This is a genomic window from Aeromicrobium phoceense, from assembly GCF_013868155.1.
Lineage (GTDB): Bacteria > Actinomycetota > Actinomycetes > Propionibacteriales > Nocardioidaceae > Aeromicrobium > Aeromicrobium phoceense.
In genome coordinates this window covers 1,748,460-1,803,747 of record NZ_JACEOG010000001.1, presented here as the reverse complement: position 1 = coordinate 1,803,747, position 55,288 = coordinate 1,748,460, and the positions used below count along the sequence as shown (strand labels likewise).

Sequence of the window (55,288 nt, the reverse complement as noted above, 5' to 3'; positions counted from 1 at the left end):
AACAAGGGCCTGATGAAGGCCACCTTCTCCGCCGCCGAGCTGTCGGCCGTGCGCAAGCGCGGCTGGGCCCAGAGCGTCGGCGAGCGCGAGCCGGGCGTGGGCTCGGTCTCCGCACCGGTCCGCTCCCCCAGCGGCAAGGTCGTCGCCGCCGTGTCGGTGTCAGGACCGCTCGAGCGGCTCACCCGCCAGCCCGGGCGCATGCATGCGCCCGCCGTGGTGGCCGCCGCCGAGCGGCTCTCGCAGAACCTGCGCCGCTGACGCCTCAGAACAGCCCGGGACGCTCCAGCTCGAGCAGGGTCGTCTTGCGGTCGAGGCCGCCGGCGTAGCCGGTGAGCTTCCCGTTCGACCCGATGACGCGATGGCACGGGACCACGATGGGGATCGGGTTGGCGCCGTTGGCCGCGCCCACGGCCCGGGAGATTCCGAGCTCGTAGCCGAGGTCGGTCGCGATCTGCCCGTACGTGACCGTCTCGCCGTAGGGGATGGTGCGCAGGTACGCCCACACTTTCTTCTGGAACTCCGTGCCGTCGGCGGCCACGGGCAGGTCGAAGTCGTGGCGCTCGCCGGCGAAGTACTCCCCCAGCTGGCGTTCGACCTGGTCGAGCAGCGGGTCCTCGACGCGCTCTCCCCGGGCCTCGGCCCCGAAGTCGATCGCCGTGAGCAGTCCGGCGTCGACGTGCAGCCGCAGGCCCCCGATGGGCGTGTCCATCCAGCGTGTCTTCATGCCACTCTCCACAGGTGCAGTGAGGCGTACGACCGCCAGGGTCGCCACCGTTCGGTTCGCGTCCGTTCCAGTCCCTCGCGCGCGAGGACGCGGCGCAGCACGAGGTCGGTCTCCAGCAGGACGTCGGGGTCCCCGAGGGCCCGCATCCTGACGTAGTCGGCGGTCCAGGGACCGATGCCCCGGATCGCGAGCAGGCGGGCTCGGGCGGCCTCGCGGTCGGCGCCCGGGTGCAGGTCGAGCTCGCCGGACGCCACGGCGTGCGCGACGGCGAGGATGGCGGCGGCCCGGCCGCGCGGCATCGCGAACTCCTCGGGAGCGGCCTCGGCCACCGACTCGGCCGTGGCGAACGCGTGGGTGAGGCCGTGGCGTCGCGCGAGCTCGAGGTCGACCTCGGTGCCGCGCGACCGCGCGACCCGGCCCAGGATCGTGCGGGCTCCCGCCACCGACACCTGCTGGCCCACGATCGCGCGCATCACCATCTCGAAGCCGTCGACCTGGCCGGGCAGCCGCATGCCGGGCGCCTCGCGGACGAGGCCGGCGAGCAGCGGATCGGCCGCGAGGGCCTCGTCGATCGCGACGGGGTCGGCGTCGAGGTCGAGCAGCCGGCGGCACCGCTGCACCGCCGGCGCCAGGTCGCGCAGGTCGGTGAGCTCGAGCTCGACCGAGACGCTGTCGTCGCCGAGCGTCAGCTCGACCGCGCCGACGCCGTGGGGCAGGTTCAGCACGCGCGCGTAGGTGCGACCGTCGACGGCCTCGACGCCCTCGATCGCTCGCGGGGTGAACCAGTCGAGCAGCGCGTCGGCGTGGAACGGCGGCCGCAGGGCGAGCTCCAGCCGGAGCCGTCCGGCACCCGGGTGCGCCGCCCGGCGCGAGCGCGACCTCACCTCGCGCGGCGTGAGGTCGAACGACTCGCGGATGGAGTCGTTGAACTGGCGCACCGACCCGTAGCCCGCCGCGAAGGCGACGTCGGCCGCCCGCATCGTGGTGGTCTCGAGCAGGATGCGTGCCGTGCGTGCCCGGTTGCTGCGCGCGATGGCCTGGGGCCCGGCACCGAGCTCGGTGGTGACGAGCCGGTTCACCTGGCGCTCGCTGTAGCCGAGCCGGCCGGCGAGTCCGCTCACTCCCTCACGCTCGACCACGCCGTCGCCGATCAGGCGTACGGCGCGGGCGACCACGTCAGCCCGGGCGTTCCACTCGGGCGAGCCGGGCGTGCTGTCGGGCCGGCAGCGGCGGCAGGCGCGGTAGCCGGATCGCTCCGCCGCCGCGGCCGAGGGGTAGAAGGTGACGTTCGCCTGACGCGGGGTCATCGCCGGGCACGAGGGCCGGCAGTAGATCCCCGTGGTGCGGACCGCTGTGTAGAAGACGCCGTCGAACCGCGCGTCACGCGCACTCACGGCGCGGTAGCAGTCGTTCGGGTCCATGACTCCATCCTGACCTACGGGCCTGACCAGTTCTCGCGGAAATCGGACACGACCGTCAGCCCTCTCACCCGGCTCGGGCGAGGGCGACGTCGTGGCGATGTTCGTGGCGGTGGCACGCGGAGCAGAGTCCGACGAGGTTGGCGAGGTCGGTGGGGCCTCCGTCCGACCACCGCCGTCGGTGGTGCACGTGGTCGACCGTGTTCCGGCAGTGCTCGGTGGCGCAACGTCCGTCCTGCTGGATCCAGACCGCATGACGCTGCTTCGGCGTGGCATCGCGGTGGCGACGGCCGACGTCGAGCACCGACCGGTTCGGTCCGATCCGATCGACCAGGACCGGAATGAGGTCGGCACCGCACGTCAGGTGGGCCAGCAGGTTGGCGCCGATGTGGCCGAAGCCCTCGAGGACCGCCGGCTGGTCTGGCTCGAAGGCACCGCGCGCGCCGGGCGCGAGCGCCCGCTGGAGGGTGCCGGCGTCGACGAGCACGTGGATCTGCGGCCGGACCGTGCCGTCGGTGGGCAGGCCCTCGGCCAGGACGCGGGTGAGCAGGTGGTCGAGCCCGTCGATGCGACGCTCGGACGCCGAGCGGCGGTCGCCTCCCTCGCGCGGGGTCGAGACGGCGTCGAGGACCGCCTTCAGCTTCGCACCGACGTCGATCGGCAGGAAGCCGGTGACGTGCCACCCGTCGGGGAGCGCGTTGAGGCTGAGGTGTGCCTTGTCGGCACCGGCGATCCACGCGTCGTCGAGCTCCTCGGCGTGGACGATCGAACGGAGCCGGTCGACGAGCGACTTCACCCGGGACGGCGGGTGCGCCTCGGACACGGCCACGAGATGGGCCTCGATTCGGCGAACCTCCACCTCGTCGACGTGGGCGAGGGCGAACGAGAACCGCGCGACGTGGTCGGCCGAGATGCGGCCCGCACGGGCCGACTCACCGACGAGCGGCAGCTCACGCATGGTGGCGGCCGCGCGGATCAGTTGGCGCGTGCGCCGCGCATCCAGGCGCAGCTCGCGCCGTGCCCAGGTGGCCGCGCTGGACGCGTCCTCCGCGACGTACGCCTTCGTCCGCTCGATCTCCTCGAGCCGCTCGGCCAGGGCGGCCTCGGCCGCGTCGCGCAGTGCCGCCAGCGCTCGTGCCTCGTCGTGCACCGACGAGGTCACCGACCGCAGGACGGACCCGCAGTGGCCCATGGCCGCGCTGACGCCGTCATCCCCCGAAGACATGCCTGAATCGTACCGCACATCCGTTCGATTTTCTTCGATTTTCCACCGCCATTTCAGGTTGACGATGATGCTTATGGCCCACACGGGCAGGCCGACCTCTCGCGTCCCCGTGAGCACTCTGGCAGGCTCGCAGGAGAACCCCCGAAGCAAGGAGACAGCCGTGCAGCAGGTCAAGGGCGTCATCGCTCGAGCGAAGGACGCACCGGTCGAACTGGTCACCATCAACGTTCCCGATCCCGGCCCGGGCGAGGCGGTGGTGACGATCCAGGCCTGCGGCGTCTGCCACACCGACCTGCACTACCGCCAGGGCGGCATCAACGACGAGTTCCCGTTCCTGCTCGGCCACGAGGCGGCGGGCATCGTCGAGGCCGTCGGCGACGGCGTCACCGAGGTCGCGCCGGGCGACTTCGTCGTCCTCAACTGGCGCGCCGTGTGCGGCGAGTGTCGCGCCTGCAAGCGCGGCGACCTGCAGTACTGCTTCGCCACCCACAACGCCAAGCAGAAGATGACGCTCGAGGACGGCACCGAGCTCTCCCCCGCCCTGGGCATCGGCGCGTTCATCGAGAAGACGCTCGTCGCGGCGGGGCAGTGCACCAAGGTCGATCCCGACGCACGTCCCGCGGCGGCCGGCCTGCTGGGCTGCGGCGTGATGGCCGGCATCGGTGCGGCGATCAACACCGGAGCCCTGACGCGCGGCCGGTCCGCCGCCGTCATCGGCTGCGGCGGCGTGGGCGTCGCCGCGGTGGCGGGTGCCGCACTGGCCGGAGCCAGCCCGATCATCGCCGTCGACATCGATCCCGCGAAGCTCGAGGCGGCGCGGAAGATGGGAGCGACCCACACGGTCGACTCGTCGCAGACCGACCCGGTCGAGGAGATCAAGCGCATCTGCGCCGAGACCTACGAGGGCGCCGAGGGCGCCGACGTGGTGATCGAGGCGGTGGGCCGCCCCGAGACGTGGAAGCAGGCGTTCTACGCCCGCGACCTCGCGGGCACCGTGGTCCTCGTCGGGGTCCCGACGCCGGACATGGAGGTGCCCGAGCTGCCCCTGATCGACGTCTTCGGACGCGGCGGCGCACTCAAGTCGAGCTGGTACGGCGACTGCCTGCCCAGCCGCGACTTCCCCATGCTGATCGACCTCTACCGCCAGGGTCGCCTCGACCTCGACGCGTTCGTCACCGAGGAGATCGGCATCGAGGACGTGGAGGCGGCGTTCGAGAAGATGCATCACGGCGACGTGCTGCGCTCGGTGGTGGTCCTCTGATGGCCGCGCGCATCGACTACGGAGTCGTCTCGGGCACGTTCAGCCTCGACGGCGAGACCCACGACGTCGACAACAACGTGTGGATCGTCGGCGACGACACCGAGTGCCTCGTGATCGACGCCCCGCACGACGTCGCGGCGATCCTGCACCTCATCGGGCGGCGGAAGGTCCTCGCGATCGTGCTGACGCACGCGCACGACGACCACTGCCGCATCGCGCCCGAGTTGCGCGAGCGCACCGGCGCGCCGATCTGGCTGAACCCCGAGGACCGACCGCTGTGGGAGCTGACGCACCCCGGTGAGTCCTGGGACCGCGACCTCGTCGACGGCACCGAGTTCACCGTGGGCGGCACCACGCTCACCGCGATCCACACGCCCGGGCACGCGCCGGGCGCGACGTGCCTGGTCTCCGAGGAGCTGGGCTGCGTCTTCACCGGCGACACCCTGTTCAACGGTGGACCCGGCGCGACGGGTCGCTCCTACAGCGACGCCGACGTGATCCGCTCCTCCATCGCGGAGCGGCTGTTCACGCTGCCGCCGGAGACGGTGGTGCACACGGGCCACGGTCCCGACACCACGATCGGTGCGGAGCGGGAGCGGGCCTAGGCGGCGCTGGGGGGCGTGATCTCGATACGCCGCTCGCTGCGCTCGCGTGCTACTCGATCACCGGATCCGTGCGGGGTGATCTCGATACGCCGCTCGCTGCGCTCGCGTGCTACTCGATCACCGGGGGCGCCCGCCTCTCGATCACCGGGGCCGCCCGCCTCTCGATCACCGGGTCCGCGCTGCGTGATCTCGATACGCCGCTCGCTGCGCTCGCGTGCTACTCGATCACCGGGTTGCCAGCCCGGTGGTCGAGTGCCCTCGAGGAACGAGAGGGTGTATCGAGACCATCACGCCGCTGCCCCTAACCTGAGCGGGTGAACGCGCGCGTCGGGCTGTTGCAGGTGTGCGCGGCGGGCGTGCTGTGGGGAACCGGCGGCCTGGTCGTGACGGTGCTGCACGAGCGCGACGGCGTCGGCGCCATGACCGTCAGCGCCTGGCGGATGCTCATCGCCGCGGTGGCTCTCGTCGCGTTCGTCGTGCTGACGGGCCGCGCCCGCGCGGTCCGCGACACGATGCGGTCGCACCCCGTGACCGCGATCGTCATCGGCTGCGGGACGGCGATCTACCAGGGGCTGTACTTCGTCTCGGTCCTGATGGTCGGGGTGAGCGTCGCCACCGTCGTCTCGCTCGGCCTCGCCCCCGTGCTGGCCGCCACGTGGGAGCACCTGCGCGACGGAACCCGGCCAACCCTCCGCGACGTCGCGGTCCTGGCCGCAGCGCTCACCGGGCTCGTCCTGATCAGCGCCACCGCCGGGCACGGCACCTCCGCGCCCGTCGACCGCCCGGTGCTGGGCCTGGTCCTGGCGGTGGCGGCGGGCGCCACGTACGCCGCGACCACCGTCCTGGGCCACGTGCTCGCCCCACGGCTCGAGCCGGTCGCGCTCACCACGTGCGCGACGGGGGCGGGAGCCGTCCTGCTGGCACCGTTCCTCGTGGTCGCGGCCGCCTCGGGCGAGCCCGTCGCGGGCACCTCCCGCACGTCGCTGGCGCTGCTGCTCTACCTGGGCATCGCCACGATGGCCCTGTCGTACGGACTCCTCTACGCCGGGCTTCGCACGACGTCGGGCTCGGCGGCCACCGTGGCCACTCTCGTGGAGCCGATCTCCGCCGCGGCCCTGGCCGCGGTGCTGCTCGACGAGCGACTCGGCGCCGCGGGCCTCGTCGGGGCCGCGCTCATCCTGTGTGCCGTGGTCGCGCTGCGCCCCGAGGACGAGCAGCCCGTGGCGGTCTGACCCGCTACTCGGCCACGGCCAGCTGGCCGAACACGCTGCGGTGGAAGAGCAGCGGCCCGCCGTCGACGCGGTGATCCACGGCGTGCAGCTCCAGCAGCACCAGGATGTGGTCGCCCGCCGGCACCTCGCGATGGATCGTGGTGTCGAACGTGGCCATCCCGTCGTCGATGAAGATCGCTCCCCCGGGGCTGACGCTGTAGTCGATCCCCTCGAAGCGGTGCTCCACCGGCCCCGCGAGCTGGCGGCACAGCGGTCCGTGGTGGCTCGCGAGCACCGTCACGCCGAGCCGGTCCGCCCGGCTCAGGTCGGGCCAGGTCTTCGACGTCGCGGCCAGGTTGATCGACACGAGGGGCGGATCGAGGCTGACGCTGGTGAAGCTGCTGGCGGCGAGGCCGACGGGGGCACCGTCGACCTCGGCCGCCACCACCACCACGCCCGTCGGGAAGTTCCCGAAGGCCGAGCGCAGTCGTCCCGGATCGAGGTCCTGGTTCGTGGGGAAGAACGCGGTCATGCCGCCGCCTGCAGCACCGAACGCACCCAGGGCCGCGTCGCGTCCAGCCACGGGTCGTAGGCGGCCGCGTCGCCGTATTGCGAGTCGAGCACGAACAGGCCCCGCCCGGGGACCGTGGCTCCCAGCTCGGTCAGGACTGGCCGCAGCGTGAGCTCGGGGGCCAGCGCGTGGGCCGGCCCGGCGCCGAGCAGCAACGGCACGGCCAGCCCACGCAGTCCGGTGCCACCGGCGAACCGGTCGAGGAACACTTTGAGCAGCCCGGTGTAGGTGCCCTTGTAGGTCGGCGACGCCACGACGACGAGGTCGGCCTGACCGACCTGGCCGACCAGCTCGGCGACCTCGGTCGACCTCCAGTCGAGGACGGCCGGGCCCAGCGTGGCCAGGTCGACCACGAGGTCGGGGTCGGCCCCGGACAGCTCGCGGGCCACGTGGGTCGCGGCGGTCAGGGTGCGCGACGCCGACTTCGGGTTGCCGACCACGACCGCGGTGCTGACGGACGAAAGTCCTTCGAGTTCAGACAACGTGGGCCTCCTCGTTCGCGTCCGCGCCGTACAGCGACTCCGGGCGCGCGAGACCGAAGTGGTCGCGCAGGGTGGAGCCGGTGTACTCGGTGCGGAAGAGGCCGCGGTCCTGCAGGATCGGGACGACCTTCTGCGTGAACTCCTGGAGCAGCTGCGGGTACAGCGGCGGCATCACGTTGAAGCCGTCCGCGGCACCGTTCTGGAACCACTCGGTGATGATGTCCGCGACCTCGGTCGGGGTGCCGGCGACGACGTTGTGGCCCCTGGCCCCCGCGAGCCGGTGCAGCAGCCCGCGCAGCGTCGGACGGTCGCGCTCGACGATGTTGGCGATCACCTGCAGGCGACTGCGGCTGTTGTCAAGCACGTCCCCGGCCTGCCCGAAGACCTCCACCGGAACGGGCTCGTCGAGCTCGAGGTGGGCCAGCGAGACGCCGGCCAGCCCCTCGAGCTGCGCGATGCCGTAGGCCGGGACGGTCAGCGAGTTGACGTACCGCTGCAGCTCCTCGGCCTCGGCGCGCGTGTCGGCGACGAACGGGCTGATGCCGGGCAGGATCTTGACGTCCTCGGGCGAGCGTCCGAACGCGACGGCGCGCGACTTGATGTCGGCGTAGAAGGCCTGCGCGTCCTCGATCGTCTGGTGGGCCGTGAAGATGGCCTCGGCGTTGCGGCCCGCGAAGGCGCGTCCGTCGTTCGACGAGCCGGCCTGGACGTAGACCGGGCGGCCCTGCGGCGAGCGCGGCTGCGACAGCGGTCCCTCGATCTGGAAGTGGTTGCCCACGTGGTGGATCGCGTGGACCTTCTCCTGGTCGAAGAACCGGCCCGACTCGCGGTCGGCGAGGATCGCGTCGTCCTCCCAGCTGTCCCAGAGCTTGGTGACGACGTCGATGAACTCCTGGGCGCGGACGTAGCGCTCGGACGCGCTGGGCAGCTCCGAGAGGCTGAAGTTCCGCGCCACCGCCTCGGACTGGGTGGTGACGATGTTCCAGCCGGCACGGCCCTTGGAGATCGTGTCGAGCGAGGAGAACAGCCGGGCCAGGTTGTACGGGTCGTAGAACGTGGTCGACGCGGTGGCGATCAGGCCGATCCGCTCGGTCCGCGCGGCGATGGCCGCGAGCCGCGTGATGGGCTCGAGGTGCCCTGCCGGGCGGAAGGGCGTGGCACCCCACAGTCCCGGGGCGTCGGCGAAGAAGATCGCGTCGAGCTTCGCCTCCTCCGCGATCCGGGCGTTCTCCGTGTCGAAGTCGATGTCGTGGATCCGGTCGATGGCCGAGTCGGGGTGGCGCCACGAGGCCTCGTGGTGGCCGGTGTCGTGAAGGAAGGCGTTGAGGCTGAGCTGGCGGGTCATGGTGTCTCTCTTTCGAAGGTCAGGCGGCGCGCCACTGGGAGAAGCGGCGCTCGAGGGCGACGAGTCCGTAGTTGACGGCCACGCCGAGGAGGGAGGTGGTGAGGATGGCGGCGTACATCTTCGGGATCAGGAAGTTGTACTGCGCGTAGTTGATGAGGAAGCCCAGGCCCGCGTTCGCGCCGATCATCTCGGCGGCGATGAGGACCAGGATCGCCGCGGCACCCGAGATCCGGATGCCGGTGAAGATCGTGGGCACGGCGGCGGGGAACGCCACCTTGCGGAACGTCGCGACCGGCGAGAGGCCGAGCACGCGTGCCGAGCGCAGCAGCTGGGCGTCCACGCTGGCCACCCCCGCGATCGTCGACAGCAGGATCGGGAAGAAGCACGCGTAGAGCACGATCGCGATCTTCGACGTCTCCCCCAGCCCCAGCAGGAGGATGAACACGGGCAGGATCGCGAGCGCCGCGGTGTTGCGGAACAGCTCCAGGGACGGGGTGAAGAACTCGCGGACCGGCCGGTACCAGGCAATGGCCGCACCCAGCGGGATGGCCAGGACGATCGCCAGCGTGAACCCGACGACGGACCGCTTGAGGCTGGCCGAGACGTGCCTCCACAGCTCGCCGTCGAGGACCATCGACCACCACTCCTGCAGCACGACGTGCAGCGGTGGGATGGAGTACGGATCCACCAGGCCCCATCGCGGAGCGAACTCCCAGACCAGGGCGAGCGCCACGAGTCCGGCGGCGCCGCGCGTGACGGCGACCGTGCGGGTGCGGCGCAGTGAGGCGCCCTTCGCGCGGGCGGCCTCCTCCTGACGCGGGTTCGGCCGGGCCTGCGTCTTCTCGGTGAGCAGGTCAGACATGGGTGAGCTCCTTCGCGGTGGACCGCTCACGCAGGAGCGACCAGATGTGGTGCCGGTGCGCCGCGAACTCGGGCGTCGCCCGGACGTCCTCGTCCTGGGCGAGCGACCGGTCGAGATCGACCGTGACGATCTCCTTGATTCGCCCCGGTCGCCCGCTCATGACGGCGACCCGCTGGCCGAGGAAGACCGCCTCCTCGATGTCGTGCGTGATGAACACGACCGTGGTGCCCGTGTGCTGCCAGATCCGGACCAGCTCCTCCTGGAGCCGCTCGCGGGTCTGGGCGTCGAGCGCGCCGAACGGCTCGTCCATCAGCAGCACCTGCGGCTGGTAGGACAGGCTGCGCGCGATGGCCACCCGCTGCTTCATCCCGCCGGACAGCTCGTGCGGGTAGCGGCCCGCGAACTCGCTCAGTCCGACCAGGTCGAGGTACTCGCGAGCGGTCGCGGCACGCTGCGCCTTCGACAGTCCGCCCTTGGCCTCGAGCGCGAACTCGATGTTCGCCTGGGCACTGCGCCACGGCAGCAGGGTGTACTGCTGGAAGACGACGCTGCGGTCCAGGCCGGGGCCCGTGATGGGGGTCCCGTCGACCGTGATGGAGCCCGAGGTCGGCGCGGAGAGCCCCGAGATCAGGTCGAGCACGGTGGACTTGCCGCAGCCCGACGGCCCGACGAGGGTCAGGAACTCCCCCGCCCGGATGTCCAGGTCGAGCCCGTCGAGCGCGACGAACTCGCGCAGCTTCTTGTCCTCGTCGCCACGGACCCAGAAGGTCTGGCCGACGTTCCTCAGTTCGATGCGTGAACTCATGGCTGCCTCCTCAGGCGTTCGGGTTGAGCTCGTTGGTGTAGACGTCCTTGACGTCGATGTCCTCGGCGTCGATGTCGCCACGGCTGTCGAGCCAGTCGACCCAGCGCTGGATGTCCTCGTCCGCGATGACGGGCTTGGCGTCGATGCCGAGCGTGCCGGGGAAGTTGGCCCTGATCGGCTCGATGTAGTCGCCGTAGCCCTCCTCCTCCAGGTACGGGAAGTAGACGTCGAAGACCTCCTGCTTGTCGTGGGTCTCGAGGAACTCGATCGCCGCGGCGACGCCCTCGACGATCTGGCGCGAGGTCTTCGGGTTCTTCTCGATGAACTCCTCGCGCAGGGTGATGCCGCCGCCGGCGTACGGCTCGCCGACGACGTCGATGTCGCGCACGAGCGTGCGGAGGGGGTACTGCGCCTCGGTCTGCTTCTTGGCCGTGAAGCTCAGGACGGCCGCGTCGACCTTGCCGCTGCCGAGCGCCTCGGGCGTGTTGAGCGGCGGCAGCGGGACGAGCGTGATCTTGTCCTGCTCGGCCTGGCTGAGGCCCTGCTGTTCGAACCAGGTGTCGAGCACCGCCTCCTGGTTCGCGCCGAGCGTGTTGACGGCGATCTTCCTGCCGACGAGGTCACGGGCGGTCCGAATGTCCGACTCCTCCAGGACGGAGACGGCCGAGTTCGTCGCCTCGTTCGATCCGTAGAACGGGATGACGGCCTTGATGGGCGCCCCCGTGGCGACGAGCTGGGCGATCGCGCCGTAGAAGGCGGAGCCGCCCACGTCGGTCTGGTCGGACACGAGTGCCTGGAGGGCCTGCGGGCCGCCGGTGATGTCACCGACCCTTTTGAGCGTGAGTCCCTCGAACTCGCCGAGGGCGTCCGCGAGCAGGAAGGCGTCCACGGCTCCGGCGTAACTCTGGTACCGGATCGTGGTCTCCTCCTGCCCCGAGTCCGCGCCGGCGCTGCCACAGGCGCCGAGGCCCATCGCGGCGAGTGAAGCGGCCACGGTGACGACCAGGGTGCGGGTGAAGCGTGGGGTTCGGACGTGATTCATGCGGGTGCCTTCTTCTCGTGAGGGGCGCTGTTGCGTGACGACGACGCTACGAATCCGGGCACCGCCGACCGCCTCGTCTCACGACGCGGGAGATCACCCGACAGGCGCTGCCGTTCACGTAGCCTCACCGGTCAACGGGGAGGTGAGCATGCGACTGGAGCAGCTCGAATACGTCAGGGCGGTCAGCGAGCAGGGCTCGTTGCGGCGCGCCGGGGAGCACCTGCACGTCTCGCTCCCGGCGCTCAGCGAGGCGGTCACGAAGCTCGAGCGCGAGCTGGGCGTCACGCTGGTCGACCGGCACCGCTCGGGGACGCGGATCAACGGCACCGGCCAGGAGCTCCTCCCCCGCATCCTCGAGGTCCTCGACGCCGCCGACCGCCTGCGCGCTGCCGCGCGGGGCGAGTCGCAGTTCCACCGCCCGACCCGGGTCGGCAGCGTCTACTTCGGCGTCACGTCGATCGTGCTGCCCGCGATGCGCAGCCGCGAGCTCGAGGACGAGCACACCTCCGTCGACATGCGCCAGCTGCGCCACGGCGAGGTCCGCGACGGCCTGCGCGACGGGTCGCTCGACATCGGGCTGGTCACGCTGCTCCCCGGCGACGACGTGCACCCCGACCTCGTCGCCACCGAGCTCTTCCACGGCCGGCCGATGGCGGTGCTGCCGGGCGACCACCCGCTCGCGGAGCGGCCGACGGTCACCGTCGACGACCTGCGCCAGGAGGTGTTCGTGGGCGCGCGGGCCGGGTATCTCATGCACCGCGTCGCGCACCGCGTCTTCGGCGACTCACCGCCCCTGAAGTGGCACACCGCCGACAGCGCCGACGTGTGCAAGCAGATGGTCTCGTCGGGGATCGGCGTCTCGCTCATGCCCGACTTCACGCTGCTCGACGACCCGCTCGAGACGCGTGGCGCCATCGAGTTCCGGCCCATCGACGACGAGGGCACCGTGATCCGGATGGCGATCCTGAGGCGACGGGGCGTGCGGCCGACGAAGGCGGCCCAGGACCTGTTCGACCTCCTCGTGCACCACGGCTCCCGCCGGGTCAGCGCGCGCGCCTGAGGTCCACGCGGCACCGATCTTGTACCGGTTCAGCCCATATCCGGGCTGAACCGGTACAAGATCCGTGCGTCGGGGGTCGCCTGACCCGCGAGCGTCAGCGGCGCTCGCGAGCGTTCATCTGCGTCACCGTGGCCCAGAGGACGACGACGTTGAAGACGATGATGACGATCGACCACCACGGGTAGTAGGGCATCCACGCGAAGGACACGATGGCCCCGATCGCCGCGAGCCCCGCGCCGGTCAGGACGGCCCACGGCTTGCCCAGCAGGAGGCACACGCCGACGGCGATCGCGAGGCCGCCGATGACGAGGTGGATCCAGCCCCAGCTCGTGACGCTCAGCTGGTAAACGTAGTCCTGCCCGGCCACGAACAGGTCGTCCTTGGCCAGGGCCGAGATCGCGGCCAGGACCTGGAACACGCCGACCGTCGCCAGCATCGCGCCCGCGAAACCGAGCACGCCGGACGAGATCGCGGCCTCACGCTCGGTGGGCTTGGGGGCTCGGTAGTCACTCATCATCCATCGCTCCTTCGGTGCACTGCCGGACCATCAGGCCAGCGCCTTCGCCTTGAGCGCCTCGAACTCCTCGGTGCTGATCGCGCCGGAGTCGAGCAGCTGCTTGGCCGAGGCGATCTGGTCGGCGGGCGACGTCGCCGCCACCGTGCGGATGTAGGCGTCGGTCTCTGCGCGCGCCTGATCCAGCTGGGCCGCCGAGCGCCGGGCCATGCCGCCGCCGCGCGCGATCAGGTAGACCAGGGCCGCGAGCGCGGGCACGAGGATCAGGAAGAAGACCCAGATCGCCTTCCACCACCCCGACAGCTCCTCGTCGCGGAACAGATCGATGATGACGTGGAACAAGACGATCAGGTAGCCCATGAAGAGGAAGATCGACACGGTCCACCAGAAGAACTCCCAGAAACTGTCCATGGACGGACTCTGGCACCTTGGCACTCCCCCCGTAATCACTCAGCGTGGGTGAGTCCTCGGATCATCTCGTCCGGATGGTGCGCGTCGGGTCCTGCCGGACCAACCTGTCCCAAGACGGCCAAGATGAAGGAGACCACCCATGACCGACGTGCTGACCGTGATCACCCAGGTCGGGATCCTGACCTTCGTGGTGGCGGGCATGGCCGGGCTCGGCCTCGGCCTCACGATGCAGCAGGTCCTGACGCCGCTGAAGGACCTCCGCCTCGTCGTCGGTGCGCTGGCCGCGAACTTCGTGGTGGTCCCGCTCGTCGCGATCATCGCGGCGCGCGCCCTGCCGATGGACGACGCGACCAGCGCGGCGATCATCCTCGTGGGGTGCTGTGCCGGAGCTCCGTTCCTGCCGACGCTGGCCAAGCTGGCGCACGGCAGCCAGCCACTCGCGGTCGGCGTCATGGTCCTGCTGATGGTCGTGACCGTGGCGTTCGCCCCGATCGTGGTGCCGCTGGCCGTCGAGGGCGCGACCGTGTCGGCGTGGGACATCGCCCAGTCGCTGATCCTGTTCATGCTGGTCCCGCTGGGCCTGGGCCTCGTGGTGAGGGCCCGCTACGCCGGCTTCGCGGGCGACGTCGTCGGAGGCTTCACCCAGGTCTCCACGGTGGGCCTCGCCGTCGGGATCGTGTCGGGCCTGCTCGTGACGTGGCGCGAGGTCTTCGCGTCGATCGGCTCGTGGGTCTTCGTCGGGACCGTCGTCGTGATCATCACCGGGCTGGTCGCCGGGTGGGCCGGCGGGCTCGGTCGTGAGTCCGGGGACCGGCTCGTCCTGGGTCTCGGTGCGGCGCAGCGGAACATCTCCGCCGCCCTCGTGATCGCCGCGTCGCTGGGTCCTGACGTCGTCGTCACGACGCTCGTCGCGGCCCTCGCCCTGCCCATCGTGCTGATCGTCCTGGCCGGCGAGCTGGGCAAGCGTCGCGGCGGCGCGACGTCCGGCTCAGCCTGACGCCGAGCGTCGCCCGTCGACCCAAGCCTGCGCCTCCTCGTGGGCCCGGTCGAGGGCCTGGAAGAAGACGTTGGTGCGCTCCACCAGGTTCTCCGGACCCAGCGCGGCGGCCACCCCGGTCCGCTCGACCACGCGCATGAGGCCCGGATCCATCCCCACGACCATCAGCCGGCAGTGGTGCTCGGCCAGCTTCGCCGCACGGCTCTCGAGCGACTTGAGGAAGGTCGACGACGGCACGTCCGGCAGCGTGCGGACGTGGAAGATGACCACGGCGTCGTGCGTGTCGGCCAGGGACGGCCAGGACTCGTCGAGCCGGTTGACCTCGGCGAACAGGCTCACCCCCTCGTAGTGCAGGACCGTGACCGAGTACGGCGCGATCACCTCAGGCACGTCGTCGGTCCGCCAGTGCCCGTCGTCGTCGCGCACGAGTGCGCGGATCCGGGCCTGCTGCTGGGCGCGCACGCAGAACAGCAGCATCGAGATGCCTGCCCCGAGGAGGATCGCCTGCTGCAGGGGCAGTTCCGTCGTGGCCAGGAAGGTGGCGACCATGGCCACGGCCGGCAGGACGCCGGTGCGCAGCACGAGTTTGATGTCCGGGAGCCGGCCCACGATCAGCTCGGCCCCGATCACGAAGATGAGGCCCCCGATCACCGGCATCGGGATCAGCTCGGCCGTGCTGCCGGCGACCAGCACGATCGCGGCGAGAAAGACGCCGGCGAAGATCCCGGCCCAGCGCGTCTGCGCCCCGGCGCTGGTCGCGACACCGGTGCGCGAGAGCGACCCGCCCGTCGGGAGTGCCTGGAAGAAGCCGCCGGCGAGATTCGCCACACCCTGGGCCGTGAAGTCGCCGGACACGCTGGTGCGCGATCCGTCCGGGTTCGGGACCGCCGCGCCGATCCCGGCCGCCTGCGCCAGCGCGACGAGCGCGACGGCCACCGCCCCGACCAGCAGGTCCGGGATCACCGACCAGTCGGGCATGACCGGCGTCGGCACGGCGTTGGGAATGGCCCCGATGTCGCCGACCTGCTCCACGTCCGCCCCGACGACGACCACCGTCACGGTGGCCACCACCAGCGCGATGAGGATCGCGAAGGGCTCGAGCCGCTTCACCGCGTGCGCCAGCGCCCAGACGATCACGGTGCCGACGGCGACCGCGACCGCGACCGGGTCCCACTGTCCGACGTGGGTGACCGCGTCGGCGAACTTGGCGAGCGTGTTGTGCCGGTCGGTCTCGTAGTCGGTCGCGTCCCCGATCACCCCCGCGATGATCTGCACCGCGATGCCCGTCGTGAATCCCGTCATCACCGCGTTGGAGACGAAGCTCATGAGCGAGCCCATCCGCAGCAGCCCGAACACGACCATGATCACGCCGACGAGCACCGTCAGCATCGCCACGTTGCCGATGTCGTCGGCCTTCAGACCAGCCTCGGAGAGGACGCTCTGCGACGTCAGGGCGATCGCCGACGTCAGCGTCGTGACCATCAGCACGGTGCGGTTGAACACCGCTCCCACGGCCGTGGACACCATGCCGGAGTACAGGCCGAGCAGCGGGTTGAACCCGCCGATGCTGGCGTAGGCCATGCCCTCGGGGATGCTGAACAGCCCCGTCACGAATCCCGCGACGGCATCCTGTCGGGTGGGCCTGCCCAGCTTCGGCGGGTTCACGGTGTCAGGGGGTGACGATGGCGAAGTTCTTGTCCCCCGGGTCGAGGACCGAGGTCAGCGTGCCGAGGGCGCTCGCGTCGCCAGCGATCTCGATCCCTGCCGCCGAGAGACCCGCAGCGTCGAGTCCGCCGGCCAAGGCCGGCAGGGCACGACGGGTGGCTGTGATCGTCGCATCGGGATCACCCTTCTGCGGCCGGGCGCTGTAGGTGAGGACACCGTTCGCGAGCCACAGCCGGTACCGCTCGTCCGCGTCCGTCAGCACGACGTCGATCGAGAGCTTCGCGTCCCACGCACGGGGCCCGTCGACCTGGATCGCGATCGCGTCGAACAGCATCTCCGGCGTGAGCTGGCCGATGACGTCGGGCGCGTTGGTCTCCGTCGGGGTGCCGAACTGACCGTCGCGCAGCTCCAGGGCCCCCGAGAGGTAGAAGTCGCGCCACGTCCCGTTCTCGGAGCCGTAGCCGAGCTGCTCGTACGTGTCGGCGAGCACCTCCCGCGCTGCCCCATGCTCCGGCTCGGCGAAGACGGCGTGGTTGCCGATCTCCGCGGCCCAGCGGTAGTCACCCTCGGCGAACGCCTCCTTCGCCGCGGCGACGATCGCATCGATGCCGCCGGCGAGCCTGACGTAGCGCTTCGCCCGTTCGACCGGGACGTGCTCCCACAGGTGCGCCGGGTTGCCGTCGAACCAGCCGAGGTAGCGCTGGTAGATCGCCTTCACGTTGTGACTCACCGAACCGTAGTAGCCGCGAGTCGACCACGCGTTCTCGAGCGCGGGAGGCAATGTCATCGCCTCGGCGATCTCCGGCCCGACGAGGCCCTGGTTCATCATCCGAAGCGTCTGGTCGTGCAGGTAGGCGTAGAGGTCGCGCTGGAGCGAGATGAACTCCACCACTCGGTCGTTACCCCACGTGGGCCAGTGGTGGGACGCGAAGACGACCTCGACGTCGTCACCGAAGAGATCGATCGTCTCGGTGAGGTACTTCGCCCAGCCGTGCGGATCCCGGACCACCGCACCACGAAGCGTGAGCAGGTTGTGAAGGTTGTGCGTGGCGTCCTCCGCCGCGCACAGCGCCTTGAAGTCCGGCAGGTAGATCAGGAACTCCGACGGCGCTTCGGTGTCCGGGGCCATCTGGAAGACCATCCGGACGCCGTCCACCGTCTCCTCGTGACCCGTGGTGGTGATCATGTCCGTGGGTTCCATCAGCGACACGAGTCCGACCGACAGCGTCTGGCCGAGACCGGCACCGACTCCCCCACGTGGACCGCGGGCCAGCGCGGCTCCGTACATGTAGCCGGCGCGCCGGTTCATCGCCGTGCCCGCGTAGACGTTCTCGGCCACCGCGTGCTCGATGAAGCCCTCAGGCGCGAAGATCCGTGTCCGGCCCGCGTCCACGTCCTCCTGCGAGACGAATCCGCGGATGCCGCCGAAGTGATCGGCGTGCGAGTGGGTGATGACGACGGCCTTGACCGGCCGGTCGCCACGGTGCTGGCGGTAGAGCGCCAGGGCTGCGGCACCGGTCTCGACGGAGAGCAGGGTGTCGAACACGACGACGCCCTCGTCGCCCTCGACGATGGTGGTGTTCGACAGGTCCATGCCCCGGACCTGGTAGATCCCGGGGATCACCTCGAAGAGGCCGTCCGTCGCGGCGAGCCGAGACTGGCGCCACAGGCTCGGGTTGACCGAGTCCGGGGCCTCGCCCTCGATGAAGTCGTACGTCGAGTTGTCCCACAGCACGGTGCCGTCCTCGGCGAGCACGGGCTCCGTGATCGGGGCGATCAGGCCGCGCTCGGCGTCCTCGAAGTCGCGGGTGTCGGAGAACGGAAGACTCTCGAGCACGGCGCGCTGCTGGTCGACGATGCTCTGCTCCGGGTCCTTCGGCGTGGTCGCCATGACACTGGTCCTTTCGGTCGACAGGTGACGGACATGTCACGCCCATCCATGGTCGATCGAAGGCGTTCGGCTCGCATCACTCCACGAGGATGATGCGATCCCGGCGTCGGCTCATGACCGGACGGGCCCGGAGAGTGGCCGCGGCGTCGCGCTGGTGGAGCCCGGCCTGACCCAGGCCGCGTTGTCGGTGGTCAGCGCTGCGCCGCAGGAGCTGCAGGACTCGCCCTGCGTGCTCTGCTGCCCGCAGCTGCGGCAGATCACGCGCAAGCGACCCGACGCCTCGGCCGGCGGATCGTGCTTCTCGGCCCAGAGGCCATAGGCGTGGAGCACCGGCAGCGCGTCCGCGCCGGCCTCGGTGAGTCGGTAGTCGTACCTCGGCCTCGGACCCTCGCGGTAGGGCTCGCGCACGATGAGACCCGCCTCGACCATGTCGGCGAGGCGCTTCGTGAGCACGTTGTCGGCAGCCCCCGTGCGGTCGCGCAGCTCGTCGAAGCGGGTGGCCCCGGCGAACAGCTCGCGCAGGACCAGCAGGACCCACGGGTCGCCGAGGACGTGGATCCCCCGTGCCATGGGGCACGCCTTGCCTGACCAGTCCGAGCGCAGCGCCACGAGCCCTCACCTTCCTTCGCCGACGATGCTACTCACTTGCTTCAAGCAAGTCACCCTTCTAGGCTGCGACCGTGACCGACTCCCTGCGCGCCAGCCCCCGCTCCGGCGGCACCTTCCTGCCCGCCGTCGCCGTGAGCTGCGCCGCCGTGCTGCTCGCGATGGACCTGTTCGTCATCAACCTCGCCTTCGAGGCCATCAGCTCGGACTTCCCGGAAGCCGCTCCCCAGACGATGTCGTGGGTGATCAACGCGTACGCGGTGGTCTTCGCGGCACTCCTCGTTCCAGCCGGCCGCCTGGCCGACAAGTACGGGCGGCGGAAGCTCTTCCGGCTGGGGCTCACCGTCTTCGCCGTCGGCGCCCTCGGCGCCGCGCTCTCGGGCGACGTGTTCGTGCTCATCGCGGCGCGCGGGCTGCAGGGCATGGGGGCGGCCCTCTTCGTCCCGACGGGACTGGCCCTGCTGCTGGCCTCGTCCCCCGTGTCGCGTCACACGGCGATGCTGGGGGTGTGGACCGCCGTGGGGTCGGTGGCCGCCGCGGGTGGCCCCATCCTGGGCGGCGCGCTGACGCAGGTGGACTGGCGGTGGATCTTCCTCATCAGCCTCCCGGTCATCCTCGTCGCGCTCGCCACGTCCGTCACCCTGACGGAGACCCCGAAGAAGGAGACGCGGGTGCCCGACCTGGCGGGCTCGGCGCTCCTCGCGCTCAGCGTCGGAACACTGGTCGCGGGTCTGTCATACGTCAGGGATCGCGGCCTGACCGACACCAGTCTCCTGGCGCTGTTCGCGGTCTCCGCCATCGCGCTGGCCTGGTTCACGCGCCGGTGCCTGACGCAGCCCGTGCCCGCCCTGGACCTCAGCGTGTTCAGGGATGCGACGTTCGCCTGGGCGACGTTCGGCATCGCGACCTACTTCGTCGGCTTCGCGATCCTGCTGCTCGGGGGCAGCCTCATGCTGACCCGCGTCTGGGCCCTCGATCCCCTGACCGCCGGCCTGATCTTCTCGCTCGGGCCACTCACGGCGGGGGTCACCGCCGTGGCGATGGGCCGCACGGACATGTCCCCGCGGCTGCTGGCCGCCGTGGGCGGCCTGCTGCTCGCGCTGTCCGGCCTCCTGTGGCTCGTCCTCCTCGACTCGCAGACGACCTCCCTCCCGGTGTTCTTCGCGGGCATGGTCGTCTCCGGGCTTGGCGCAGGCTCCGGACAGGTCGGCTTCCTCGCGGCCGGGACGAGCCGCCTGGAGTCCTCGGAGTTCGCCGCGGGGACGGGGATCATCAACACCGCACGTCAGGTCGGCTCTGCCTTGGGCGTCTCGATCCTGGTCGCGATCACGGGCGCGAGCGTGCTGGTCGACGACTTCAGCGGGGCGTGGCTCGCCGTCACCGTCTCGAGCCTCGTGGCAGCGAGCACGACGGTGTTCATGCGTCCGGCGCGCGAGCCCGACACCCTCAGCGTCTAGGCGGACGCGTCAGCGCGCGCTTGTGACCGACGGAGCCAACTCGAGATCCGGCGCGATCTCGCCGAGGAGGTCGCGGACCCGCGTGTCGAGGTCGGCGATGATCCGGAGCACGGTCGCCTCGTTCTGGCCGCCCGGGTCCTCGACCGGCCAGTCGCGGTACGTGACCCCGGGGACGTACGGGCACTCCTCGCCGCAACCGAGCGTGATCGCCAGATCGCTCGCGGCGATCATGTCCCGCGTCAGGTGCTTGGGGTGCTCGCGCGAGGTGTCGAGGCCGAGCTGCTCAAGCGCGGCGGCGACCTCGGGGTGCACGTGCTCGCCCGGCTGCGTGCCCGCCGACAGGGCGATGACGCGCCCTTGGGCGTAGTGCTCGGTCAGCAGGCGCGCCGCCACCGAGCGGCCGCCGTTGCGGACGCAGGCGAAGACGACCTGGGGCTGATGGGATGCGTTCATGGGGTGACTCCTGCTCGGGTGTCGGGAAAGAAGCGGCGCGCCCACAGACTGACGTAGACGAGCCCCACGAGGACGGGAACCTCGATCAGCGGCCCGACGACGCCGGCCAGGGCCTGACCACTGGTGGCGCCGTAGACCGCGATGGCCACGGCGATGGCGAGCTCGAAGTTGTTGCCGGCGGCCGTGAACGCGATCGTCGTCGAGCGGGCGTAGCCCAGCCCCGCGAGGCGCGCGAGCCACAGCGAGCCCGCCCACATGATCGCGAAGTACAGCACGAGCGGGAGCGCGATCCGGGCGACGTCGAGCGGCTGCCGGGTGATCTGGTCGCCCTGGAGCGCGAACAGCAGGACGATCGTGAACAGCAGGCCGTACAGCGCCCACGGCCCCAGCCTCGGCAGGAAGCGCTCCTCGTACCACTCGCGCCCGCGGCGGCGCTCGCCCACGACGCGGGTCAGGTACCCGGCCGCCAGCGGGATGCCCAGGAACACCAGCACACTCCCGGCGATCTGCCACGGCGAGACGTCCAGGCCCGAGGACGACAGGCCCAGCCAGCCCGGCAGCAGGTCGAGGTAGAACCAGCCCAGCAGCGCGAAGGCGAACACCTGGAACACCGAGTTGACCGCCACGAGGACCGCCGCCGCCTCCCGGTCGCCGCACGCGAGGTCGTTCCAGATGATCACCATCGCGATGCAGCGGGCGAGCCCCACGATGATCAGCCCGGTGCGGTACTCGGGCAGGTCGGGCAGCAGGAGCCATGCGAGCGCGAACATCAGCGCCGGCCCGATCAGCCAGTTGAGCACCAGCGACAGCACCATCGTGCGCGTGTCGCGAGCGACCGCGCCGACCTCGTCGTACCGGACCTTGGCCAGCACGGGGTACATCATCACGAGCAGGCCCACCGCGATCGGCAGCGAGACCGAGCCGACCGTCACCGCGTCGAGCGCCGTCGCCACGCCGGGGACGGCCCTGCCGAGGACCAGCCCGGCGAGCATCGCCAGGCCGATCCACACCGGCAGGAAGCGGTCGAGCGTCGAGAGCGGCTGCCCGACGGGTGCGTCCACCGTCATGCGGTCGGCTTCGTGGCGCGGACGATGGCGCCGTGCATGCCGGGCACGGCCTCGTGGGTGAACTCCACCTCGGCGGCGACGAACCCGGCCGCGGCGAGCCCCTCGAGGTACTCCGAGCGCGACAGCGCGCCAGCGATGCAGCCGACGTACGAGCCGCGATCGGCCCGCGCATCTGCGTCGAGGTGGTCCTCGGCGACGACGTCGGAGATCCCGATCCGGCCGCCGGGCACCAGCACGCGGTACATCTCGGCGATCACCTTCGGCTTGTCGACCGACAGGTTGATGACGCAGTTCGAGATCACCACGTCGACCGACCCGTCGGGCAGCGGCACGTCCTCGATGGTGCCCTTGAGGAACTCCACGTTGGTCGCGCCCGCCTTGGCGGCGTTCTCCCGCGCCAGGTCGAGCATCTCGTCGGTCATGTCGACGCCGTAGGCGAAGCCGGACTCCCCCACGCGCCGGGCCGAGAGCAGCACGTCGATGCCGCCACCGGAGCCCAGGTCGAGAACGCGCTCGCCCTCCGCGAGGGCGGCGACGGCCGTGGGGTTGCCGCAGCCGAGGCTGGCCGCGACGGCCTCCGCCGGCAGCTCCTGCTGCTGGTCGCTGTCGTAGAGCACCGCGCCGAAGGACTCGTCGACGTCCACGGCTCCGCCGCAGCACGACGAGCCGCCACAGCCGTCTCCCTCGACCTTCAGAGCGGCCTCGGCGTACCGGGCGCGCACCTCTTCCTGGACGTCCTGCGGGGACTTCTGGGTGGTGGTCATGACGGCTCCTCTGACTCAGTGCATCCACGATCGTATAGGCGGATGTCGATGTATCGAGATTCATCGATGTATCGACGTTTGTCAATACGTCTGGCAGAATGAGTCCATGACCACCCGCACGACGCTTCCCCTGGCCGACGAGACTGCCTGCTGCTCCCCCGTCACGGGCGGCGTGCTCGATGTCGAGGAGGCTCAGCGGCTGGCGAGGATGTTCAAGGCCCTCGGCGACCCCACCCGCGTCCGGCTGCTGTCGATCATCGCGGCCGGAGCGGACCGCGAGGCGTGCATCTGCGACCTGACGGAGCCGGTCGGTCTCTCCCAGCCCACGGTGTCGCACCACATGAAGCAGCTCGTCGACGCCGGCCTCGTGACGCGCGAGCAGCGTGGCCGCTGGGCCTTCTACCGGGTCGTCGACGAGACGCTCGCGTCGCTCGGCGCCGCCCTCACGCCCTGAGGGTCAGGCGAGGCGGCGAGCACGGATCTCGCGGTCAACATAGCGGCCTCGCCGGCCGTCGACAACGGCCGCTGTGGATGAGGAATCGGACCCCTGTCCTGAACTAGCGTCGGGGCTCCGCGCTCGATCCACCCGAGGAGATCCCATGTCAGAGAACCAGAACACGGACGCCGAGACCACGAGCGAGACCGAGGTCGTCGCCGCGGCCGTCACCGATGGCGCGCACACGCTCTTCATCGCGGACTTCGCCGACACCAGCACCGCCTGGCAGGCCTACGAGTCGCTCAAGGCCGCCGAGGACGGTCGTTCGGTGGAGCTCGAGGGAGTCATCGTCGTGAAGCGGGAGGCCGACGGCAAGCTCGAGATCCAGAAGGCCACCGACCACAGCACCCGCCGTGGACTCACGTGGGGACTCGTCGGCGGCGTGGCCCTGGGCCTGGTCTTCCCGCCGTCGATCCTCGGCAGTGCCGCCGCCGTGGGGGCCATGGGGGCGGCGGTGGGCAAGGCCCGTCAGCTCCGCAACCGCAGCGAGCTGTCCGACGAGCTGGAGGCCGCCATCGAGCCGGGACACTCGGGCATCGTGGCCCTCGTCTCGGACCCCGGCGCCGTCGAGATCCGCAAGGCGCTCGCGCTGGCCGACGCCATCGTCGAGTCCGCCGTCGACGACGTGGCGGCCCGCGACATCAAGGCGGCGGCGAAGGAGGCCGAGTCCGACTCGGAGAGCGAGAAGGCCTGAGACGGGACTGCCTGACAATCGTGACGAGGTGGGAGCCTCCGCCCATGTTCAGAGGCTCTCGTAGTACTCGCACGCTTCGTCGGCCACTTCGTCCGCGGTGGATGCGGTCAGCAGGTCCAGCGATTCGGGATCGGGGTACAGCCACGTTCCCTCGGCCAGTCGTTCGAGATCGGCACGAGTGAAGGTGGTGTCCTCGGTGTTGAGCTGGTCGCCATAGGCCCCGACATCGTACGGAACGCCTGGCTGGAGCTCCGAGATCTTGTCGACCCAGGACCCGGACCACTCCGCGCCGGGGTTCGACGGGCTGAGCTCGACCACTCCGTCAGGCGCGTGAGTCCGAACCAGTCGCCCGACGGTGTTGACCTTCCCGCTGTCGATCGCTGACACGTCCTGCAAGGTGACTCGCTCGGCTCGCCCACCCTCACAGGGCACGATCAGCAACTCCATGCCCGAGCCCGTCCGAGAGACAGCCACCACGCCGTTGGTCTCGGCCGAGCACGCGGACAGCAACGGGACCCCGAGCAGCGTGACGACGACCGTGCACAGTATCGACGACCGACTTCGCCGGGCGTGAACCACACGGACCATCACGAGCCTCCCTCGCTGCGGATCCAGACAACGCCAGCCTTCCAGCACCTCCATGCTCACCGCAGCAGGATGGGCGAAGGCGTTGACACTGTGGACGGACCGCGAGCCACCGAACCTTGGTACCAACGTGTCGTTGGAGCGACCCGAAGGTCGAAAGATCCGTGGCACCCGGGCTCGATGCCAGACATGAAAAAGGCCCCCGATCCGAGGATCGGGGGCCTTTTCGCTGGTAGCCCCGACGGGATTCGAACCCGCGCTACCGCCTTGAGAGTTCGTTCAAGGAGTGTAGGAACGACGTTGAAAAGTGACGTTTGCGCAGGTCAGAGGCACTTTCGAAGATCGGAGGTCATTGACGGAATCGAGTGATTTCGTGGCCCCGTGTGGCCCCAGTGTGGCCCCAGCGCGTTGCACTGTGCTGCTTCGGATCGCATGCTCAGAAGTCCTCCGGGCGAATGCCAATCCGCTCCCTCTCAGAGGGGACGAGCTCCGCGGCTACCCAGTCGATGCCATACCGATCGCCATCGAGCTCGATGAAGCCATCCAGCATCTCCGCCACATACGTCCACGGCGGATACTCCTCGATTTTTGTCTCCTTCTCGCCAGATTGCCACACGATCACGAACCACACCCATGGTTGCTTGGTCCTGGGCGCGAATGGCGTGACGAAGGACCAGACCTCGCTCGCAACGTGGCCGGCGAACTCGCCGTCGCGCGAAAGGACGGCGAGCCCACCATCGAACACTGCAAGGTCGGGTGGCACAACGAACTCTCGTGGTTGGCGGCTTCGACCGAACCCAAACATCATGACCCTCCTAGATCGTCGTCACACCCGCTTGGGATGCCTCACCGGCGCGGGTACAACTCGGTCTGCCCCCCCTTCCGCCGGACCCGAGGTCTGTGCCACTCACAAGCGTGACGGCCCGGTCCCGTGCATTCATCTGTCGAGCCACTTCGGCCATCGGGGCCAGCGCGCTGCCCACTCGCCTTGCCAGTACTCATTGACGAACGCCGAAGGATCAGAGCCATCTGAATCGAAGCCCTGGTCGGCAGCGTAGGTGGCCAAGCTCCGCCTTCAAGCCAGCCAAGTCGTAGCTACCCGTCGGCATGAGGCGCACGATCCATCCGTACTCATTCACCTCAGGGCGAATCATCTCCCCGTCCAACCGATAGAACGTGCCCCACAACCCGTCGACCACATCGGTCGCCTCCAGGTAGCCCTGCGCGGGCTCAAAGTCCGTGAACACACAGATCCAACCGTCATCAAGCGCCTTGGCGATGACGGCCTCATCGCGATTCACCGGCGGCATCTGGTCCTCCTTAGGGTCAAAGCCGCGCCCGTCGCGATCAGAAGTGCAACATCGCCGCTTAGCGATCCGCGGACACGCGCCTCGTCACGAAATGGTCAGCAGGGATCTAGCCGGCAGCCAACTCGAGAACGAGCACGACGGCGCCCGCAGCGAGTGCGGCGATACCGACGTTTCTAAACCCGGGTCTCGCATCTCGAAGCCTTCCCACGGCCAAAATGACCAACCCCACCCCAATCAAGACGAACCCAGATGTCATGAGTACCCCTTACTCGAACAACGCGCAGGCACGACGGGTCGGAACACTCGCGGAAAGCGAGTGGTGCAACTGGCCTTCGATGTCGCGGTCCAGCGTGACGCCCTCAGCCGCCAGCGCGGCGCGGAACGAAGCAATTCGAAACTCCTGAGGCTGGCCCAAGGCGCGCTTGTACGCCGATCGGGCCGCCTTTGCGTCGGGGTGCCGCGTGAGTTTCCCGAGCACCCATTCGCCCAAGAACTCTAAGAAAGTCGATATCACTGGTGTGCCTCTCCAACGGAGAACCATACCGACCACCACCGGCGCATCAGCGAGAGACGGACTGAGATCGGGACTGTCCGGCCTTCGGTTGACACCAATGGTTGACAGTTTTCAGGCCGCGTCAGCGGCCAGGTAGATGGTCTCAAACTCGATCGGTGTGAGCTTGCCCAGCCGGCGTTGACGTCGCTTGCGGTGGTATTTGGTCTCGATCCAGGTCACCATCGCGAGGCGCAGCTCTTCGCGGGTCTGCCACCGCTGAGTGTTCAGCACGTTCTTCTGCAGCAGCGAAAAGAACCTCTCCATCGCGGCGTTGTCGCCGCAGGCCCCGACTCGGCCCATCGACCCGACCAGATCGTGGGACCTCAGGACGCGGACGAACTTCTTCGACCTGAACTGGCTGCCTCTGTCGGAGTGAACGATCGTGCCGGACGGGTCTCGCAGAGTGATCGCGTTGCGCAGCGCTGAGACCGCCACCGACGCCTTCATCCGAGAGTCGATCGAGTAGCCGACGATCCGACCGGAGTAGCAGCCCTTGATCCCACACAAGTAGAGCTTGCACTCGCCCGTGTGGTGCTCGGTGATGTCGGTCAGCCACTTCTCGTTCGGCCTGCTCGCGGAGAAGTCCCGCCTCGGCCGGCCGTGATGGTCGATCGTTGCGAGCAGATCGTCATGAACCGGCGGTCCTGCTTTGCGGTTCGGGCCACGCTTCTTGGAATGGTTCGAGAAAATCCCCTGGATCGAGCACAACCGCCACACACGGTTCTCACACGCGATGAAGCCCTGGTCGGCGAGCTCGTCGGCGATGAAGCGATACCCGAACCCCGGATCCTCGGCATGGGCGTCGAACGCGGCGTTGATCAGGTGCGCGTCGTCCCAGTCCCGCTGACAGAACGGCTCAGCGAGCCACTGGTAATAGCCCTGCCGAGACAGTTTGAGGACCCCACACGCCACCGCGACCGGCACCCTGATCGGGGCACCGTTCGCGGCCATCTCGCGAACGAGTGGGAAGACTATTTTCCCGGCGGATTGGCCTGAGACAGATATGCAGCCGCACGGCGCAGGACCTCGTTCTCCTGCTCGAGCAGACGGATCCGTTTGCGGGCCTCGCGCAGCTCGACGCCCTCAGAGGCAGTGACACCAGGACGTTTGCCGTCCTCGATATCGGCCAGCTTCAGCCAGCGTTGAAGACACGACTCGGAGACACCGAAGTCCTTCGCGACTTGAGCGATTGACGCCTCACCCTTGGGGGCGACCGCGACCACGTCATTGCGGAACTCGATGGGAAACGCTTTCGGCACGTGAACATCCTTCCAGCAAGGATCGAAATCCTCACAAGTCAGATATCAACCAGACTCTGGGCAGTCCCGAACGGCACAGATTGGAGGCGGTGGACGGCCGGACTGACAGCGCGCCCGGACACGACAAAGCCCCTGCTCTGCGGACTTCTGCAGGTCAGGGGCTTTCTCGTTCTGGTGCGCGTACTGAGAACTTACTCGAAACAGGCTCACCTCACCGCGACGTGGGCTCAGCGCCGTCGAAGCCAGCAAGCAGACCCGAGTCGAGGCGCTGCGACCGAGACGCCGATCGCAGCGCCTCGTCCACCGATTCGATCCCGTCACGCTCGACCTCATCGTCCATCCCTACCTGTCCGGCATGGGCATGAAGACCGTGGCCGCCGATTTCGGCATCTCTGATTGGGCTGTGCGCGCATTGCTGAAGGAGCGAGGACTCCGAACTAGACGCCCCGGATCGAGCTCCTAGCGCCAGCATTCTCGTCACCAAGACTCAGTCCACGTCCGGAAACTCGCGCGCACACGCGTGACACACGCCTCCCAGGTGCAACGAATGCGTCAGTCGACAATGCCGAACCGGACGGGATCAACATCGCCGGTGGCGGACGGTTCGCTAATCCTCGAGGCGGACAATCAGATATCGGTCACCGATCTCTGACCGCAGCCGAGACACGAGCCGATCTGCTCGAGCCTCCATGTCAGGCGGGAGGTCATTATCCTCGTTTTCATCGGCGTCGCACATGACTGAACCCCAATCAGAGAGATCGGCTATGAGCTCGTCACTCAGTCCCAGATGGTTGCGTAGCCACGCAGGTTCTTGACCGACCAGGCCGTCGTCCATCCACAGCGGTACACGAACGCTGAAATCCCAAAAGAATCGGATAGTAGGCCTGCGGTCCATCGATGCTCCCTTACTCAGAACTCCTCACCGCGCCCGACACAATAGTCACGATCCTTTGGCGGGAAAGATGTCATGATCCTGACCCCGGTCTGTCCAAGAATGACGACGATATCCTGCTTAGTGACGGTACCGTTCGGAGCCTTGAAGGAGAATCGATGCTGATAGCAGTACCGCTTACTACTTTGCACTGTCCGGACGTCCGGAGCCTTTAGCGTCCATCCAATGGCCCAGTGCATCCAGTTACCCCAATTGCGGCCATCGAGCTCCATCTCCGCCCATTGGTCGAACTCGTACTTGTGCTTATCTCGAATGTGCCGGATCCCAAATTTGCTTTCATCCGGAGTCGAGGTCCGTTTACCGCAGTACATCTTCGCGTACTTCCCTTGCATACGCGAGTGAGCGTTGGATCGCTTGTATTTTCGGACAATCTTGTACTTATTCGCTGTGCTCGAGTCAGATCCGCAAACCGCATCCCAGAATCCACCTCCCACAGACTGTGGCGTAGCAAAGCCTGTGAAGTCATCCTCCAACTGGGGCTCGAAGGTGACCTCGTTGCCAAGCTCGTCCGTCGTCGTTATCACGTAGTCTTCTTGCGAGTCCGAGGGCGGAACAACGAGAGGGACAGCTGCCGACGGCTCGATCTCGTCATCTGAGTCGGTCGGCTCGTAGAGGTCTGGAGCCAAGAACCAGCCTTGGGCAGTGAGGATGACGTGGACGTTGCCGGTGGTGTTGTTTCTCAGCATCACGGTGCCATCGATAGAGAGTTCGACGATGCTGGTGGAGTACTCCGGCTCTCCGGTAAAGGTGCCGTACCAAGAAACGTTCGACGTGCCGTTGGAGTTCTCGAGGTCGGCGTTGTAGACCGACAGTGATCCCTGAGCGGTCCAATCCAACGCGGTCACGGTCAAGGCGACCGAGCCGGCGGTACCGTCTTCGGGGACTCCCCCGAGGCCCGCGATCTGGACCTCCCGTTCCTCGCCGGGCTCGATGATCCCATCCCCGCCATAGGACGGCCGCGAGTCGTAGATGTGAGTCTGCACGACCGGAGTGAACCCGCCCCCGGACTCACCAGCACCGGTGAAGTAGCCCTGCACATCGATGATCACGTCCCCAACCCCGTCACGGAGCTTGATCCCAATCTTGCCTGCGTTCGTCTCGCCAGTGCCGAGCTTGATGGTCATGCCGGTGTCGTTGGATTCCCCCGCCTCGTAGCTCACCGTGGTCACCCCGCCCGACATCGTCGACCCCGCCGCCTGGATCCACGCCGCACCATCAACACTGGTGTTGACCACCCGCACGTTCGCGAACACCGCCGTCGCATCAGCCGGAATATCAGCCAGCCCGGCAATCTGAGCCGTGTACGTGACCCCCGAATTCAGCTTCGCCTGCGGCAGACCGGTGCCAGTGTGCGTCCCCACCAGCCGCGTCGGAGTGATCGGTACGAAGCCACCCGCCTGTCCCTCAGCGTTCTCCGTCGTGAAGTAGCCCTGCACATCCAAATTGAACCCGACCGGCTGATCGCGCGTCGCGACCGTGACCGTCCCAGCCGCCGAAGGCTGCACGATCGCCGTGTTCGTCCCAACACCCGCGTCATCACCAACCGCCAACACCGAACCAGTCGACTCGTTAGCAGTTCGACGCAGGTACACGTTCGTGATCCCCGTCGTCGACACCGCGGAGATGTCCAACACCACCGCAGAAACCCCTGTTGTCGGGATCCCGGCGACGCCGGTTACCTGGACAGTCTTCGGAGCCGCGGGCGTTGCTTTCTTTGCCGCAATTCCGCCCCACTCATACAACCGCGTAGGCGTCACCGGGACGAACGTGCCGCCGGCCAATGCACCTGTCGTCTCCTCGGCTTGAGCCGACGTCGACACCGCGGCGGCAAGCCCAGCGAAAACTCCGATCGTGGTCAACCAGACCACAAGACGACGAACCAGCACGAGCAGCTCCCTCGAATCAATCCCCGACTCGACGTCGGGGTCACCGCAGTTTGCCACCCGTGACACCGCTGTGAGTGCGAGATCGAAAAAGAGCGGTCCAGATTTGCATCGATCGCCGGTCACCGGACCGAGCGACATAGAACCAAGAACGCAAAGCCCTGGCTTCGGTCTATTGTCGTCGGGTCCGGGACTTAGAGCGTGCCGCGCTTGGCGCGGCGGATGTCGGGAGCCGGCAGCACCTCGGGATGGTCTCGTTGACGTCCAACGGGACGAGTTTGCCCAGGGACGACCCACGCGAACTGCGCTCGCACCGGGCACACTTCGGTCGTCGACGGCGCTCGTTCGACACACCGACGTACACGGAGTAGCGACCCTGCGCTTCATGCTGGCTGCCGTTGACCGTCGTCGACTGTTTGACGCACGCGGTTTTCCCGCCGTTTCCAGACGAAACTGGTCACTTTCAAGCGTTCCATTTCGTGCGGCACGCATGCTACGAAGGACGTACACGGGTCGCCCCTTTTGGGGCGGCCCGGAGTGCGTTCCAAGGGCGAATGGTTGGCGGTGATGGACTGTGCGTGGTGGCGTGAAGATGTATCGGGGCGCGGCAGCCGCAGCGCGCCGATACGTCGAGGCGGACCACTCGCGCGCGGACGACTATTACCTCGCGGAGGGAACTGGGCTGGCCGAGCGCTACGTGGCCACGCCGGGCGGCATCATTCGGGCTGGTGACCTCAATGGTGACGCCTACGAAGCGTGGGTGGCCGGCCAAAACCCGGACACGGGCGAACCGCGCGGCAGGTTGCGCAACGACGCCAACGCCGTGCGGTTCGTCGAGGTGGCTGTAAATGGTCCGAAGACATGGTCGTTGGCGGCGGCACTGTCGCCCGAGGTCGCAGAGGCGTATGACGCAGCGTTGGGTCGGGCGGCGGGCGAGATCATCGGCTGGCTGGCCGAGCACGCCACGACCCGCGTCGGCCCGCGGGGACGTCAGGTGCAGGTGCCGGTCGAGCGGATCGAAGCGGCGATGGTCCGGCACTACACCTCTCGAGCGGGCGACCCGCACCGTCACCTCCACTTGCAGATCAACGCGCGAGTGTTCGCCGAGGAAAAGTGGCGTGGCCTGCACACGGTCGGGGTGCGCGACTCGATCGACGCGATCAACGGAATCGGCCACGCGACGGTCATGTGCGATCCCGGTTTCCGGACTGCACTTGCTCAGCACGGCTTCACCTTGGACGACGCTGGTGAGGTGGTCGAACTGCGTCCGTTCGCTGGGGCCTTCTCCGCACGGGCACGGCAGATCGGGCAGAACATCGCCCGCTACGAGTCCGACTGGCGTGCCGCCCACCCCGGCGAAGAGCCGGGACGGCGATTGATCAGGTCATGGGACGCACGTGCGTGGGCCCAGGCCCGGCCGGACAAGTCGACCGCAACCGACGGGGCGGTGCTGGTCGATGAGTGGGCCAGCGAATTGTGCCGGCTTGGCTATCGGCCTCGGACCGAGGCGCCACTCGCCCTGAGGCGTCCGGGCGAGCTCGACCGGGATGGCGTCATCGAGACGGTGCTGTCGCGGCTGGGTGCGAAGCGGTCCGGCTGGAACGCCGCCGATGTGCGCGGCGAAGTCGAGCAGCTCCTCGCCCGCGAGCACATCGTCACCCCGGGCCCGGTGCGGCGCGAGTTGGCCGAGGACCTGACCGCCCGAGTGGTCGCGGCGTGCGTCCCACTGATCGACGACACCGGCACCCCAGACCACGTCCGCTCGCTCACCTCGCCTGAAGTGCTTCGCGTCGAGGCCGCCATCACCTCAAGCCTCGCCGCTCGCGCGACGACGGTCGGTCTACCGACGGACTTCAGCGGTGGTGAGTGGCTCGACCCGGCACAGGCCCGCATCGTCCGGGGTCTGGCCGGCAGCCACCGGGTGGTGGTGGTCGAGGGTGCGGCCGGGTCGGGCAAGACCAAGACGCTGGCCGCGACGAAGCAGCTCGCCGAGTCGAGCGGGCACCGAATGGTGGTGGTGACGCCGACATTGAAGGCTGCCCGGGTCGCCTCGAGGGAGACCGGCGCGGCTGCGTTCTCGGCCGCCTGGCTGGCCCATCAGCACGGCCACCGATGGGACGAGGACGGCCAGTGGACCCGTACCGCGGCCACCCCGCGAGCGGACGCGGTCCTATTGCGAGGTGACCTGTTGCTGGTCGACGAGGCCGGCATGCTCGACCAGGACACCGCACGCGCGCTGCTCGCGGTGGCCGACGAGGCAGGCGCAAGGATCGCGTTCGTGGGTGACCGACACCAGTTGCCCGCCGTGGGGCGCGGCGGTGTTCTCGACCTGGCTATCGAGCACGCCCATCCGACCGCACGGCTGACGTTGGACACCATTCACCGGTTCTCCGATCCGGCCTATGCCGAGTTGTCCTTGGCAATGCGGACAGGCGCCGACCCGGAAGCGGTCTTCGACCGACTCCTTGCGCGGGGACAGATCCGCCTGCACAGCGACGAGGAGGCCCGGACCAAGGCGTTGGTTGACGCGGCCGCAGGCGGGGCGTTGGTGATGGCCGACGACCGCCAGAGCGTGAGCGCCTTGAACTGGCAGATCACCCGGGCCCTGGTGTCGAACCACCGGATCGGCGGCGACAACCGTTGTCTCGCCGTCGGCGTCCAAGGCGAGATGGTTTTCGTCGGCAGCCGGATCGCGACCCGCCGCAACGACCGCGACCTCAAGGTGGCCAATCGCGAAGCGTGGACCGTTACCGCACTTGGTGGTGACGGGAGTCTGCGGGTCGTCGGCGACGCTGGCGCTCGCACTCTGCCCGCGTCCTACGTGAGCGAGTTCGTCGAGCTCGCCCACGCGGCGACCGTCCACGGCGCGCAAGGGATGACCGTTCCGTCAGCACACTTCTCGGTCGGGGACTCCACGAACGCGATGGCCGCCTATGTGGCGATGACCCGCGGCCGGCACGCCAACGTCTCCCACCTCATCGCCGACGACCCCGCGCAGGCTCGGCAGCGGTGGGTCGAGATGTTCGGACGCGAGCAGGCCGACCTCGGTCCCGCCCACGCGGCGAAGCAGGCGGCGGCCGAGGCCGCGAAGTACGACCACCCGCGCCCCCACGACCGCCAGACACGCGATCGTGAAGTCCAGCGAACACTCGAGCAGCGGCGGTACGCAGGGACGGGAGGGCCGCCCGGTCCCGACCTTGGGCTCTGACTAGCGCCGAGGCTCAAGGCCCCAGGCGGTCAGGGGCCTCGGTAGATGGTCGACCGGTGCTCGATGCGGCCGATCAGCAGGCAGTGGTCGTCGTCCAGAATCCTCAAGGTCACGCGGTAGTCACCGCGTCGGGCGACCGACCAGCCTTCGAGCTCGTAGCGCAGCGGCTTCGTCATCCGGTACGGGTCCTGGGGCAGGGTTCCGGTGCAGAACTCCACCACGGCGACGGCGATCTTGTGCGGAAGTCGATCCAGAGTCCGCACCGCGGCAGCCGAGAACTCGACCCGCCACGGCTCATCGGTCATCGAGCGAACCGGGCGCGCACGTCCTCACCGGCGACGGTCTCGCCGGCCTCGTAGTCGCGCTGAGCCTGCTTCAGATCCTCGACGAGCCCGGGCGTCGACAGCGCATGGATCGTCTCGTGCAGAGACTCCAAGTCGTCTGCTGACATCAGCACCGCCGCCTCGCGCCCATGCTTGGTGATCCGGATGATCTCGTGGGTGCTGTCGGCCTCGTCAACCAAGGCGGAAAGTCGGTCCTTGGCCTCACTGAGCGGTACGGTTCGCATGACTCGATAGTAGCCCAACTTCTGGCCATTCCGTAGATCGCGGTATCGCCAGATCAGAACGGCGACACGAACGCCGAAACAAGGGCCTGGCGAAGATATTCCCGAACAGGGGGTGTTCGGGGGTGTTCGCGTGGCGAGCTCGACAGATTTCTTCAACTTTTTTGCGGACGGCCTCTGACCTGCGCGAACGCCGTGCGGACGCCCCTCTCCCGGACCGGGTGTTCGGGGGTGTTCGCAGGGGTTGTCCGCGATTTCGGGTGTACGGCTGACTCATGGATGACGGAATGCGGGTGGGAGAGATTGGCCGCAGCAGAGCACCGATGGCTCTCTCCAGCCCGTGTTGGCCATACGAGAGCACGGTCCGAACCGAAGGAGAAGAACCATGACCATCAACGAGATCGACCTGCACGACGGGGACGAACTGTGGAGCATCGACGAGGTCGCCGCCGTCGTGCGGGTACCCGTCGCGACGCTACGCTACTGGCGCCACCTCGGCCAAGGCCCCACTGGGTTCCGCGTGGGCCGGTGCGTCCGCTACTGGAAGAGCGAAGTCATGTCCTGGCTTCATCAACAGGCTCAGGCCGGCGCCCGAGATATCCACAACCACCCGCGCTTGCCTTGAATCCCTCGCCGACGTCACCTCACCGTCAGGGCAGGAGGATCACATGGCCACCATCGAGAAGCGGATCCGCAACGGCGAGACCAGCTACCGCGCCCGCTACCGCACTCCCGCCGGTGTGCAGCGCAGCAAGGTCTTCACCCGCAAGATCGACGCCGAGCGTTTCCTGACGACCGTCGAGGCCGCCAAGCTCACCGGCGCGTTCATTGACCCGGCGCTGTCGAAGGCGACCGTCCGCGAGTGGGCGCACCAGTGGCTCGACGGTCAAGCACACGTCAAGCCCACCACCTACGCCCGCTACGAGGGCATCGTACGCAAGCACCTCGACCCGGTCTGGGGACACGTCCCACTCGGCAAGGTCACCCACGCCGACGTCCAGGCGTGGATCACCGCGGTGTCCAAGTCACACTCCCCGTCGTCGGTCCGCAAGATGCATCGCGTCCTGTCGCTCGTGCTCGACATGGCCGTCAAAGACGGGCGCTTGGTCCGCAATGTCGCCAAGGGCGTCAACCTGCCTCGTCCGATCAAGCACGAGCACCGCTATCTCACCCACGCCCAGGTCGACGCGCTGGCCGATGCGATCGCTCACCCCACCGACGTGTCCAAGCATGTCCCGCTGGCCGACCGCCAGAGGGACACCTACCGGCTCATCGTGCTGTTCCTCGCCTACACCGGGCTGCGGTGGGGAGAGATGGCTGCACTGCGCGTCGGACGCCTCCAGTTCGCACGGCGCCGTGCCGTGATCATCGAGTCCGTCACTCCTGTCGCCGGCCAAGGGCTCGTCTGGGGCACCCCGAAAACCCACCAACGCCGAGAAGTGCCCATCCCGAGGTTCCTGCTCGCCGACCTCGAAGCACACGTCCACGGCAAGACCTCAGACCAACTCGTTTTCACCGGCGTCCGAGGAGGCGAAGTCCTCCGCGTCTCGACCTTCAGCGCTGCGCTCGCGACCGCCGCACAAGCGATTGGCGTGCCCGGTCTTCACCCCCACGAGCTCCGCCACACCGCGGCGTCCCTGGCCATCGCCGCCGGCGCCGACGTCAAGGTCGTCCAGCAGATGCTCGGTCACGCCTCCGCCACCATGACCATGGACACCTACGGCCACCTCTTCGAGGACCGCCTCGACGAGATCAGCGACGCCATGGACGCCGCACGGGAGGCGAACAGGTATCGCCTCGCCAGCGCCGCTCAGCTCGGTGTCTCTGAACCAAACTCCCCTGGCAGCGAAGATCGCCGCTGAGCACCCGCGACACGGGAACATCTGCCGTCAAGTGCTTAGACGGCTTCATCCTGCACGGCAGACTTTCAGCCCATGAGCGGTTTTCGAAACAACCGATTGAGTTTGACGACCGCAAGTCCCATCGTGACCGTGGTCGTTGCTATTTCCCAGTTGGCTCTTCTCGCGGCGCTGGCTTGGCTGTGGAGCACAGGTGTCACGGACGCCACTGCGACGAACGTCGACTGGGGTTTCGTTTTGTTGGCAACCGGAACGCCTGTCGCCCTCGTGCTGTCTAGCTGGGTCGGCCGAAGGCGCCAAGAGCGAACCTGCCCGAGGGAGCCGGAGGCGACGCGCGTGATCGCACTTGTCACGCAGCGGGTGACGCTCGGACTCACAGGTCTGACTCTCATCGTCGCCCCGTTCGTCATCTTCGGTGCCCTGGTCTTTGGCCCGATGGGTTGAACAACTCCCAAGGTGACTCTTCGAGTACCGCGAACCGATCTCAGACCGCGTACCCGAAGCCGTCACCGACGCGCGCTGGGTTGCCATGGCCAAGGTTCAACGTTTCCCTTGAGCCAAGAACGTAAGAGTGTATGCGACAGCAATGCCTCTATGAACATGTTCGAGAACGAGACGAACGCGGCAACTGAGTAGACGTGACCGCTCCGGCCGAGAAGTCGCATGCACGACCCAAGGGGCACGTAGATGGCCCAGCTGACAGCGGCGAGGCAGAATCCAAGAGCCTGCAAGAGATCGCGGATCATGGCACTCACTACGACCCCGTAGATGAACGCTCCGCAGGTCATTCGGATCCGGCCCCCCAGCCTTCGGAGAAAACCCACAGCACGCCCCTCAGTTGTCTGTCGGGCCCAGAGAACGCGGGCCAGCATGGGAAACGTATCGAACGATGTGGCCCCAGTGTGGCCCCAGCACTTCGGCGCGGGAATGAGAAACGGCCCGTGCTTCCAGGTAAACCCTGGAATCACGGGCCGTTCTTGCTGGTAGCCCCGACGGGATTCGAACCCGCGCTACCGCCTTGAGAGGGCGACGTGCTAGGCCGCTACACAACGGGGCCAGCGATGAGAAACGCTACCAGATCGACTCCAGTGCGTCCTCGCTGGGGTACTAGGACTCGAACCTAGAATGGCGGTACCAGAAACCGCTGTGTTGCCAATTACACCATACCCCATGGGGGTATCGGATCCCTGCCTCGCGGCAGCGCTCCGAACCAAGAGATGACTTTACCGGACACCTCCCCGACTGCCCAAACCGGGGAGGCCGAGTCCTCAGAGCACCGCGTCCAGACGGGCCAGAGAAGCCTCGCGTCCCAGCAGTTCCATGGACTCGAACAGCGGCGGGGAGATGCGCCGTCCGGTCACGGCGACGCGCACCGGGCCGAACGCGAGACGCGGCTTGAGGCCGCGCTCCTCGACCAGGGCCTGGCGCAGGGCCGCCTCGATGGACTCGGTGGTCCACTCCCCCAGCCCGGCGAGCGCCTCGCGGGCGGCCTTGGCGACCTCGAGCCCGTCCTCGTTGAGCTGCTTGGCGGCGTCGTCGGGGTCGACGGCGAACTCCGCGCCCGCGAACAGGAACGCGAGCATCTCGGCGGCCTCGGTCAGCAGGTTGCTGCGCTCCTGCACGAGCGGCGCGGCCTGCGCGACGAGCTCGGCGTCGACACCCTCGGGCAGGTACGGCAGCAGCCGCTGCACGAACTCCTCGGGCGACAGCAGGCGCACGTGGTCGCCGTTGATCGCCTCGCACTTCTTCAGGTCGAAGCGCGCGGGGTTCGGGTTGACCCGCTCCACCTCGAACGCGGCCACCATCTCCTCGAGGGAGAAGATGTCGCGGTCCTCGGCGATCGACCAGCCCAGCAGCGCGAGGTAGTTCAGCAGTCCCTCGGGCAGGAAGCCCTGGTCGCGGTAGCCGAGCAGGTTCGACTCAGGATCGCGCTTGGACAGCTTCTTGTTGCCCGAGCCCATGACGTACGGCAGGTGGCCGAAGCGCGGGGTGAAGCCCGAGCCCACGCCGATCTCGGCGAACGCCTCGTACAGGGCCATCTGGCGGGGCGTGGACGACAGGATGTCCTCGCCGCGCAGCACGTGGGTGATCCCCATGAGCGCGTCGTCGACGGGGTTGGTCAGCGTGTACAGCGGCTGGCCGTTCGCGCGGACGATGACGAAGTCCTGCACGTTCTCGGCGCCGAAGGTGATCTCCCCGCGGACGAGGTCGTCGAAGGTCCAGTCGCGCTCGGGCATCTTGAAGCGGATGACCGCCTGGCGGCCCTCGGCCTCGTAGGCGGCCTGCTGCTCGGGCGTGAGGTCGCGGTGCAGGCCGTCGTAGCCGCTCGGGCGGCCGGCGGCGCGCGCGGCGTTGCGGCGCTCCTCCAGCTCCTCGGCGGTGTCGTAGGCCTTGTAGGCGAAGCCCGCGTCCATCAGGCGCTGCGCGACGTCGGCGTAGACGTCCATGCGCTGACTCTGGCGGTAGGGGCCGTTCGGGCCGCCGACCTCGACACCCTCGTCCCAGTCCAGGCCGAGCCACCGCATGACGTCGAGCAGCAGGTCGTAGGACTCCTGCGAGTCACGGCTGGCGTCGGTGTCCTCGATGCGGAACACGAAGCGACCGCCGTGGTGGCGGGCGAACGCCCAGCTGAACAGCGCGGTGCGCGCCATCCCCACGTGCGGGTTGCCGGTCGGGGACGGGCAGAACCGGGCGACCACGTCGCTGCCGGTCGCGGTCGTCCAACGTGTCTCAGTCATCTGCCACCACCGGGTTCGTCAGGGTGCCCAGGCCGTCGATCGTCACGGCCACGTGGTCGCCGGCCTGCATGGGGCCGACGCCGTCGGGCGTGCCGGTCAGGACGACGTCGCCGGGCAGGAGGGTCATGAAGCTGGTCACGTACTGCAGGATCGTCGTCACGTCGAAGACCATGTCCGACGTGCGGCCGTCCTGCTTGGTCTCGCCGTTGAGCGTCGTGCGCACACGGACGTCGGAGGGGTCGAAGTCGGTCTCGATCCACGGCCCGAGCGGGCAGAACGTGTCGAAGCCCTTCGCGCGGGCCCACTGGCCGTCCTTGGCCTGCAGGTCGCGCGCCGTGACGTCGTTCGCGACCGTGTAGCCGTAGATCACCTTCGGGGCGTCCTCCGCCGTCAGGTTGCGGCAGATCCGCCCGATGACGATCGCGAGCTCGCCCTCGAAGTGCACGTTCTGCGACTGCTTCGGGTAGAAGATCGGCTCGCCGGGGCCGATCACCGAGGTGTTTGGCTTGAGGAAGATCAGCGGCTCCTCGGGCACGTCACCGCCCATCTCGGCGGCGTGCGCGACGTAGTTCTTGCCGACGCACACCACCTTGCTGCGCGGGATGACCGGCGCCAGCAGGCGAACGTCCTCGAGCGCCAGCTTCTCGCCGGTCAGCTCCAGCGGAGCGTAGAGGGGGTCTCCCTTGAGGGGAGCGATGATGGGGGTGTCGCCATCGGCACCGACGACCCCGTAACGGGGGTCGTCGTCGCCGGCGAATCGGGCCACGCGCATGGGCTCCAGACTACGGTGCCTCGCTCGGTCCGGCGGAGTCGACCGCCTCGGCCGCGAGGAACCGCACGACGCTCGACCCGGCCACCAGCCCGGCGGCCGCGGCGAGCAGCACCGAGGCCATCGGCATGGGCAGCTGCTCGACGTGCGCCAGGTCCCCCGCCGCGAACACGCGCGGACGGCTGGTCTGGCCGAGCACGTCGATCCGCACGCAGCCCGACGGCAGCATCTCGAGGCCGAGCTGCTCCGCGAACGGCGCCGACTGGGCGAAGCTCGGGTGCAGGAACAGGCCGGCCACGGCGACCGGGTCCGCGGCGGCACGGTGGACGAGGACGCCGTCGCCGGTCCGCTCGACCTTGGTGACCTCTCCGTCACCGAAGTGCACCACCTCCGAGCCGATCGGGCTGAGCATCTGGGTCATCATCGGGACGTGAGGGCCGTCCCCGACGAGGCCGATGACCCGCCCGGCGAGCTCGTGACCATGGCAGAAGGGGCAGGCCGCGACCTCCTTGCCCCACGTCTCCTCCAGGCCGGGGATGTCGGCCAGGTCGTCCCTCAGGCCGGTCGCGAGGACGACCGTGCGTGCCTCGATCGGGCCGCCGTCGGTCTCGGCGACGAAGCCGTCGCCCTCCTCGCGCACGCTCTGGACGGTCGTCTCGCGCAGCTCGACCGTGTCGTACTCGGCGAGGTCCTCGCGGGCGAGGCGACGGAGCTCCTCAGGCGCGCGCCCGTCGTGGGTCAGGAAGTTGTGGGCGTGCTCGACCGTGCCGTTGCGGTAGCGGCCCGAGTCGACCAGGGCGACCGTGCGGTGCATGCGGCCGAGGGTCAGTGCGGCCTGCAGGCCCGCCGGGCCGCCGCCGATCACGAGTGCGTCGTACATGGTGTGCCTCTCTCGAAATGGAATAACGAGACGAGCGTGCGACTTCAGGTCAACATGAAGTCAAGTCAGTCGATCGGGGATGTCGCCGCGCGGTTCGGGATGGAGACCCACGTGCTGCGGCACTGGGAGGACGTGGGCCTGCTGCGGCCGGCCCGCGACAGCGCCGACCGCCGTCGCTACGGCGACGACGACCTCGTACGCATCGCCGTCATCCTGCGCAGCAAGGCGGCCGGGATGTCGCTCGAGCAGATCGCGGTGCTGCTCGACGAGGAGGCCCCGTCACGGCACGAGGTGCTCGAGTCGCACATCGCCGACCTCGACCGGCGGATGCGGGAGATGGAGCGGTCGCGCGAGATGACCGAGCACGCCCTGCGCTGCCGCTCGCACGACATCACGCAGTGCCCGCGTTTCCAAGGCTTCATCTCCGACGTGCTGGCCGGCACGACCCCGTGGTCGCTCGACGGCCCCGCCACCGCCTGAGCCGGCTCAGCGCTCCACGAAGGGATGGGCGCGCAGCTCGGCCTCGGGATTGGCGAGATGACGCACCGCGCTCGCGCCGGCTGCCAGACCTGCCGCGGCCGCTCCGAGGAGGGACGGCATCGGGACGGGCAGCTCCTCGACATGGGCGAGGTCGCCCGCGGCGAACACCCCGGGCCGGCTTGTGCGCCCGAGCGCGTCGATCCGCACGCAGCCCGACGGGAGCAGGTCGAGCCCGAGCTGCTCGGCGAACGGGGCGGCCTGGGCGGTGTGGGGGTGCAGGAACAGCCCCGCCACACGGACGGGCTCGCCCTCGACCCGGTGGGCGAGCAGTCCGTCCTGGTCGCGCTCCACCTTCGCCAGCTCCTCGCGGCGGAAGGTGACGACCTCGGAGGCGACCGGCGCGAGCATCCCCTCGATCTCGCCGACCTGCGGCCCGTTCCCGAGCACGCCGACCGGCCGGCCCTCGAACTCGTGCCCGTGGCAGAAGGGGCAGTTCATGACCTCGTCGCCCCAGGCGTCGTGGAGGCCCGGCACGTCGGGCAGCTCGTCGCTCATCCCGGTGGCGAGGACGACGGTCCGCGCCTCGATCGTGCCCTCGTCGAGGTCGGCGACGAAGCCCTCCTCGGCCTCTCGGACGCGCCGCACCGTGGCGTCACGCGTCTCGACGGTGGCGTACCGGGCGAGCTCGTCCCGCGCGATCCGCCGGAGCTCGTCCGGGTCGCGGCCGTCGTGGGTGAGGAAGTTGTGCGCGTGCGCGGCACTGCCGTTGCGGTACCGGCCCGAGTCGACGAGCACCACGCTGCGGTGCATCCGCCCGAGCGTGAGCGCCGCCTGCAGGCCCGCAGGCCCACCGCCGATCACCAGCGCGTCGTACATCCGTCTCCTTCCCCGTGTCGCACCCAGAGGTACCCAGGGACCGGAGCAACGACACGCCTCGTGATGGCCCGAGATGAGGCGGCGAGGGAGGGTCAGGCGGAGCCGTAGCGGCGCTGGCGCGTGGCGTACTCCTCGACCGCGGCCCACAGGGCCCGGCGGTCGACGTCGGGCCAGGCGATGTCGCTGAACACGAGCTCGGCGTAGGCGGCCTGCCACGGCAGGAAGTTGCTCGTGCGCTGCTCGCCGGAGGTGCGCCAGAACAGGTCGACGTCGGGCATCCACGGCTCGTCGAGGTAGCGCGCGAAGGTGGCCTCGGTGATCTTCTCGGGGTTGAGGCGCCCCGCCTTCACGTCGCGGGCGAGCGCGGCGGCGGCGTCGGCGATCTCGGCGCGACCGCCGTAGTTGACGCACATCGTGAGGGTGCAGACGGTGTTGTGCTTCGTCAGCTCCTCGGCCTCCTCGAGCTCGCGGATGACGCTGCGCCACAGCCGGGGGCGACGCCCGGCCCAGCGCACACGGACGCCCAGTTCGTGCATCTCGTCGCGGCGTCGGCGGATCACGTCGCGGTTGAAGCCCATGAGGAACTTGACCTCCTCGGGCGACCGCTTCCAGTTCTCGGTGCTGAACGCGTAGGCGCTGACGGCCTTCACGCCGACCTCGATGGCGCCCTCGACCACGTCGAACAGCGCGGCCTCGCCGGCCTTGTGGCCCTCGGTGCGCGGCAGCCCGCGCTCCTGCGCCCAGCGGCCGTTACCGTCCATCACGATCGCGACGTGCTGCGGCACCTGGCCGGGGGCGAGGCGCGGGGCGGTGGCACCCGAGGGGTGCGGGGTGGGATTCCGGTGCATCAGCGGTCCACGTGAGCCAGGGAGCGCAGACCGCGCTCGAGGTGCCAGGACAGGTAGTTGGCGACCATGCCGCCGGCCTCGCGGCGCGAGCGGTCGTCGGCCAGCCCGACCGCCGTCCAGTCGCCCACCAGCAGGGCGGCCAGCAGCGCGACCGTGGTGGCCGAGGGGACCGACGAGCCGGGCACGCGGCACGCGTCGCACAGCATCCCGCCGGAGCCCGCGTGGAAGTGCCGGTGCGGACCCTCGAGGCCGCAGCGCGCGCAGCCGTCGAACGAGGGCGCGTAGCCCGCGATCGCGAGCGACCGCAGCTGGAACGAGTCGAGCAGGACGTCGGGCGGCTGGCGGTGCTCGGTCAACGCGCGAAGCGCCCCGACGAGCAGGTGGTACTGCGGCACGGAGGGCTCGGCGGTGTCGGCGACGAGGCGTTCGGCGGTCTCCAGCATCGCCGTGCCCGCAGTGTAGGCGGCGTAGTCGGCACCCAGGTGCGAGGCGAACGGGTCGATCGTGACGACCTGGGCGATGACGTCGAGCGAGCGGCCCTCGGCGAACTGCACGTCGACGTGCATGAAGGGCTCGAGGCGGCCACCGAAGCGGCTGGAGGTCTTGCGCACCCCGCGACCCACGGCCCTCACGACTCCGCGACCGCGGGTGAGCATCGTGACGATGCGGTCGGCCTCGCCCAGCTTCTGGGTGCGCAGGACGACACCGGAGTCGCGATAGGTGCCCACCGCTCCATTCTGCCCCAGTCGCGGTCGGTAGCCGGTGTGGCACGCTCGGATCCATGGACCTGAGCGATCGCCCGCGCGCCCACCTCGGCGTGTGGCCCACTCCCCTGCACGACGTCGACGGACTGTGGATGAAGCGGGAGGACCTCAGCGGCTTCGGATTCGGTGGCAACAAGGTGCGCAAGCTCGAGTTCCTGCTGGGCGCGGCGATCGCGCGCGGACAGAGCCGCGTCGTCACGTTCGGTGCCTTGCAGTCGAACCACGTGCGCGCCACCGCCGCGGCGTGCGCCCGGCTCGGCCTGCGGCTCGAGGCCGTCGCCGTGCAGGCGGTGCCGCGCGCCGACGACGACTACACCGCGTCGGGCAACGCCTTCCTCACCGAGCTGTACGGAGCCACGCGCCACGTCGTGCCAGACGACGAGGCCGCGAGCGCCCTGGCACTCGAATTGATGGCCGAGCACGGTGACGACCTCGCCGTGGTGCTGCCGGGCGGATCGGACCGCATCGGCACGCTCGGCCACGTGGACTCCGCCCTCGAGCTCTACGGCCAGCTGGAGTTCGACCCGCACGAGGTCGTGGTCGCCGCGTCCACGTGCGGCACGATGGCGGGCCTGGTGATCGGCCTGGCCGCGGGCCGAGCTGGACACCGTGGTGCGCGGCGTGTGCGTCTACCACTCGCGCGAGCAGACCGAGGCCGCGCTGCGCGACCTGCTGACGCAGACGTGCGACGAGCTCGGCGTGCCCGTGCCCGACGACGACCGCTGGGTGCTCGACGACTCGCAGTTCGGCGACGGCTACGGCATTCCGTCGGAGGCCGGACTGCGGCAGATCCGCCGCCTCGCCACGACCACCGGGATCGCCCTGGACCCCGTCTACACGGCCAAGGCCTACGCGGCGATCCCGAGCGATCCGGAGCTGCGCCGCCGCACCGTGTTCATGCACACCGGCGGCGGGCCGTCCCTGTTCGCCTACCGCAACGACCTGGTCTGAGGACTCAGCCGAAGTCGACGCCCTGCGCCAGCGGCAGCTCGGTGGAGTAGTTGATCGTGTTCGTCGTGCGGCGCATGTAGTTCCGCCACGCGTCCGAGCCGGACTCGCGGCCGCCGCCGGTGTCCTTCTCGCCGCCGAACGCGCCGCCGATCTCGGCGCCCGAGGTGCCGATGTTGACGTTGGCGATGCCGCAGTCCGATCCCGTCGCCGAGACGAACAGCTCGGCCTCGCGGACGTCCATCGTGAAGATCGCGCTCGAGAGGCCCTGGTCGACGGCGTTGTGCAGCGCGATGGCCTCGTCGAGGTCGCGGTAGGTCAGCACGTAGAGCAGCGGGGCGAACGTCTCGGTGCGGACGATCTCGGTCTGCTCGGGCATGTCGACGATCGCGGGGTGCACGTAGTGGCCGCCCTCGACGCCCTCGGCCCGCGTGCCACCGGTGAGCACGGTGCCGCCGTCGGAGCGGACCTGGTCGAGCGCCTTCTCGAAGCCGGCCGCGGCAGAGCCGTCGACCAGCGGGCCGACGAGCGTGCCGGAGTCCAGCGGCGAGCCGATCGGCAGGGTCTCGTAGGCCGCGACGAGTCGCTGGACCAGCTCGTCCTTGACCGACTCGTGCACGATGACGCGACGCAGCGAGGTGCAGCGCTGGCCGGCGGTGCCGACGGCGGAGAACACGATGCCGCGCACCGCGAGGTCGAGGTCGGCGGTGGGTGCGATGATCGCGGCATTGTTGCCGCCGAGCTCGAGCAGGGTGCGACCGAGGCGGGCGGCCACGCGGGGCGCGACCTGCTTGCCCATCCGGGTGGAGCCGGTGGCCGAGACGAGCGGCACGCGCGGGTCGTCGACGAGGGCCTCGCCGACCTCGCGGGCACCCACGACGATCTGGAGCAGGCCCTCCGGGGCGCCGGCGCGACGCGCGGCCTCGTCCGCTATCGCGCGGCAGGCCAGGGCCGTCAGCACGGTCTTCTCCGACGGCTTCCACACGACGCTGTCGCCGCACACGAAGGCGAGCGCCGCGTTCCACGACCACACCGCGACCGGGAAGTTGAAGGCGCTGATGACGCCGACGACGCCCAGCGGGTGCCACTGCTCCATCATCCGGTGGCCCGGTCGCTCGCTGGCGATCGTCAGGCCGTGCAGCTGGCGCGACAGGCCCACGGCCAGGTCGCAGATGTCGATCATCTCCTGGACCTCGCCCTGACCCTCGGACAGGATCTTCCCGGCCTCGATGGTGACGAGCGCGCCGAGGTCGTCCTTGTGCTCGCGCAGCAGGTTGCCCAGCTCGCGCACGAAGGCGCCGCGGGCGGGAGCCGGCACGGTGCGCCACTGCTCGAACGCGGCGTGGGCCAGGCCGACCTTCTCGCCCACCGAGGCGGCGGTGTCGGCCTGGAGGCGGCCCAGCTCGGAGCCGTCGATCGGCGTGCGGCAGACGATGTCGCCCTCGGCGTCGAACCCGACGGGCGCCCCGATCCGCTCGAAGATGCTCGTGACGTGTGCTGCGATGGTCATGCGTCGATCTTTCCGTGGGTGTCGAAGAGGCTGCCGGAGCGGGTGGCGAGCAGGTCGTCCAGGGAGATGTCCTCCTGGCGGACGAAGCCCTGGGACGGGAGCTTCCCGGCGGCGACGAGCTCGACGACGGCGACCGCACTGGCGGCAGTCGTCCAGCTGATGGCGCGCCACGTCTGTCCGTCGATGTCGAGCGGCCGGTAGGCGCGCACGTGGTTGCGGCGGAACGGCTGACCGGTGTGAATGCCCTCGACCGCGGCATGCAGGTAGACGACGTCGTCGTTCACCGGCGGCTTCGCGTCGACGAGGATCCGGCCGACCAGCTCGCGCTCGTCGCGCAGGTTCAGCTCCTCGAAGAGGAAGTGCATTTGGCGGAAGTGCCCGGGGTAGCGCATCGTCTTGTAGTCGAGGCGCTGCACGCGTCCCTCGTAGCTCTGGCACATCGTGCCGAGACCGCCGGAGGTCAGCGCGGCCTCGAGCTCGATGCCGCCGATCACCACGCGCTCCTTCTCGGTCATCGCGGGCACGAAGCGGCGCTCGCCCGAGCGCAGCACCTCGCAGTCGTTGAGGTACTCGTTGACGACGCCCTCGGCCGACCAGTTGAACGCGTAGCCGAGCAGGCCCGTGGGGTTCTGCGGCAGCGCGCCGACCTTCAGCTCGATGCTGCGGATCGAGTCGAACGAGGCAGCCAGGCTGGCGCCGACGATGCCGATCAGGCCCGGCGCCAGGCCGCACTGCGGCACGAAGGCGCTGTCGGGGCGGTCCTTGGACAGCTCGATGACGCGGTTGGTGGTGGGCACGTCCTCGGTGAGGTCGAAGTAGTGCACCCCGGTGTCGTGCGCGGCCTCGGCCACGGCGATGTTGAGGTGGTACGGCAGGCACGACACGACGGCGTCCACCTCGCGCAGGGCCTCGCGCAGCGCACTCGCGTCCGCGACGTCCATCACGCGGGTCTGCAGGTTCGGCACCTCGCGCTCGCGCGAGTCGAATCCCACCACCTTGAACTCGGCGCGACCCAGCAGGTGCGCGACGAGCTCTCCGACCTTGCCGAGTCCGAACACGGCGACGCTCTCGATCCTCACCACCCCATCGTCTGCCTGATGCGGCAGACTGTCCAGCGTAAGTTCTCCTAACGACTCCCGAGGAGCCGACCATGCGCGACCTGCCCGATCCGAACCGGCTGCGCCTGCTCGTGGACGTGGCCCACCACGGGTCGATCGCCGGTGCCGCGCGCGCCAACGGCATCACCGCCTCCGCGGTCTCGCAGCAGATCACCACGCTGGAGCGCGAGTGCGGCGTCCCGCTGCTGGAGCGGCTCCCCCGCGGTGTCGCGCTGACCGCCGCGGGCGAGGTCCTGGCCGAGCGCGGGCGCGGCCTCGTCCGGCTGCTCGAGGCGACCCGTGGCGACATCGACGGGTTCGACGACCACCTCGTCGGGCGGGTCCGGATCGGGACCATCGCCTCGGCGGCCCAGGCCCTCGTGCTGCCGGCGCTCACGCACCTGCGGCGCCTGCACCCCGACATCGACGCCATCGTCACGGTGGCCGAGCCGCACTCGAGCCTCGCCGCCCTGCACGAGGGGCGCATCGACCTCGCCCTGGTCGACGTCTACGAGCACGCGCCGATGCCCATCCCGCCCCGGGTCTCGGCGACCACCGTGCACCGCGAGCCGCTCGTGCTGATCGGGCGTGAGCCGTTCCCGGAGGGCACCACCCTCTCGGACCTCGCTGACGCACCGTGGGTGATGCCGCCACCGGAGGCTGCGTGCGGTCAGTCGGTGCGCTACGCCTGCCGCCAGGCCGGTTTCGAGCCGCAGGTGCGCTGGGAGACCGACGACCTGCAGCTCCTCTCGCGCGCCGTCGCGGCCGGGCAGGGGGTCACGCTGCTGCCCCAGCTGGCGATCGACGTCGACCGGCCGGGCCTGCACACCGCGATCCCGGCCGGGGTACGGCTGGGGCGCGAGATCCGCGCCGCCGTGCGCTCGGGCGAGCGCAACCGACCGCTGCTCAGGGCCGTCACCGAGGCCCTGCAGTCGGCCTGACCCGCTACCTCAACCGACTTTCGTGACGCCTCCCGCCACTTTTGTGACGCCGTTCGGCCCGGGGCGACGGCCCGAGCCGAAAGGTGTCACAAAAGTCGGGTGACGGGTCAGGCCTTCTCCAGCGCGCGGACGATGCCGGTGTACCCCTGAGCCCTCGCGTGGTCCAGCGCGGTGCGCCCGTTCCTGTCCTCGATGCCGACGTCGACCCCCGCCTCGACCAGCGTCGTGACGATGTCGAGGTAGGGCCGCGAGCCGTCGCCGAGGATGACGGCCTCGAGGAGCGCGGTCCAGCCGAGGTCGTTCACGTGATCCAGGTCGACGTCCGTCTTCACGACACGGCGGATGTAGTCGGCATGGCCGCGCTCGCCCGCGGGGATCGGCGACAGGCCCCCGTACCGGTTCTTGATCGTCAGGTCGGGCCGGGCCGGTAGCAGCGCCTCGAGCATCGCGACGCTGCCGGTCACGCCCGTCACCAGCCAGGGCGTGTCGTGCTGGTGGTCAAGGGCGTCGGGGTCGGCGCCCAGCGCCACCAGCAGCCGGGCGACGGCCACGTGGTCGTGGGTGGCCGCCAGCAGCAGCGGCGTCTGCCTCAGCTCGTTGCGCGCCTCGAGGTCGGCGCCGGCGCGCAGTGCGAGCGCAGCCGCGTTTGCGTCACCCTCCCGAGCCGCCGCGAGGAGGCGACGGTCGGCGACGTCGCGGCCGACCTCCTGGGCCCGCGCCGCCGCCCGCAGGAGCCGCGCCTGCGACTCGAGGCCGCCCCGCTCGGCGAGCTGGACCGGCGTCAGGCCGTCCCTCCGCGACGCGATCCGCACGTCGGCGCCGCTCGCGACGAGGACCCGCACGGTGTCCGCGTACGCTCCGGCGCGCTCGGGCCTGGCGAAGACGAGCGCCTCGTGGAGTCCCACCCAGCCGAGATTGTTGACGTGATCGGGGTCGACGCCCTCGCGGATCAGGCGCCCGACGATGCCCGCGTGCCCCCGCTCGCTCGCGCGGATCAGTCCGGTGCCGTCGAACGAGTCGAGGCTCTTCACATCGGCACCATGACGCAGCGTCAGGTCCAGCAGCGCGCGGTGGCCCTCGCTCGTCGCGATGAGGTACGCGCTCTGGACGGTGTCGTCCTTGGCGTTGACGTCCGCTCCGGCGGCGACGAGGCGTCGGGCGGTCGCCACGTCGTTGTCCCACGCCGCGGCGATGAGCCGGGCGTCGAGCTCGGCCTGGTCGAGGTCCATGAAGGGGTTCTCCTTCGTCGGGGTGGGCGTGGAGCTGGGCGGGGTGGTGCTCGGCGCCGCGGTGCTCGGCGACGTGCTGGCGGCGGACCGGTCGGGCTGGGACCGGTCGGTCGACTCGCAGCCGACGAGCAGGAGCGCCACGGACGCGGCGACCACCACCAGCGGCACCCGTCGCGCCCTCATGACGGTGAGCCTTCCGCGCGCAGGGCGTTCTCGATCGTGGTCCGCACGTGGTCCTCGGTGATCTGCTGCGCGCGGGCGCGGTCACCGCCGGCGATCGCCTCGTACAGCTCGACGTGCTCGGCGTGGATGGGCGCCGGATCGGAGTGCTGCGCCAGCAGCCAGCGTCGCCGCTGCGACACGATCGCGAGCACCTCGTGGGCCATCGTTCCCTCCCCGAGCGATGCCAGGACGTCGTGGAAGCGGCTGTTCGCCGCCACGGCGGCCTCGACGTCGCCGCGCTCGATCGCGACCCGCGCCTCGTCGAGGACAGTCCTCAGCGGCGCCAGGCCCTCGACGGTGACGCCGTCGACGACGTGCCCGACCAGGACTCGCTCCAGCGCGGCTCCCACCCCGGCCAGCTCGGCGATCTCGCGGGCGTCGTAGGTGCGCACGGCGATGCCGCGGGTGTCGCGGTCGACCGCGAAGCCCTCGAGGACCAGCGCCTGGAGCGCCTCCCGGACGGGGATCCGCGACACCCCGAGGTCCGCCGCGATCGTGCGCTCGACGAGGCGACTGCCCGGGGCGTAGGCCCCGTCGACGATGAGGTCGCGAATCCGGTCGCGGACGTCGTCACGCAAAGGGCGGTACGGAGCGGGGGCCGTTGGCATACCAAAACGGTATACCAACGGCCCCCGTCGTCCGGCGGTCGAGCCTCAGTGCGAGGGGATGGTGGTGGCCTCGGCGCGGTTGGCGGCGCAGACCACGGCCCGCAGCGACGCGGTGACGATGTTCTCGTGGATGCCGACGCCCCACACGACCTCACCGGCGATCTCGCACTCGACGTAGGCCGCGGCCTTCGCGTCGCCGCCGGAGCTGAGCGCGTGCTCGCTGTAGTCGAGGACGCGGATGTCGGCGCCGGCCTGACGCATGCCGTCGACGAACGCCGCGACCGGACCGTTGCCCTCACCCTTGAACGAGCGCTCCTCGCCGCGGACGACGAGGTCGACGACCTGCTCGTCGCGGCCGTCCTCGGTGGTGACCGAGCTGAACTTGTTCAGCGCGTACGGCTCGTCGCGCTCCAGGTACTCGCGCGTGAACGCGCCCCAGATCTGGTCGGGTTGAATCTCGCCGGCCTCGCCCTCGCTCATCGACTGGATGGCCCGGCTGAACTCGATCTGCAGGCGGCGCGGCAGGTCGAGCTGGTGCTCGGTCTTCATGATGTACGCGACGCCGCCCTTGCCGGACTGGCTGTTGACGCGAATGACGGCCTCGTACGTGCGGCCGACGTCGTGCGGGTCGATCGGCAGGTAGGGCGCCTCCCACGGCAGCTCGGACACCGGCACGCCCCGCTCGGCCGCGATGCGGTCGAGGTCCTCCAGGCCCTTCTTGATGGCGTCCTGGTGGGAGCCGCTGAAGGCCGTGTAGACCAGGTCGCCCGCGTAGGGGTGGCGCGGGTGGACCGGCAGGTTGGTGCAGTACTCGACGGTGCGGCGCACCTCGTCGATGTCGGAGAAGTCGATCTGCGGATCGATGCCCTGGCTGAACAGGTTCATGCCCAGCGTCACCAGGTCGACGTTGCCCGTGCGCTCGCCGTGACCGAACAGGCAGCCCTCGACGCGGTCGGCGCCGGCCATCATCGCCAGCTCGGTGGCGGCGACGGCGGTGCCGCGGTCGTTGTGCGGGTGCAGCGAGATCGCCACGGCGTCGCGGCGGCTGATGTGGCGGCTGAACCACTCGATCTGGTCCGCGTACGTGTTCGGCGTGGCCATCTCGACCGTCGCGGGCAGGTTCAGGATGATCTCGCGGTCGCCCTCGGGCTGCCACACGTCCATGACCGCCTCGGAGACCTCGAGGCTGAACTCCAGCTCGGCGCCGGTGAAGATCTCGGGGCTGTACTGGTAGCCGAACGCGGTGTCGCCCAGCAGCTGCTCGGCGTACTTCATCACCATCTCGGTGCCGCGGGTGGCGATCGCGCGGCACTCGTCGCGGTCGACGTTGAAGACCACGCGGCGGAACAGCGGCGCCACGGCGTTGTACAGGTGGACGTTCGCGCGCGGCGCGCCGACCAGCGACTCGACGGTGCGCTCGATCAGGTCCTCGCGGGCCTGGGTCAGCACCGAGATCGTGACGTCCTCGGGCACCGCATCGCCCTCGATCAGGGAGCGGACGAAGTCGAAGTCGGTCTGGCTGGCCGACGGGAAGCCGACCTCGATCTCCTTGTAGCCCATGCGCACGAGCAGGTCGAACATGCGGCGCTTGCGGGCGGGGGTCATCGGGTCGATCAGCGCCTGGTTGCCGTCGCGCAGGTCGGTGGAGAGCCACCGCGGAGCCTGCGTGACCTGCTGGCTCGGCCACCTGCGGTCGGGCAGGTCGATCGGGGCGAAGGGCTGGTAGCGGCCGAACGGCATCGGCGACGACTGCTGGGGCGAGACGGGGTTGCTGTTCATGTGGAGGTCTTCCTCGGATGGCTCGGAGAGCGGTTCAGCGGCCGGTCATGACTGACTCCGCGCCGAGGGGTCCGACCTTCAGAGGACCTCGACGCGGCGGCGAAGGAGGAGGTTCGCGATCCGCATGATGGGACCAGCGTATCACCGGCTGGCGGGGGCGATCCTCGCGATCGGTGGCTAGGGTCGGAGCATGCCCGACGACGCGCACGCCACGACCGGTTCGTACGTCAAGGCCGGAGCTGCCTTCGACCGCGACATGAACTACATCCCCGACCGCATCACGCGCACCGGCGGAGCGCCGCTGGACGACCGCGCCGGCGCCGGGAAGCCGCCGGTGGAGGACGCGCCGACGTGGCCCGTCGAGCCGGGCCGCTACCGCCTGGTCGCGGCCAAGGCGTGCCCGTGGGCGACGCGCGCGCTGATCGTGCGCGACCTGCTCGGCCTGCAGGACGTCCTCAGCGCCGGGCTGCCCGGGCCCACCCACGATTCCCGGAGCTGGACCTTCGACCTCGACCCCGGGGGCGTCGACCCGGTCCTGGGCATCGAGCGTCTCCAGCAGGCGTACTTCGCCCGCTACCCCGACTACCCACGCGGCATCACGGTGCCCGCGATCGTCGAGATCGCCTCGGGCCAGGTCGTCACGAACGACTTCCCGTGGATCACGCACGACCTGTTCTTCGAGTGGCGCGACCACCACTCCCCCGACGCGCCCGACCTGTGGCCCGCCGACGTCCGCGACGAGATGGAGGAGGTCATGCAGCGGGTGTTCACCGAGGTGAACAACGGCGTCTACCGCTGCGGCTTCGCCGGCTCGCAGGAGGCGTACGAGGCGGCCTACGACCGGCTGTGGGCCACGATGGACTGGCTGGAGGACCGCCTGAAGGACCGCCGCTACCTCATGGGCGAGTCGATCACCGAGGCCGACGTGCGCCTGTTCACGACGCTGGCGCGGTTCGACGCGGTCTACCACGGTCACTTCAAGTGCAACCGGAACCAGCTCACGGAGATGCCGAACCTGTGGCGGTACGCGCGCGACCTCTACGCGCACCCCGCGTTCGGCGGCAACACCGACTTCGAGCAGATCAAGCAGCACTACTACGTGGTGCAGACGGACATCAACCCCACGCAGATCGTGCCGAAGGGGCCGGACACCTCCGTCTGGGGCTGAGCCTCACCTGAGCAGCGAGCGCGGGGCGAGCCGGGCCCACCACCGGGCGCGCCGGCTGCTGGCCGCCCGGAGCGAGTCGACCACCCGCTGCGCCTCGTCCACACGCGACGCCCCGGGCGCGCTCGCGGCGTAGCGGTCGCGCTCCACCTGGTCCACCAGGTCGACGAGGTCGGTGCCGCCGACGCCGTACGTCTCGAGCCGCCCGGCGAACCCGCGGGGAGTCTCGGAGGGATCCAGTCCGATGCCGAGGTCGCGCGCGGTGTCGGAGACCTCGCTCCACAGCGGCTCGCTCGACGCCTGACCGGCACTCCAGCGACGCCGGCGACGGAGCTGGCGCACGACGCCGGGCACCGCGCCGAGCACCGCGACCGTGGCGATGGCGAGCAGGGCGGGCCGCCACGGGGTGCCGCTGCTCGTCTGCGCCTGCGCCGCGGTCTCGTCGTCCTGGGCGTTCAGCTCACGGTCCTCGCGCGACTGCTGCTCGGGCACCTCGGAGTCCTCGCCCGAGCCACCCGACGTGTCGATCTCCTCGGCGAACTCGGTCGGCTCGCCGATGCCGGGGGTGGCGTCGAACGCGATCCAGCCGATGTCACGGAAGTAGACCTCGGTCCAGGCGTGCAGGTCGTCGGAGTCGACGCCGAACGTGGCGCCGTCCACGGTGCGGCCGAGCAGGCTGTCACCGGGTGCATAGCCGACCGCGACGCGCGTGGGCACGTCGAGGACGCGCCCCATCACCGCGAGGGTCGAGGCGAAGTGCACGCAGTAGCCCGTCTGCTGCCGCAGGAACTCCGCCATCACGTCGAGGCCGTTGCCGTCGTAGCCGTCCTCCACGGGCGCCCGCACGGAGTACGAGAACTCGGTGCGGAGCCAGTCCTGCAGCTCGACCATCCGGTCGTAGTCGTTGTCGGCGTTGCCCGCCTTCTCGCGCGCGAGCCGCGTGACGATCTCGGGCACCTCCTGCGGCAGCGAGCGGTAGGAGTCGAGGGAGCGGCCCGCGTAGCCCGCGTCACGGATCTGGTCGGCGGTGGGGAGCCGTTCCAGGCTGGTGACGGTGTAGGTCTGGTCCTCGGTGGTCGTCCGGTTCTGGCCGCGCACGGTGCTGCCGTCGCGGAGCCACTGCCAGTCACCCTCGAGCCCACGGATCCGCGTGGCCGGGTACGGCACGGGCAGGAAGCTCGACTGCAGGCTCTCGATGCGGATGCTCGTCGTCTTCTCCTGCGTCTCGATCTCCTCGTCGAGGTCGTCGACGCCCTCCACGTCGAGGTCGCTCTGCACGGGACTCGGGCTCCAGGTGCGGCCGTTGAACTGCCGCAGCGTGGCGACCTTGAGGTACTCCCCCGTCGTGCCCTCGGTCGAGTACGACAGCACCCGCCGCGGCTGCTGCTGGCGCAGGTTGCGGCCCAGCTCGATCATCGGGTTGATGCCGGTGCCGAACACCTGGCTCTCGGCCACCCCGAAGTCGCTCGACGTGGGCTCGATGTCCGGGCCCATCACCGGGACCGCGAGCGCCACGGCCAGCGCCCCGGCGCCCGTGAGCGCGGCGGCACCGCTGGGGATGGCGCCCACGTGCGGGGACTCCGACCACCACAGCCACAGCCACGCGATCGCGGTGCCCGCGAAGATCCACCACGGCGGCATCTCCATCGCGATGACGCTGGGCACCACGAGCATCGTCGCCCAGAGCAGACCGAGCAGCGGCACCCGCCACACCTGCCGCGCCACCGCGTCGGCCAGCACGAAGATCACCAGGTAGGACACCGCCACGAGCAGGACCACCGGATCGGGCGGCACGATGGGCGCGACCTCCTCCACGATCACGGTGCGGGCCTCGCCCAGCAGGTCGAAGAGCTCGGCGAGCGACGACGGGGTCGGCAGCCCGAGGATCGTGGTGCCGGGCGCGAACGTCCAGACGAGCCCGACCACCGCCGCAAGTGCGCCGGCGGGGGTCGCCCAGGTCGGCGCCCACATCCGGACCGTCGCCGTCACGGCCGCGACGGGCACGAGCAGCGACAGCACGACGACGGCCCACCGAACACCCTCGAAGAGCGGCGCGAAGCCACCGAGCAGGATCACCGTGGCGGCCAGCACGACGAGCGTGTCGGTCAGCTCCTCCATGCGCTCGCGCCTCATGACGACGCCACCCCGGTGGCGGCCAGCCAGGCCTGCTCGAGCCCGTCGCCGGCGTCCCGCGCGACGACGTGCCACCCAGCGGCCGCGAGGACGTCGCGTCCACCCTCGGTGGTCCCGCGGGCGACGAACGCGATCGTGTCGCGCGACGGCACGGCGTCGAGGAGCCGGGCGGCGGACGTGGTGTCGAGCGATCCGGTCATCACGAATGTGGTCCGCTCGCGCGCCGGGATGACCAGCGGCGTCGAGTCGGGCTCGGCCAGCGCCAGCACGACGAGGGCGTCCTGCAGGCCGTGCCCGGACTCCAGCGACACGGCCTGTGCACCGGTCGCGAGGTCGACGTCGAAGCCGCGCGTGCCGTAGTGCGCGACGACCGAGGCGGCCGCCGAGATGCTCCACTCGAAGCCCGCCTGGTCGTGCACCCGCGGGTCGGCGTCGAGGACGACGAGCACGCTGGGGCGCAGCTCGGACTCCTCCTGCCGGACCATCGGCTCGCCGTGGTGC

54 protein-coding genes, 2 tRNA genes and 1 pseudogene (2 of these 57 only partly in view) are annotated in these 55,288 nt (G+C 69.6%); 18 read left to right on the top strand and 39 right to left on the bottom strand.

Annotated features, from left to right (window positions below):
- Nucleotides 1-258 carry the 3' portion of an IclR family transcriptional regulator gene (locus H1W00_RS08760; RefSeq protein WP_078698542.1) on the top strand. The gene continues 453 nt to the left of window position 1, outside the view, so only the last 258 of its 711 coding nucleotides appear in the window; its start codon lies off the left edge, out of view; it ends in the stop codon at nt 256-258.
- A gap of 4 nt (nt 259-262) precedes the next feature.
- Here H1W00_RS08760 and H1W00_RS08755 read toward each other — a convergent pair whose 3' ends face one another.
- The 3 genes from H1W00_RS08755 to H1W00_RS08745 all read right to left on the bottom strand — a co-directional run bounded on the left by H1W00_RS08755 (nt 263) and on the right by H1W00_RS08745 (nt 3,367).
- Nucleotides 263-724 carry a methylated-DNA--[protein]-cysteine S-methyltransferase gene (locus H1W00_RS08755; RefSeq protein ID WP_181755354.1) on the bottom strand — a complete coding sequence of 154 codons (462 nt, stop codon included), beginning with the start codon at nt 722-724 and terminating at the stop codon, nt 263-265.
- On the bottom strand, nt 721-2,145 hold the full coding sequence (locus H1W00_RS08750) for an AlkA N-terminal domain-containing protein (protein ID WP_181755353.1): 1,425 nt from the start codon (nt 2,143-2,145) through the stop codon (nt 721-723). Before H1W00_RS08750 ends, H1W00_RS08755 begins: the two co-directional genes overlap by 4 nt.
- A 64-nt stretch (nt 2,146-2,209) precedes the next feature.
- Entirely contained in the window at nt 2,210-3,367 is a 1,158-nt protein-coding gene (locus H1W00_RS08745; RefSeq protein WP_181755352.1) for an HNH endonuclease, read from the bottom strand.
- Nucleotides 3,368-3,527: 160 nt separating this feature from the next.
- Here H1W00_RS08745 and H1W00_RS08740 point away from each other — a divergent pair, with 160 nt between their 5' ends.
- From H1W00_RS08740 to H1W00_RS08730, 3 genes are all read left to right on the top strand, one after another.
- The gene (locus H1W00_RS08740; protein ID WP_181756219.1) at nt 3,528-4,628 is read left to right on the top strand and encodes an S-(hydroxymethyl)mycothiol dehydrogenase; all 1,101 of its coding nucleotides are present in this window, start codon (nt 3,528-3,530) and stop codon (nt 4,626-4,628) included.
- Nucleotides 4,628-5,233, top strand: coding sequence for an MBL fold metallo-hydrolase (locus H1W00_RS08735; RefSeq protein ID WP_181755351.1), 606 nt, complete (start codon nt 4,628-4,630; stop codon nt 5,231-5,233). Before H1W00_RS08740 ends, H1W00_RS08735 begins: the two co-directional genes overlap by 1 nt.
- A 314-nt stretch (nt 5,234-5,547) precedes the next feature.
- Nucleotides 5,548-6,465 carry an EamA family transporter gene (locus tag H1W00_RS08730; protein ID WP_181755350.1) on the top strand — a complete coding sequence of 306 codons (918 nt, stop codon included), beginning with the start codon at nt 5,548-5,550 and terminating at the stop codon, nt 6,463-6,465.
- A 4-nt stretch (nt 6,466-6,469) separates the two neighbouring features.
- On the opposite strand, the gene H1W00_RS08725 is transcribed toward H1W00_RS08730, so the two are convergent.
- From H1W00_RS08725 to H1W00_RS08700, 6 genes are read right to left on the bottom strand one after another with little or no spacing between them, the layout of a single operon-like run.
- Nucleotides 6,470-7,027, bottom strand: a complete 558-nt coding sequence (locus tag H1W00_RS08725) for a flavin reductase family protein (RefSeq protein ID WP_338072859.1) — start codon at nt 7,025-7,027, stop codon at nt 6,470-6,472.
- On the bottom strand, nt 6,973-7,497 hold the full coding sequence (locus tag H1W00_RS08720; RefSeq protein ID WP_181755349.1) for an NADPH-dependent FMN reductase: 525 nt from the start codon (nt 7,495-7,497) through the stop codon (nt 6,973-6,975). The genes H1W00_RS08725 and H1W00_RS08720 overlap by 55 nt, the downstream gene beginning before the upstream one ends.
- Complete coding sequence (locus H1W00_RS08715) at nt 7,490-8,842, bottom strand: LLM class flavin-dependent oxidoreductase (protein WP_181755348.1); 1,353 nt, start codon at nt 8,840-8,842, stop codon at nt 7,490-7,492. Before H1W00_RS08715 ends, H1W00_RS08720 begins: the two co-directional genes overlap by 8 nt.
- A gap of 19 nt (nt 8,843-8,861) precedes the next feature.
- Nucleotides 8,862-9,704 carry an ABC transporter permease gene (locus H1W00_RS08710; RefSeq protein ID WP_181755347.1) on the bottom strand — a complete coding sequence of 281 codons (843 nt, stop codon included), beginning with the start codon at nt 9,702-9,704 and terminating at the stop codon, nt 8,862-8,864.
- Nucleotides 9,697-10,509 (bottom strand): ABC transporter ATP-binding protein, encoded by an 813-nt coding sequence (locus tag H1W00_RS08705; protein WP_181755346.1) that lies wholly within the window; start codon nt 10,507-10,509, stop codon nt 9,697-9,699. The genes H1W00_RS08710 and H1W00_RS08705 overlap by 8 nt, the downstream gene beginning before the upstream one ends.
- Nucleotides 10,510-10,519: 10 nt before the next feature.
- Nucleotides 10,520-11,551, bottom strand: a complete 1,032-nt coding sequence (locus tag H1W00_RS08700; RefSeq protein ID WP_181755345.1) for an ABC transporter substrate-binding protein — start codon at nt 11,549-11,551, stop codon at nt 10,520-10,522.
- A gap of 148 nt (nt 11,552-11,699) precedes the next feature.
- On the opposite strand from H1W00_RS08700, the gene H1W00_RS08695 reads away from it, so the two are divergent.
- Nucleotides 11,700-12,611 carry a LysR family transcriptional regulator gene (locus H1W00_RS08695; RefSeq protein WP_181755344.1) on the top strand — a complete coding sequence of 304 codons (912 nt, stop codon included), beginning with the start codon at nt 11,700-11,702 and terminating at the stop codon, nt 12,609-12,611.
- Between the two features lie 94 nt (nt 12,612-12,705).
- On the opposite strand, the gene H1W00_RS08690 is transcribed toward H1W00_RS08695, so the two are convergent.
- Both H1W00_RS08690 and H1W00_RS08685 read right to left on the bottom strand, forming a co-directional pair.
- Nucleotides 12,706-13,125, bottom strand: coding sequence for a DUF7144 family membrane protein (locus tag H1W00_RS08690; RefSeq protein ID WP_181755343.1), 420 nt, complete (start codon nt 13,123-13,125; stop codon nt 12,706-12,708).
- Nucleotides 13,126-13,158: 33 nt separating this feature from the next.
- Nucleotides 13,159-13,536 carry an SHOCT domain-containing protein gene (locus H1W00_RS08685; protein ID WP_181755342.1) on the bottom strand — a complete coding sequence of 126 codons (378 nt, stop codon included), beginning with the start codon at nt 13,534-13,536 and terminating at the stop codon, nt 13,159-13,161.
- A gap of 139 nt (nt 13,537-13,675) precedes the next feature.
- Here H1W00_RS08685 and H1W00_RS08680 point away from each other — a divergent pair, with 139 nt between their 5' ends.
- Nucleotides 13,676-14,533, top strand: coding sequence for a bile acid:sodium symporter family protein (locus tag H1W00_RS08680; protein ID WP_181755341.1), 858 nt, complete (start codon nt 13,676-13,678; stop codon nt 14,531-14,533).
- Here H1W00_RS08680 and H1W00_RS08675 read toward each other — a convergent pair.
- From H1W00_RS08675 to H1W00_RS08665, 3 genes are all read right to left on the bottom strand, one after another.
- A complete protein-coding gene (locus tag H1W00_RS08675; RefSeq protein ID WP_181755340.1) occupies nt 14,525-16,198 on the bottom strand; it encodes a SulP family inorganic anion transporter in 1,674 nt (557 codons plus the stop codon). The two genes, H1W00_RS08680 and H1W00_RS08675, sit on opposite strands and share 9 nt — an antisense overlap.
- 4 nt (nt 16,199-16,202) lie before the next feature.
- A complete protein-coding gene (locus H1W00_RS08670) occupies nt 16,203-18,089 on the bottom strand; it encodes an alkyl/aryl-sulfatase (protein ID WP_181755339.1) in 1,887 nt (628 codons plus the stop codon).
- Nucleotides 18,090-18,200: 111 nt separating this feature from the next.
- The gene (locus H1W00_RS08665) at nt 18,201-18,659 is read right to left on the bottom strand and encodes a winged helix-turn-helix transcriptional regulator (RefSeq protein WP_194956252.1); all 459 of its coding nucleotides are present in this window, start codon (nt 18,657-18,659) and stop codon (nt 18,201-18,203) included.
- A 110-nt stretch (nt 18,660-18,769) separates the two neighbouring features.
- Here H1W00_RS08665 and H1W00_RS08660 point away from each other — a divergent pair, with 110 nt between their 5' ends.
- The gene (locus H1W00_RS08660) at nt 18,770-20,152 is read left to right on the top strand and encodes an MFS transporter (RefSeq protein WP_181755337.1); all 1,383 of its coding nucleotides are present in this window, start codon (nt 18,770-18,772) and stop codon (nt 20,150-20,152) included.
- 9 nt (nt 20,153-20,161) lie between these two features.
- Here the strand turns inward: H1W00_RS08660 and H1W00_RS08655 are convergent, their stop codons facing one another.
- Genes H1W00_RS08655 through arsM form a run of 3 tightly spaced genes read right to left on the bottom strand, consistent with a single transcriptional unit; the run spans nt 20,162 to nt 22,436 of the window.
- Nucleotides 20,162-20,605 (bottom strand): arsenate-mycothiol transferase ArsC, encoded by a 444-nt coding sequence (locus tag H1W00_RS08655; RefSeq protein ID WP_181755336.1) that lies wholly within the window; start codon nt 20,603-20,605, stop codon nt 20,162-20,164.
- Nucleotides 20,602-21,672 carry an ACR3 family arsenite efflux transporter gene (gene arsB / locus H1W00_RS08650; protein ID WP_181755335.1) on the bottom strand — a complete coding sequence of 357 codons (1,071 nt, stop codon included), beginning with the start codon at nt 21,670-21,672 and terminating at the stop codon, nt 20,602-20,604. The genes H1W00_RS08655 and arsB overlap by 4 nt, the downstream gene beginning before the upstream one ends.
- The gene (arsM, locus tag H1W00_RS08645; RefSeq protein WP_181755334.1) at nt 21,669-22,436 is read right to left on the bottom strand and encodes an arsenite methyltransferase; all 768 of its coding nucleotides are present in this window, start codon (nt 22,434-22,436) and stop codon (nt 21,669-21,671) included. The genes arsB and arsM overlap by 4 nt, the downstream gene beginning before the upstream one ends.
- Before the next feature lie 106 nt (nt 22,437-22,542).
- Here arsM and H1W00_RS08640 point away from each other — a divergent pair, with 106 nt between their 5' ends.
- Both H1W00_RS08640 and H1W00_RS08635 read left to right on the top strand, forming a co-directional pair.
- Nucleotides 22,543-22,890, top strand: a complete 348-nt coding sequence (locus tag H1W00_RS08640; protein WP_181755333.1) for an ArsR/SmtB family transcription factor — start codon at nt 22,543-22,545, stop codon at nt 22,888-22,890.
- 145 nt (nt 22,891-23,035) lie between these two features.
- Nucleotides 23,036-23,626 carry a DUF1269 domain-containing protein gene (locus H1W00_RS08635; RefSeq protein ID WP_181755332.1) on the top strand — a complete coding sequence of 197 codons (591 nt, stop codon included), beginning with the start codon at nt 23,036-23,038 and terminating at the stop codon, nt 23,624-23,626.
- 48 nt (nt 23,627-23,674) lie between these two features.
- Here the strand turns inward: H1W00_RS08635 and H1W00_RS08630 are convergent, their stop codons facing one another.
- From H1W00_RS08630 to H1W00_RS08610, 5 genes are all read right to left on the bottom strand, one after another.
- A complete protein-coding gene (locus H1W00_RS08630) occupies nt 23,675-24,274 on the bottom strand; it encodes a hypothetical protein (RefSeq protein ID WP_181755331.1) in 600 nt (199 codons plus the stop codon).
- 373 nt (nt 24,275-24,647) lie between these two features.
- The gene (locus H1W00_RS08625; protein ID WP_181755330.1) at nt 24,648-24,974 is read right to left on the bottom strand and encodes a hypothetical protein; all 327 of its coding nucleotides are present in this window, start codon (nt 24,972-24,974) and stop codon (nt 24,648-24,650) included.
- 256 nt (nt 24,975-25,230) lie between these two features.
- The gene (locus H1W00_RS08620) at nt 25,231-25,521 is read right to left on the bottom strand and encodes a hypothetical protein (RefSeq protein ID WP_181755329.1); all 291 of its coding nucleotides are present in this window, start codon (nt 25,519-25,521) and stop codon (nt 25,231-25,233) included.
- A 625-nt stretch (nt 25,522-26,146) separates the two neighbouring features.
- Nucleotides 26,147-27,333, bottom strand: a protein-coding gene (locus tag H1W00_RS08615; protein WP_286929661.1) for an IS3 family transposase whose coding sequence is annotated in 2 segments (ribosomal slippage) — nt 26,147-27,052 and nt 27,055-27,333 — 1,185 coding nt in all. Because the reading frame shifts where the segments join, the coding sequence is not laid out codon by codon here.
- A 909-nt stretch (nt 27,334-28,242) separates the two neighbouring features.
- Nucleotides 28,243-30,237, bottom strand: coding sequence for a hypothetical protein (locus H1W00_RS08610; RefSeq protein ID WP_181755328.1), 1,995 nt, complete (start codon nt 30,235-30,237; stop codon nt 28,243-28,245).
- A gap of 523 nt (nt 30,238-30,760) precedes the next feature.
- Between H1W00_RS08610 and mobF the strand changes: the two genes are divergently transcribed.
- Nucleotides 30,761-33,376, top strand: a complete 2,616-nt coding sequence (mobF, locus tag H1W00_RS08605) for a MobF family relaxase (protein ID WP_194956463.1) — start codon at nt 30,761-30,763, stop codon at nt 33,374-33,376.
- Between the two features lie 29 nt (nt 33,377-33,405).
- Here the strand turns inward: mobF and H1W00_RS08600 are convergent, their stop codons facing one another.
- A complete protein-coding gene (locus tag H1W00_RS08600) occupies nt 33,406-33,681 on the bottom strand; it encodes a type II toxin-antitoxin system RelE family toxin (protein ID WP_181755326.1) in 276 nt (91 codons plus the stop codon).
- Complete coding sequence (locus H1W00_RS08595) at nt 33,678-33,944, bottom strand: type II toxin-antitoxin system Phd/YefM family antitoxin (protein WP_181755325.1); 267 nt, start codon at nt 33,942-33,944, stop codon at nt 33,678-33,680. The genes H1W00_RS08600 and H1W00_RS08595 overlap by 4 nt, the downstream gene beginning before the upstream one ends.
- Before the next feature lie 382 nt (nt 33,945-34,326).
- Here H1W00_RS08595 and H1W00_RS08590 point away from each other — a divergent pair, with 382 nt between their 5' ends.
- From H1W00_RS08590 to H1W00_RS08580, 3 genes are all read left to right on the top strand, one after another.
- The gene (locus H1W00_RS08590) at nt 34,327-34,566 is read left to right on the top strand and encodes a helix-turn-helix transcriptional regulator (RefSeq protein ID WP_181755324.1); all 240 of its coding nucleotides are present in this window, start codon (nt 34,327-34,329) and stop codon (nt 34,564-34,566) included.
- A gap of 43 nt (nt 34,567-34,609) precedes the next feature.
- On the top strand, nt 34,610-35,803 hold the full coding sequence (locus H1W00_RS08585; RefSeq protein ID WP_181755323.1) for a tyrosine-type recombinase/integrase: 1,194 nt from the start codon (nt 34,610-34,612) through the stop codon (nt 35,801-35,803).
- A gap of 123 nt (nt 35,804-35,926) precedes the next feature.
- Nucleotides 35,927-36,244 carry a hypothetical protein gene (locus H1W00_RS08580; RefSeq protein ID WP_181755322.1) on the top strand — a complete coding sequence of 106 codons (318 nt, stop codon included), beginning with the start codon at nt 35,927-35,929 and terminating at the stop codon, nt 36,242-36,244.
- Between the two features lie 537 nt (nt 36,245-36,781).
- Here H1W00_RS08580 and H1W00_RS08575 read toward each other — a convergent pair.
- From H1W00_RS08575 to H1W00_RS08555, 5 genes are all read right to left on the bottom strand, one after another.
- A tRNA-Glu gene (locus H1W00_RS08575) sits at nt 36,782-36,857 on the bottom strand.
- 42 nt (nt 36,858-36,899) lie between these two features.
- A tRNA-Gln gene (locus H1W00_RS08570) sits at nt 36,900-36,971 on the bottom strand.
- Between the two features lie 97 nt (nt 36,972-37,068).
- Nucleotides 37,069-38,538 carry a glutamate--tRNA ligase gene (gene gltX / locus H1W00_RS08565; RefSeq protein WP_181755321.1) on the bottom strand — a complete coding sequence of 490 codons (1,470 nt, stop codon included), beginning with the start codon at nt 38,536-38,538 and terminating at the stop codon, nt 37,069-37,071.
- Entirely contained in the window at nt 38,531-39,310 is a 780-nt protein-coding gene (locus tag H1W00_RS08560; RefSeq protein ID WP_181755320.1) for a fumarylacetoacetate hydrolase family protein, read from the bottom strand. Before H1W00_RS08560 ends, gltX begins: the two co-directional genes overlap by 8 nt.
- Nucleotides 39,311-39,320: 10 nt before the next feature.
- Entirely contained in the window at nt 39,321-40,187 is an 867-nt protein-coding gene (locus H1W00_RS08555) for an NAD(P)/FAD-dependent oxidoreductase (RefSeq protein ID WP_181755319.1), read from the bottom strand.
- Nucleotides 40,188-40,241: 54 nt separating this feature from the next.
- Here H1W00_RS08555 and H1W00_RS08550 point away from each other — a divergent pair, with 54 nt between their 5' ends.
- Nucleotides 40,242-40,667 carry a MerR family transcriptional regulator gene (locus H1W00_RS08550; protein WP_181755318.1) on the top strand — a complete coding sequence of 142 codons (426 nt, stop codon included), beginning with the start codon at nt 40,242-40,244 and terminating at the stop codon, nt 40,665-40,667.
- Between the two features lie 6 nt (nt 40,668-40,673).
- On the opposite strand, the gene H1W00_RS08545 is transcribed toward H1W00_RS08550, so the two are convergent.
- The 3 genes from H1W00_RS08545 to recO form a co-directional block, all read right to left on the bottom strand.
- Nucleotides 40,674-41,543 carry an NAD(P)/FAD-dependent oxidoreductase gene (locus H1W00_RS08545; RefSeq protein WP_181755317.1) on the bottom strand — a complete coding sequence of 290 codons (870 nt, stop codon included), beginning with the start codon at nt 41,541-41,543 and terminating at the stop codon, nt 40,674-40,676.
- Nucleotides 41,544-41,635: 92 nt separating this feature from the next.
- Nucleotides 41,636-42,391 carry an isoprenyl transferase gene (locus H1W00_RS08540; protein ID WP_181755316.1) on the bottom strand — a complete coding sequence of 252 codons (756 nt, stop codon included), beginning with the start codon at nt 42,389-42,391 and terminating at the stop codon, nt 41,636-41,638.
- A complete protein-coding gene (recO, locus tag H1W00_RS08535) occupies nt 42,391-43,119 on the bottom strand; it encodes a DNA repair protein RecO (protein ID WP_181755315.1) in 729 nt (242 codons plus the stop codon). The genes H1W00_RS08540 and recO overlap by 1 nt, the downstream gene beginning before the upstream one ends.
- Before the next feature lie 53 nt (nt 43,120-43,172).
- On the opposite strand from recO, the pseudogene H1W00_RS17170 reads away from it, so the two are divergent.
- A pseudogene (locus H1W00_RS17170) lies at nt 43,173-43,697 on the top strand (pyridoxal-phosphate dependent enzyme); the annotation flags it as partial.
- 67 nt (nt 43,698-43,764) lie between these two features.
- Nucleotides 43,765-44,106, top strand: coding sequence for a pyridoxal-phosphate dependent enzyme (locus tag H1W00_RS16830; RefSeq protein ID WP_181755314.1), 342 nt, complete (start codon nt 43,765-43,767; stop codon nt 44,104-44,106).
- 4 nt (nt 44,107-44,110) lie between these two features.
- On the opposite strand, the gene amaB is transcribed toward H1W00_RS16830, so the two are convergent.
- Nucleotides 44,111-45,613: an L-piperidine-6-carboxylate dehydrogenase gene (gene amaB / locus H1W00_RS08520; protein ID WP_181755313.1), complete on the bottom strand. Its 1,503-nt coding sequence runs from the start codon at nt 45,611-45,613 to the stop codon at nt 44,111-44,113.
- Complete coding sequence (locus H1W00_RS08515; RefSeq protein WP_181755312.1) at nt 45,610-46,692, bottom strand: saccharopine dehydrogenase C-terminal domain-containing protein; 1,083 nt, start codon at nt 46,690-46,692, stop codon at nt 45,610-45,612. The genes amaB and H1W00_RS08515 overlap by 4 nt, the downstream gene beginning before the upstream one ends.
- 71 nt (nt 46,693-46,763) lie before the next feature.
- On the opposite strand from H1W00_RS08515, the gene H1W00_RS08510 reads away from it, so the two are divergent.
- The gene (locus H1W00_RS08510) at nt 46,764-47,651 is read left to right on the top strand and encodes a LysR family transcriptional regulator (RefSeq protein ID WP_181755311.1); all 888 of its coding nucleotides are present in this window, start codon (nt 46,764-46,766) and stop codon (nt 47,649-47,651) included.
- A 107-nt stretch (nt 47,652-47,758) separates the two neighbouring features.
- Here the strand turns inward: H1W00_RS08510 and H1W00_RS08505 are convergent, their stop codons facing one another.
- From H1W00_RS08505 to leuA, 3 genes are read right to left on the bottom strand one after another with little or no spacing between them, the layout of a single operon-like run.
- Entirely contained in the window at nt 47,759-49,063 is a 1,305-nt protein-coding gene (locus tag H1W00_RS08505) for an ankyrin repeat domain-containing protein (RefSeq protein WP_181755310.1), read from the bottom strand.
- Entirely contained in the window at nt 49,060-49,710 is a 651-nt protein-coding gene (locus tag H1W00_RS08500) for a GntR family transcriptional regulator (protein WP_181755309.1), read from the bottom strand. The genes H1W00_RS08505 and H1W00_RS08500 overlap by 4 nt, the downstream gene beginning before the upstream one ends.
- 45 nt (nt 49,711-49,755) lie before the next feature.
- Complete coding sequence (leuA, locus tag H1W00_RS08495) at nt 49,756-51,489, bottom strand: 2-isopropylmalate synthase (RefSeq protein ID WP_241732832.1); 1,734 nt, start codon at nt 51,487-51,489, stop codon at nt 49,756-49,758.
- A 190-nt stretch (nt 51,490-51,679) separates the two neighbouring features.
- Here leuA and H1W00_RS08490 point away from each other — a divergent pair, with 190 nt between their 5' ends.
- Entirely contained in the window at nt 51,680-52,657 is a 978-nt protein-coding gene (locus tag H1W00_RS08490) for a glutathione S-transferase C-terminal domain-containing protein (RefSeq protein ID WP_181755308.1), read from the top strand.
- 3 nt (nt 52,658-52,660) lie between these two features.
- Here the strand turns inward: H1W00_RS08490 and H1W00_RS08485 are convergent, their stop codons facing one another.
- Nucleotides 52,661-54,787, bottom strand: coding sequence for a transglutaminase TgpA family protein (locus tag H1W00_RS08485; RefSeq protein WP_181755307.1), 2,127 nt, complete (start codon nt 54,785-54,787; stop codon nt 52,661-52,663).
- Nucleotides 54,784-55,288: the 3' portion of a DUF58 domain-containing protein gene (locus H1W00_RS08480; RefSeq protein WP_181755306.1), read on the bottom strand. 635 nt of this gene lie beyond the right edge of the window; only the last 505 of its 1,140 coding nucleotides appear in the window; its start codon lies beyond the right edge, outside the window — the gene reads right to left on this strand; its stop codon occupies nt 54,784-54,786. Before H1W00_RS08480 ends, H1W00_RS08485 begins: the two co-directional genes overlap by 4 nt.

Bases quoted from the DNA above. Each gene is read 5' to 3' on its own strand.
- H1W00_RS08560 (WP_181755320.1), bottom strand. From the start codon at position 39,310: ATGCGCGTGGCCCGATTCGCCGGCGACGACGACCCCCGTTACGGGGTC.
- leuA (WP_241732832.1), bottom strand. From the start codon at position 51,489: ATGAACAGCAACCCCGTCTCGCCCCAGCAGTCGTCGCCGATGCCGTTC.
- H1W00_RS08755 (WP_181755354.1), bottom strand. From the start codon at position 724: ATGAAGACACGCTGGATGGACACGCCCATCGGGGGCCTGCGGCTGCAC.
- mobF (WP_194956463.1), top strand. From the start codon at position 30,761: ATGTATCGGGGCGCGGCAGCCGCAGCGCGCCGATACGTCGAGGCGGAC.
- H1W00_RS08600 (WP_181755326.1), bottom strand. From the start codon at position 33,681: ATGACCGATGAGCCGTGGCGGGTCGAGTTCTCGGCTGCCGCGGTGCGG.
- gltX (WP_181755321.1), bottom strand. From the start codon at position 38,538: ATGACTGAGACACGTTGGACGACCGCGACCGGCAGCGACGTGGTCGCC.
- H1W00_RS08640 (WP_181755333.1), top strand. From the start codon at position 22,543: ATGACCACCCGCACGACGCTTCCCCTGGCCGACGAGACTGCCTGCTGC.
- H1W00_RS08665 (WP_194956252.1), bottom strand. From the start codon at position 18,659: ATGGCACGGGGGATCCACGTCCTCGGCGACCCGTGGGTCCTGCTGGTC.
- H1W00_RS08555 (WP_181755319.1), bottom strand. From the start codon at position 40,187: ATGTACGACGCACTCGTGATCGGCGGCGGCCCGGCGGGCCTGCAGGCC.
- H1W00_RS08550 (WP_181755318.1), top strand. From the start codon at position 40,242: ATGAAGTCAAGTCAGTCGATCGGGGATGTCGCCGCGCGGTTCGGGATG.
- H1W00_RS08695 (WP_181755344.1), top strand. From the start codon at position 11,700: ATGCGACTGGAGCAGCTCGAATACGTCAGGGCGGTCAGCGAGCAGGGC.
- H1W00_RS08500 (WP_181755309.1), bottom strand. From the start codon at position 49,710: ATGCCAACGGCCCCCGCTCCGTACCGCCCTTTGCGTGACGACGTCCGC.
- amaB (WP_181755313.1), bottom strand. From the start codon at position 45,613: ATGACCATCGCAGCACACGTCACGAGCATCTTCGAGCGGATCGGGGCG.
- H1W00_RS08490 (WP_181755308.1), top strand. From the start codon at position 51,680: ATGCCCGACGACGCGCACGCCACGACCGGTTCGTACGTCAAGGCCGGA.
- H1W00_RS08620 (WP_181755329.1), bottom strand. From the start codon at position 25,521: ATGCCGCCGGTGAATCGCGATGAGGCCGTCATCGCCAAGGCGCTTGAT.
- H1W00_RS08750 (WP_181755353.1), bottom strand. From the start codon at position 2,145: ATGGACCCGAACGACTGCTACCGCGCCGTGAGTGCGCGTGACGCGCGG.
- H1W00_RS08595 (WP_181755325.1), bottom strand. From the start codon at position 33,944: ATGCGAACCGTACCGCTCAGTGAGGCCAAGGACCGACTTTCCGCCTTG.
- H1W00_RS08635 (WP_181755332.1), top strand. From the start codon at position 23,036: ATGTCAGAGAACCAGAACACGGACGCCGAGACCACGAGCGAGACCGAG.
- H1W00_RS08545 (WP_181755317.1), bottom strand. From the start codon at position 41,543: ATGTACGACGCGCTGGTGATCGGCGGTGGGCCTGCGGGCCTGCAGGCG.
- arsM (WP_181755334.1), bottom strand. From the start codon at position 22,436: ATGACCACCACCCAGAAGTCCCCGCAGGACGTCCAGGAAGAGGTGCGC.
- H1W00_RS08705 (WP_181755346.1), bottom strand. From the start codon at position 10,509: ATGAGTTCACGCATCGAACTGAGGAACGTCGGCCAGACCTTCTGGGTC.
- H1W00_RS08655 (WP_181755336.1), bottom strand. From the start codon at position 20,605: ATGAACGCATCCCATCAGCCCCAGGTCGTCTTCGCCTGCGTCCGCAAC.
- H1W00_RS08685 (WP_181755342.1), bottom strand. From the start codon at position 13,536: ATGGACAGTTTCTGGGAGTTCTTCTGGTGGACCGTGTCGATCTTCCTC.
- H1W00_RS08585 (WP_181755323.1), top strand. From the start codon at position 34,610: ATGGCCACCATCGAGAAGCGGATCCGCAACGGCGAGACCAGCTACCGC.
- H1W00_RS08700 (WP_181755345.1), bottom strand. From the start codon at position 11,551: ATGAATCACGTCCGAACCCCACGCTTCACCCGCACCCTGGTCGTCACC.
- arsB (WP_181755335.1), bottom strand. From the start codon at position 21,672: ATGACGGTGGACGCACCCGTCGGGCAGCCGCTCTCGACGCTCGACCGC.
- H1W00_RS08735 (WP_181755351.1), top strand. From the start codon at position 4,628: ATGGCCGCGCGCATCGACTACGGAGTCGTCTCGGGCACGTTCAGCCTC.
- H1W00_RS08710 (WP_181755347.1), bottom strand. From the start codon at position 9,704: ATGTCTGACCTGCTCACCGAGAAGACGCAGGCCCGGCCGAACCCGCGT.
- H1W00_RS08505 (WP_181755310.1), bottom strand. From the start codon at position 49,063: ATGAGGGCGCGACGGGTGCCGCTGGTGGTGGTCGCCGCGTCCGTGGCG.
- H1W00_RS08690 (WP_181755343.1), bottom strand. From the start codon at position 13,125: ATGAGTGACTACCGAGCCCCCAAGCCCACCGAGCGTGAGGCCGCGATC.
- H1W00_RS08485 (WP_181755307.1), bottom strand. From the start codon at position 54,787: ATGAGGCGCGAGCGCATGGAGGAGCTGACCGACACGCTCGTCGTGCTG.
- H1W00_RS08715 (WP_181755348.1), bottom strand. From the start codon at position 8,842: ATGACCCGCCAGCTCAGCCTCAACGCCTTCCTTCACGACACCGGCCAC.
- H1W00_RS08670 (WP_181755339.1), bottom strand. From the start codon at position 18,089: ATGGCGACCACGCCGAAGGACCCGGAGCAGAGCATCGTCGACCAGCAG.
- H1W00_RS08510 (WP_181755311.1), top strand. From the start codon at position 46,764: ATGCGCGACCTGCCCGATCCGAACCGGCTGCGCCTGCTCGTGGACGTG.
- H1W00_RS08590 (WP_181755324.1), top strand. From the start codon at position 34,327: ATGACCATCAACGAGATCGACCTGCACGACGGGGACGAACTGTGGAGC.
- H1W00_RS08680 (WP_181755341.1), top strand. From the start codon at position 13,676: ATGACCGACGTGCTGACCGTGATCACCCAGGTCGGGATCCTGACCTTC.
- H1W00_RS08540 (WP_181755316.1), bottom strand. From the start codon at position 42,391: ATGCACCGGAATCCCACCCCGCACCCCTCGGGTGCCACCGCCCCGCGC.
- H1W00_RS08745 (WP_181755352.1), bottom strand. From the start codon at position 3,367: ATGTCTTCGGGGGATGACGGCGTCAGCGCGGCCATGGGCCACTGCGGG.